The organism is Castellaniella caeni NBRC 101664 (assembly GCF_001592225.1).
GTDB classification, from domain to species: domain Bacteria; phylum Pseudomonadota; class Gammaproteobacteria; order Burkholderiales; family Burkholderiaceae_B; genus Castellaniella; species Castellaniella caeni.
Map to the genome: position 1 here is coordinate 1 of NZ_BCWN01000024.1, position 55,561 is coordinate 55,561.

Sequence of the window (55,561 nt, forward strand, 5' to 3'; positions counted from 1 at the left end):
CGGCACGCCGGTGCAGCGCAGAAGCCAACAGCCCAGCTGCTTAGAAACCGGCCGCTCAGCAACCCGGCAACCCGGCAACCCGGCAACCCAGCAACCCGGCAAGCATGCTACAAGCAGCGACTAAAATACCCTCCACCTTTCACCCCCCCTGGCGCCACGCCCCAATGTCCGACAACATCATCAACCAAGACCTGGACCTCTCCGACTTCGATTACCACCTGCCGCCCGAACTCATCGCCCAGCACCCCGCCGAGCGGCGCGACGCCAGCCGCCTGCTGCATCTGGATGCCACCGGCGGCTTGCACGACCGGCAGTTCACCGACCTGCCCGGCCTGCTGCGCCGAGGCGACCTGCTCGTCTTCAACAACACCCGCGTCATCAAGGCCCGCCTGCGCGGCCACAAAGCCAGCGGCGGCCAGGTGGAAGTACTCGTCGAGCGCATCACCGCAGCACAAAAAGCTCTGGCCCACGTGCGCGCCAGCAAATCGCCCAAGCCGGGCACCCGACTGCTGCTGGCCGACGGCGCCCTCGAAGTCGAAGTGCGCGGGCGCGAAGGTGAACTCTTCGAGATCGAATTCCCTGAGCCCGTGCTGGATGTGCTCGAGCGCCACGGCAGCGTGCCACTGCCGCCTTACATCACGCACGCCGCGGACAACGACGACGAATCGCGCTACCAGACCGTGTACGCCGAAACCCCGGGTGCCGTGGCCGCGCCCACCGCCGGCCTGCACTTCGACCAGGCCATGCTCGAACGCCTGAAAGCGCAGGGCATCGACCAGGCCTTCGTCACCCTGCACGTGGGCGCAGGCACCTTCCAGCCCGTGCGCGTGGAACACATCCGCGACCACCACATGCACGCCGAGCGCTACGTCGTGCCCGCCGAAACACTGCACAAGATTCACGACACCCGGGCCCGCGGCGGGCGCGTGGTCGCCGTGGGCACCACCAGCGTGCGCTCGCTCGAAGCGGCGGCACACGAAGGCGACGGCGTGCACACCACCGAAGGCGACACCCGCATCTTCATCACGCCTGGCTACCACTTCGTCCATGTGGATGCGCTCATCACCAATTTTCACCTGCCGCAATCCACCCTGCTCATGCTGGTGTCGGCGCTGGCCGGCATGGAGCCCATCCGCCGCGCCTATGCGCACGCCGTACAATCGCGCTACCGTTTCTTCAGCTATGGCGACGCCATGTTCATCGAGGCCGCCCAGACCCCATGACCGGATTGCAATTCGAACTGCTGCACACCGACGGCGCCGCCCGGCGCGGTCGCATCACCCTGAACCACGGGGTCGTGCAGACCCCCATCTTCATGCCCGTGGGCACCTACGGCAGCGTCAAGGCCATGCTGCCGCACGAGCTCGAAGACATTGGCGCGCAAATTGTGCTGGGCAACACCTTCCACCTGTGGCTGCGCCCCGGCACCGAGGTGCTCGACAAGCACGGCGGCCTGCACGGCTTCATGCAATGGAAGCGCCCGATCCTCACCGATTCGGGCGGCTTCCAGGTGTTCAGCCTGGACGGCATGCGCAAAATCACCGAAGAAGGCGTGCGCTTTGCCTCGCCCATCGACGGCTCGCGGCAGTTTCTCTCGCCCGAAGAATCCATGCGCATCCAGCGCAGCCTGAACTCCGACATCGTCATGGTGCTGGACGAGTGCACGCCCTACAAGATCGGCGAGCGCCCGGCCACGCATGAAGAAGCCGCCGCCTCGATGCGCATGTCGCTGCGCTGGGCGCGGCGCTCGCGCCAGGCGTTTCACGAACTGCAAAACCCCAACGCCCTGTTCGGCATCATCCAGGGCGGCATGTACGAAGACCTGCGCGACGAATCGCTCGCGGGCCTCACCGACATCGGCTTCGAGGGCTATGCCATTGGCGGGCTGTCGGTGGGCGAACCCAAGGAAGACATGCTGCGCGTGCTGGCGCACGTGACACCGCGCATGCCCACCCACGCCCCACGCTATCTGATGGGCGTGGGCACCCCCGAAGACCTGGTCGAGGGCGTGCGCCAGGGGGTGGACATGTTCGACTGCGTGATGCCCACGCGCAACGCCCGCAACGGCTGGCTCTTCACGCGCTACGGCGACGTCAAGATTCGCAATGCGCGCTACCGCGACGACACGCGCCCGCTGGACGATGGTTGCCACTGCCACACTTGCCAGCACTTCTCGCGCGCCTATCTGCACCACCTGCAGCGCGTGGGGGAAATTACCGGCGCGCGACTGAACACGCTGCACAACCTGCACTTCTACCTGAATCTGATGGCGGACATGCGCGCCGCCATCGAACAGAACCGCTTCGAGGCCTGGCGCGAGGCCTTTCTGCAAGACCGGGCGCGGGGCATCGAATAGGCCAACCTGCCCGACAGCCAAAAGCCGCCGGGACGTCCGTCAACGCACGCGACTGCCCACGGATACAGCGACAAGCTACAATCAAGAGTTAATCTGATTTATCCCATCCCGTCCTTTAACCCCACACCGAATTTTCCAGGAGCCTTCATGTCTGTCGTTGACACCCTGACCCTGATCCCGGCCCAGGCCGCCGCGGGCGAACCCAATGCGCTGATGAGCATGCTGCCCATCATCCTGATGTTCGTCATCCTGTACTTCCTGATGATCCGCCCGCAAATGAAGCGCCAGAAAGATCACAAGAAGATGGTGCAGGCCCTGGCCAAGGGCGACGAGGTGATCCTCTCGGGCGGCATGCTGGGCAAGATCAGCAAGGTCAGCGACAGCTACCTCACCCTCGAAATCGCCCAGGCCGGAGACAAGGCGGTCGAGGCCATCGTGCAGCGCAGCGCCGTCACGGCCGTCCTGCCCAAGGGCACGATCAAGTCGCTCTGATCCGCCCAATCCGGCGCCGCCCCTCGTGCGGCGCCCGGTCTTTTCAGCCCTCCCCTGTCGATCGACCATGAACCGCTACCCACTCTGGAAGTACCTCATCGTACTGGCCGCCCTCATCATCGGCGTGCTCTATACGTTGCCCAACCTGTATGGTGAATCCCCCGCCGTCCAGATTGCGGGCGCCAAGACATCGGTCAAGATCGATCAGGAAACGCTCGCGCGCGCCGACCAGATTCTCAGCCAGGATCACATCACGCCAACCGCCAGCTCCTTCGAGATGAACGGCCCGGTGGGCACGGTGCGCCTGCGCTTCGACTCCACCGACACACAGCTCAAGGCCAAGGACACGCTCGAAAAGGCGCTGAACACCGACCCCAAAAACCCGGATTACACGGTGGCCCTGAACCTGATGTCGGCCTCGCCCAACTGGCTGACCGCCCTGGGCGCCCACCCCATGTACCTGGGCCTCGACCTGCGCGGCGGGGTGCACTTCCTGCTGCAGGTCGATCTGCAGGGCGCGCTCAGCAGCCGCTACGACTCGATGGCGGGCGAAGCGCGCAGCACCTTGCGCGACAACAAGCTCAAGTTTGAAGACGTCGAACGCAACCAGCTCTCGGTGCGCGCCACCTTCGCCACGCAAGACGAACGCGACGCCGCCGCCGACGCGCTGCGCCGCGCCATGCCCGAAATGGTCTTCAGCAACGGCCAGTCGGGCACCACCTGGCTGCTGGACGGCAAGCTCAGCCCCACCGCCATCACTCAGGTGCAGGACAACGCCCTGAAACAAAACATCCAGACGCTGCACAACCGCATCAACGAACTGGGCGTGGCTGAACCGGTCATCCAGCAGCAGGGCGGCGACCGCATCGTGGTGCAGTTGCCGGGCGTGCAAGACGTTGCCAAGGCCAAAGAAATCCTCGGCCGCACGGCCACGCTCGAAATCCACATGGTGGACGACTCGCCGGCGGCCACGGCCGCCCTGCAGTCGGGCCGCGTGCCCTTCGGCCTGGTGAAATACACCGACCGCGACGGCCGCCCGCTGCTGCTGCGCCGCCAGGTCATCCTCACGGGTGAAAACCTGCAAGACGCCCAGCCAGGCCGCGACCAGCAGACCCAGCAGCCCACGGTCAACCTCACGCTCGATTCCAAGGGCGCGCGCATCTTCCGCGACGTCACGCGCGACAACATCGGCAAGCGCATGGCCATCGTGCTGTTTGAAAACGGCAAGGGCGAGGTCGTCACAGCCCCCGTCATCCGCTCGGAAATCCCTGGCGGGCAAGTGCAGATCTCCGGCAGCATGTCGGCCCAAGAAGCTGCCGACGTCGCCCTGCTGCTGCGCGCCGGCGCCCTGGCCGCCCCGATGCACATCATCGAAGAGCGCACCATCGGCCCGAGCCTGGGTGCCGCCAACATCAAGCAGGGCTTTGATTCCACGCTGTACGGCTTCACGGCAATCGCCATCTTCATCATCGTCTACTACCACCTGTTCGGCCTGTTCTCCACGCTGGGGCTGAGCTTCAACGTGCTGCTGTTGCTGGCCGTGCTCTCGATGCTGCAGGCCACGCTCACGCTGCCCGGCATCGCCGCCGTGGCGCTCACGCTGGGGATGGCCATCGACGCCAACGTGCTCATCAACGAACGCATCCGCGAAGAACTGCGATTAGGTTTGCCGCCGCAGCAGGCCATTCACCTGGGCTTCGACCGCGCCTGGGCAACCATTTTCGACTCCAACCTCACCAGCCTCATCGTGGGGATCGCCCTGCTCACCTTCGGCACGGGCCCGGTGCGCGGCTTCGCGGTGGTGCACTGCATCGGCATCCTCACCTCGATGTTCTCGTCGGTGGTGGGCGTGCGCGCCCTGGCCAACCTGTACTACGGCCGCAAGCGCAAGCTCAAGACGGTGTCGATCGGGCACGTCTGGAAACCCAATCAGGATTAACCAGGACTCATCATGGAATTTTTCCGTATCCACCGCACCATTCCGTTCATGCGGCATGCGCTGCTCCTGAACATCATCAGCCTGATCACGTTCCTCGCCGCCGTCTTTTTCATCGCCACCCGGGGCTTTCACCTGTCGATCGAATTCACCGGCGGCACGGTGATGGAGGTGCACTACGCCCAGACGGCGCCGGTCACGGACATCCGCACGGCCATCGACGCGCTGGGCTACAAAGACTTCCAGGTGCAGAACTTCGGCACCTCGCAAGACGTGATGATCCGCCTGCCGGTGCGCACCGACCAGGACACCAGCGCGCAAAGCCGCAGCGTGCTCTCGGCCCTGCAGGCGCAGCACGCCGACGTGCAGCTGCGTCGGGTCGAGTTCGTCGGCCCGCAGGTGGGGCAAGAGCTGCTGCATAACGGCCTCATGGCGCTGCTCTTCGTGGTCGTGGGCATCATGGTGTACCTGGCCATCCGCTTCGAATGGAAGCTGGCGGCCTCGTGCGCCATCGCCAACCTGCACGACGTGGTGATCATCCTGGGCTTTTTCGCCTTCTTCCAGTGGGAATTCTCACTCTCGGTGCTGGCCGGGGTGCTGGCCGTGCTGGGCTACTCGGTGAACGAATCCGTGGTGGTGATGGACCGTATCCGCGAAAATTTCCGCAAGCAGCGCAAGGCCTCGGTGCGCGAGATCATCAACGCATCGATCACGCAGAACATTTCCCGTACCGTCATCACCCACGGCTCCACACAGATGATGGTGCTGTCGATGTTCTTCTTCGGCGGCCCCACCCTGCACAACTTCTCGCTGGCCCTGACCATCGGCATCTGGTTCGGCATCTACTCCTCCGTGTTCGTGGCCGCCGCCCTGGCCATGTGGATGGGCATCAAGCGCGAAGACCTGCTGGTCAAGCACGTCAAAAAAGAAGGCGCCGACGTGGAATTGGGATAAAACAGGACACAAAAGAGCCCCTGCGGGCTCTTTTGTGCCTGTTTTATCCGAGCGGCCTACAGGCCGCGAGGTGGGGAAAAGCATCTCAAGCCAAGAAAACCCTCACACAAGAAAAGCCCCTGCGGGCTCTTTTGTGCCTGTTTTATCTGAGCGGCCCGCAGGCCGCGAGGTGGGGAAAGGCGCCGCAGCCCAGGACAGCCCTCGGCCTCCCCATTGACATCTCGCAGTGCAACGCATTTAATAACTATTAATACCCCCCTCAAAGAAAACCTGCCATGCCCACCAGCGTCGCACTCAGCCCCTACTTCGAAAATTTCGTTCGCCAGCAGGTCGAGTCAGGCCGCTTCAACAACGTCAGCGAAGTCGTCCGTGCGGGCCTGCGCCTCCTGGAAATCCAAGAGGCACAGCACGCCGCGCTACGCGAAGCAATCGCGCAGGGCATCGCCAGTGGGCCTGGCATTTCTGCCGATGATGTCTTCCAGCAGCTAGAAGCAAAATACCAACTCATGACTGCCCAAAAAGACACCTCATGCGCCTGGAATTCTCTCCACGAGCCATCCTCGACCTAGAAACCATCGGCGACTACATCGCTCAGGACAGCCCACCACAATCGGTTCGGTTCATCGCGCAACTGCGCGGCCAGTGCCAAAAGATCGTCGCGTCACCCAAAGGATATCGCCTGCGCCCTGAATGTGGCCCGCAGGTTCGCTCCTGCGCGCACGGACACTACGTCATCTACTTCACGATAGAGGCGAAAACCGTGCGCATCGTGCGCATACTGCACGGTGCCATGGATGCAGGCAGCCGGTTCGGAGATACAAAACCGCAGCCGAGCGGCGATATCCAGTAAAATGGTCAATTCTCCATTTTTTGCCGCCCCCGGGATATAAACCCGCCCCGGCGCTTTGCCATGCAAGAAAACTCTGTGCGCCGCCCTGGCGTCATCCCCGCCTCCCGCGAATCCGCCGAGCACCTGAAAGACCAGGCCTGGCGCCAGGCGCAGGACGAGACCCTGGCCGATCTGCTCAAGCCCATGCAGCCGGGCGAACACAAAAAGCTCTATATCCGCACCTTCGGCTGCCAGATGAACGAGTACGACTCTGAAAAGATGGTCGATATCCTGCGCGCGACCAAAGGGGTCGAGCTCACCGACACGCCCGACGACGCTGACATCATCCTGTTCAACACCTGTTCGGTGCGCGAAAAAGCACAGGAAAAGGTGTTCTCCGACCTGGGTCGCGTGCAGCACCTGAAGCAGGCCAAGCCCGATCTGGTCATCGGCGTGGGCGGCTGTGTCGCCAGCCAGGAAGGCGAAGCCATCGTACGCCGTGCCCCGTACGTGGACGTGGTCTTCGGCCCGCAGACCCTGCACCGCCTGCCCGAACTCATCGACCGGCGCCGCGCCACGGGCCGTTCGCAGGTGGACATCTCCTTTCCGCTCATCGAGAAATTCGACGCTCTGCCCCCGGCCCGCGTCGAAGGCCCGACCGCCTTCGTCTCCATCATGGAAGGCTGCAGCAAATATTGCAGCTTCTGCGTCGTGCCCTACACGCGCGGCGCCGAAGTCTCCCGGCCCTTTGATGACGTGCTCACCGAAATCGCCGACCTCGCCGACCAGGGCGTGCGCGAAGTCACGCTGCTGGGGCAGAACGTCAACGCCTACCGTGGCCCCACGGGCGAATCCGGCGAAATCGCCGACTTCGCCATGCTGCTCGACTACGTACACGACATCCCCGGCATCGAGCGCATCCGCTACACCACCTCGCATCCCAAAGAGATGACGGCGCGCCTCATCGAGGCCCATGGGCGCCTGCCCAAGCTGGTGCCCTTCCTGCACCTGCCCGTGCAGGCGGGCAGCGACCGCATCCTGGCCGCCATGAAGCGCGGCTACACCGCGCTGGAATACAAGTCCATCATCCGCCGCCTGAAGGCCGCGCGCCCCGACATCACCCTGTCGTCCGACTTCATCATCGGCTTTCCGGGTGAAACCGAAGAAGACTTCCAGAAAACCATGGATCTCGTCCGCTTCGTGGGCTTTGACCAATCCTTCTCCTTCGTCTATTCCAAGCGCCCTGGCACCCCGGCGGCCGACCTGGACGACCCCACGCCGCACGCAGAAAAGCTCGACCGCCTGCACCGCCTGCAGACGCTCATCAACGAGCAGGCCGCCGCCTACAGCCAGGCCATGGTGGGCAGCGTCCAGCGCCTGCTGGTCGAAGGCCCATCCAAGCGCGACCCCGCCGACATGAAGGGACGCACCGAAAACAACCGCATCGTCAACTTCGCCGGTCAGCCGCGGCTCATCGGCCAGATGGTGGACGTGCGCATCACCGAAGCCATGGCCAACACCCTGCGCGGCGAAATCGTCACACGCGTCACCGACCGGGTCGGCGCATGAGCACGACACGCTCCACCACTGCCGGCAAACGTCCCCATACCCTGCAACTGGTCGGCGGCAACCAGCAGCTGGCCAATCTGTGCGGACCGCTGGACGAAAACCTGCGCCAGATCGCCCAGGCCTTCGACGTCACCATCAGCCGCCGGGGCAACCGCTTCAGCTGCCGCGGCGAACGCGCCCCCGAGGCCGCCCAGGCCCTGCGCTGGTTCCACGAACGCAGCGCCCACGCGCCCCTGTCGCTCGACGCCCTGCAGCTGGGCCTGGTCGAACTGAGCAACCGCGGCACGGCGGCGCCCGCCCAACAGGCGCCGCACCACGCCCTGCCCGACCTGCCCCCGGTGGACGAAGACGGCATCGTGCTGCGCACGCGCAAGTCCGATCTGCGGCCCCGCACACCGCACCAGCGCGAATACCTCAGCGCCATCCTCAAGCACGACGTCACTTTCGGTGTCGGGCCCGCGGGCACCGGCAAGACCTGGCTCGCCGTGGCCTGCGCCATCGACGCGCTGGAGCGCGAATCCGTCTCGCGCCTGGTGCTCACCCGTCCGGCGGTCGAGGCGGGCGAGCGCCTGGGTTTTCTGCCCGGCGACCTGGTGCAAAAGGTAGACCCCTACCTGCGCCCGCTCTACGACGCCCTCTACGACCTGCTGGGCTTCGAAAAGACCCAGCGCCTGTTCGACAAGCAGACCATCGAGATCGCGCCGCTGGCCTACATGCGCGGGCGCACGCTCAACCACGCCTTCATCATCCTCGACGAAGCGCAAAACACCACGCCCGAGCAGATGAAGATGTTTCTCACCCGCATCGGCTTTGGCAGCAAGGCGGTCATCAACGGCGACCCCTCGCAGGTCGATCTGCCCAAGGGGCACCAAAGCGGCCTGCTGCACGCGCTGGACGTGCTCGACGGAGTGGTCGGCATCGCCCAGACACGCTTTACCAGCCGCGACGTGGTGCGCCACCCGCTGGTCGGGCGCATCGTCGATGCCTACGAACAGGCAGGCGACCATGTATCCTGATTTCTCACTCAGCATCCAGTACGCCGTCGCCGCCCCGCAGCTGCCGCGCTGGCGCCTGCGCCGCTGGGTGGGACGCGCGCTCGAACAGGCCCTGGCGGCCCCCGACCCGCGTGCCGGTCAGCCGGTGGCGCTCACCCTGCGCATCGTCGATGCCGACGAAGGCCGCAGCCTGAACGCCGCCTGGCGGCAGAAAGACTACGCCACCAACGTCCTCACCTTCGAGTACGGAGCCGACCCCTCGGGCCTCATCAGCGGCGACCTCGTGCTCTGCCTGCCGGTACTCGAACGCGAGGCGGCCGAGCAAGGCAAGCCACTGCTGCACCACGCTGCCCACCTGGTCACGCACGGCGTGCTGCACGCGCTGGGCTACGACCACATCGAAATCGACGAAGCTGAACGCATGGAGACCCTGGAAACCGCCATCCTCGCGGCGCAGGGCATCCCCGACCCCTACCGGGCCGAGGGCGCCGCCTAAGCGCGCCGTTTTATCGGTTATGCTACAGAATCCCTCACTCGTCCTTCGGACAATGCCAGACCCTCACTCTTCCGACTCAGAACCCCGACCTGCTCAGGCGGCGTCCAGCTCTTTCTTCTCCCGCATCAAGTCCCTGCTGCGGCCCGCCGCCCCCACAGACCGCGAAGGCATCCGTGCCGTGCTCGAAGCCGCCCACGATCATTCCGTGCTCGACGGCGAATCGTATGCCATGATTTCCGGAGCCCTCGAAGTGGCCGACAAGACCGTGGCCGACATCATGGTCTCGCGCTCGCGCATGGATCTTCTCGACATCGCGCAGCCGCTCACCGAACTCATGCCCATCATCACCGAAACCGGACACTCCCGGTTTCCGGTCTACGAGGGCGACCGCGACAACATCATCGGCGTGCTGCTGGCCAAAGACCTGCTGCTCACCCTCTCCGACCACGCGCTGGACATCCGCGCGCTGCTGCGTCCCCCGGTGTTCATCCCCGAATCCAAGCGCCTGAACGAACTGCTGCACGAGTTTCGTGTCAGCCGCAACCACCTGGCGGTGGTCATCGACGAGCACGGCGGCATCTGCGGCCTGGTCACCATGGAAGACGTGCTCGAACAGATCGTCGGCGACATCGAAGACGAATTCGACGACGAAGACGAAAAAACCATCTTCCGCACTGGCGACAACAGCTGGCGCGCCATGGGCACCACCGAGATCGACGACTTCAACGAAGCCTTCCAGGTGCAGCTGCCCGACGAAGACTACGACACCCTCAACGGCTGGCTGGCCGCCGAACTGGGCCACATCCCGCGGCGCGGCGAACGCTTCGAAAGCCAGGGTCTGGCCTTCACCGTGGTGGGCGCCGACGGCAAGCGCGCACGCTGGCTGCACGTGCAGCGGCTCGCCGCCATACCATCCACCACCGAACAGCACGGATGACCCGCCCCTCGCCCACCTGGCTCTGGGTGCTCGTCGCCGGCGCCATCGAGGCCCTGTGCTTTGCGCCGGGCCCCCTGCCCGCCTGGGTGCTGCCCTTTGCCCAGATCGGCGCGCTGTCCGTGCTGGCCGCCTCGACCTGGCGCGCCACGGGGCCGCGCCAGGCGGCATTCTACGGCTGGCTGTTCGGCCTGGCCCAGTTCACCGTCGGCGTGTACTGGCTCACCATCAGCATGCACGAATTCGGCGGGCTCTCTTTGTGGCTGGCCAGCGCCGCTTTGCTGCTCTTTGCCGCCTGCATGGCACTGTACGGCGCGGCGGCCTGCGCGCTCAGCGCCTGGCTGAGCGCCGCCCACAAGAACCCGGAACAGCGCGCCGCGCGCCAAGTGCTCAACGCCGTCACCTGGGCCAGCGCCTGGACGCTGTTCGAGTGGCTGCGCGGCACCCTGTTCACCGGCTTCACCTGGCTGAACATCGGCTACGCGCACGCGGAAGGCATGTTCGCCGCCTGGGCCCCCGTCGTGGGCGTCTACGGCCTGGCCTGGCTGGCCGCCTTCGCGGCGGCCACGATCGGCCTCATGGCCCGGGCCAAAGACACTCCCTACGACCGCAGCGCGGCCGCCGGCATCGCCCTGACGCTGCTGGCGGGCCTGGCCGGCATCGCCGCCACCCACCTGTCCTGGTCGCAACCCGACGGCACTCCACTGCTGGTTCGCCTGGTACAGCCCGCCACGCCGCAGGCCGAAAAATTCGATCCCGCACGCTTCCTGCAGGCACAGGAACACGCTCGCCGCCTGGCCGGGCTGGCCGCCAAGAGTCCCGCAGACCAGCCCAGCCTGGTCATCCTGCCCGAAACCGTGGTGCCCATCTTCCAGGACGAAATCCCCGCGCCGGTCTGGCAGCCCTGGCTGGATCTCGCCCAGCGGATGAACGCCGCCATCGTCCTGGGACTGCCCCTGCACACCCAGCGCGATGGCGGCAACCAGTACACCAACAGCGCCACCGTCCTCTATCCCGGCGATACCCGCCCTCCCCTGGTGCCCGAGCGCTGGCACTACGACAAGCACCATCTGGTGCCATTCGGCGAATTCATCCCGCCGGGCTTTCGCTGGTTCGTGCACGCCCTGCAAATCCCCCTGGGGGACTTCAACCGCGGCGCGCTGCGCCAGGCCCCCTTGTCGCTGGACGGGCAGGCCCTGGCCATCGACATCTGCTATGAAGACACGTTCGGCGAGGCAATCGCCGCCTCGGTGGCGCCGGACGCCTCGGGCGCGCCGGGGGCCAGCATCCTTGTCAACCTGAGCAATCTGGCCTGGTTCGGCAATACCTGGGCTTTGCGCCAGCACTTGTGGATGGCCCGCATGCGCGCGCTGGAAACCGCCCGGCCCATGCTGCGCGCCACCAATACGGGCACGACCGCCGCCATCGCCCCCGACGGCGCGGTGCTCGGCGCGCTCGACCCGGCCATCCCCGGCGTGCTGGACGTCGAGGTACAGGGCATGACCGGCCTGAGCCCCTATGTGCGCTGGGGCAATCTGCCGGTGCTGGTCTGGAGCGTGCTGGGGCTGCTGCTGGCTGCGCGCCGCCGTCGCCCCGCAGGCCCCGACTGAAACCCAGACCGAAGCCCGGATTCAAACCCCGACCGGAACCCTGACTGACGCCCGGTGCGCAGCCGGGCGGCCTGTCCGCTCAGCCTCCGGAGCACATCACAGGCGCGGCCCCGCCGGGTCTTGCAAACGCTGCTCGAACTGTTGCTGGTCGAGCGGCTCGCCCAGCCAGTAGCCCTGCCCCGCGTCGCAGCCCATTGCGCGCAGCAGCTCGTACTGCGCCTGGCTGGTGATGCCCTCGGCCACGACGCGCATGCCCAGGCGGTGCACCAGCCCCACGATGGCTTCGCATACCAGTCGGGCCTGTTCGCTGGTGAGCACTTCTTCGGTGATGCTGCGCTCGAGCTTGAGCGTCTCGAACAGCAGGTGGCGGGTGGCCAGCAAGGCGGGCATTCCCACCGAGGCCGCCCCCACACTGAAGCGCATGCCCAGCTCGTGCAGTTGCTGCAGGCGCTCGCGCACCATGGGGCTGAGGCTGACCAGCAGCTGCTCGTTGAATTCGAGCGACAGACTGTCGGCCGGCAGGTTGAGCACTTCCAGCTGCCCCAGTACCGTCTCCAGGCCGGATTGCGCCAGGCCAAACTGCCCCGGCGAGACGTTGACGGTGAGACGCAGGCCGGGAGCCAGCGCCTGGCGCCAGTGCGCCAACTGCAAGATGGCCTCGTGGAACACCCAGTCGCCCAGGGGCCGGATCAGCTGCCGCTCTTCGGCAAACGGGATGAAGTCCATCGGTGCGATCACCCCGTAGTCGGGGTGCCGCCAGCGCAGCAGCACTTCGGCCTTGATGATCTTCTTGCTGCTGAAATCGTAGATGGGCTGGTACAGCAGAAAAAACTGCCCCGCTTCCAGCGCCTGGGGCAGGCTCACCAGCAGATCGTGCTGCATGTCCGAGCGCTCGCGGATCGACTCGTCGAAATAGCGGTAGCCATCCCGGCCCGCGGCCTTGGCCTCGTACATGGCCATGTCTACGTGGCGCATCAGGGTCTCGGCGGAATCGGCGTCTTCCGGATAGCGGGCCACCCCGAGGCTGGCGGACACTTTGATGAGATTGCCCGCCAGCTGGTAGGGCTCGGTGATGCCGTCGAGAATGCGCTGGCACAGGGCATCGAGCGCCGCGCGCGTGGCGCCCCCCATGATGAGGATGACGAATTCGTCCCCGCCCAGGCGCGCCACAAAGTGCACGGACGGATCGGTGCAGTGCTGCAGGCGCTGGGCGACTTCGACCAGCAGCCGGTCGCCCATGGCGTGGCCCAGGGAATCGTTGACCTCTTTGAAGAGATCGAGATCGAGAAACAGCAGAGCCAGCGAACGCTGGCGCTGGTTGGCCTCTTCGACGGCGTTTTTCAGGCGCTCGTTGAAATACTGGCGGTTGGGCAGGTCGGTGAGCGGGTCGTGGTGGGCCTGGTTCCAGATGGCGGCCTCGACCTGCTTTTTCTGCGTGATGTCGCTGAGCATCGCCACCCGGCAATTGACAGAACCGTCGTGGTTCCAGGCGGTATCCAGCACCGCCCGCTGGGCGTAGTCTTCGCCCGACTTGCGCTGCAGCCAGTACTCGCCCTCCCAGCGCCCCTTGGTGTTGATGGCATGCCACATCTCGTCGTAGAAGTCGCGGTTGTGGCGCCCCGGCTTGAGCAACGGCAGCAGTTCGCCCACCACTTCGTCGGGCCAATAGCCCGTGACGCGCGAATACGCCGGATTGACGTCGATGATGACCCCGGTGGCGTCAGTGAGCACGATGGCTTCGCTGCTGTTTTCATAGGCAATGGCGGCCAGCTGCGCCGAGGACTCCGCCTGCTTGCTCTCGGTGATGTCCTGCACGAGGCCGATGGTGGACATCTGCTCGCCCTCGCCCACCAGTGTGATGAACACCTCGATGTCCAGCAAAGAGCCATCTTTGCGCCGCCCGCGGCGCTCGAAGCGCACCGTGCCGTCCTTGCGTTTCTGGCCCACTTTGAGGGCCTCGTCCACGAGGTAGCGCTCGCGCGGGGCGATCACCGACAGCAGGGACAAATGCCCCGTCATTTCGTCGGGCCGGTAGCCGAAGATCTCGGCCATCTTGGGGCTGACGAAGCTGAAGCGGTCGCGCGCCAGCAGGAAAATACCGACGATGGCGTTGGCCGCGAGCCCCTGGAAGATGATCTCCGAGCGTTCGAGCCCTTCGCGGTCGGAGCGCATCTGGCTCAAGAGGGTCTGCATGCGGGTCGTGCGCGCATTGAAGGCCTGGGCGATATCGTTGAGTTCGCCCACCCCGCCGCCGTCAGCCACCTGCGTCACCATGTCGCCGCGCAGCAGCTCTCTGGCGGCACGGTGCACACGCTGCAAGGGGTGCAGCACGCGATAGTGGACAAAGAGGAAAGCCCCCAACAGCAGCAGGAGGTCGGCCAGCACGATACCAAAGAGCCAGGCCATCGCCTGATCTTTGCTCTGGCGCAGCTGGGGCATCAGCGCGTTCAGGGCGGCATTGAGCGAGCCCAGCAGCGTGGCGGCGTCATCGGCGATCCATTGTCGCTGCACGGTGTGCGGCAGGTCGCGCGCGTCGGCGGGCGCCTCGTTGCGCGAATACGAGTCGAGCATGACCGCCTGCAGGCGCCCGCGCAGCACCACCCAGTCACGGTGGATCTTGGGCAGGAACTTGCGCACCTCCGGCTGGGTGATGGCCGCCAGTTCACGGTCATCGACCACGCCGCCCTGGTCGAAGGCCTGCAAAGAGCGATCCATGGCGTCGATTTCTTTACTGAGCTGGCCGGTCTGGAAGACGCCGCCATCGGACAGGCGCATGGCCCGCACGGCCAGCTGCTGGCTGGTGGTGCGCATGCCGTCGAGCAAGGAGGACTGGTCGAGCGCGGTCTCATAGCGCGCCATCAGGGAATACACCAGCACCGCGTTGCCCAGCACGAACGTGAGCATGAGCACGTAGAACACGGCAGACAGCGCGCCCAGCCGGAATCGCGGGCGGACTGCAAGGGTGGCTGCATTCGGAGAAGGTGCTTGCATGCAATCCTGATGTCAGAAGGCGGCAGGCAACGACGCGGACGACACTGCCTGCTGGCCGTCGGTCTCCTGCCATCAGGCATGTTACCGGATATGGCTACCCCGGCACACATGCAAAAACCCTATTTCATGGTGGAATATCGAGCTTTTGAGCCGTCCTCCAGCCGCACGGCTTCAGTCAGCCGACGCAAGTCCAGGATCTGGCGGATGACGTCCTGCGGGAGATCGGGCTGGGCCGAAACGACCTCGCTCAGAGTGCTTCCCGATGCCAGCGCTTCTTTTGCCAGCCGCGCCGCGCGCTCGTAACCGACGCAGGGCGTCAGCGCCGTGGCCCCGGCCATGCTGCGCTCGAGATGCCGGGCACAGTTTTGCGCATCCGCGGCGATGTCCGCCACGCACTTCACCGTCAGCGTCGTCACGGCATTGCTCAGCAATGCCATCGATTCGAGCAGGCTGAACACGATCAGCGGTTCCATGACGTTCAGCTGAAGCTGCCCGCCTTCCGCCGCCAGGGTGACCGCCATGTCGCTGCCGATGACCCGGAAAGCCACCTGATTCACGACCTCCGGCACGACAGGATTCACCTTGCCCGGCATGATCGACGAACCCGCCTGCAGGGGCGGCAGGCTGATCTCGGACAGGCCGCCCCTGGGGCCGCTCGCCAGCAGGCGCAAGTCGTTGCAAATCTTGGACAAGGTCGTGGCGATGCGCTTCAAGGTGCCGGAACACAGCACCAGCGCATCGACGTCCCACGACGCCTGCACCAAATTGTCCGCCGATACGAAAGAAATGCCAGTCGCGCGCCGAAGCTCGTCCAGGACGCTCGCCTGGTATTCCCGGCTGGCATTGATCCCGGTGCCGATCGCCGTGCCGCCGAGATTGATCCGTGCGCAGGCCGATGCCACCTCGCGCAGCGCCGTCCGGCCCTGCCGGACGGCGGCGGCAAACGCCATGAACTCCTGGCCCAGGGTCAGCGGCACCGCATCCTGCAATTGCGTGCGGCCCAGCTTCACGATCGCAGCGAACCGCTCGGCCCGCTCCTCAAAAGCATCGGCCAGCCCGGCCAGCGCCGCTTCGAGCCGCGGCAAGGTGAGCAGGATCGCCAGGCGCACCGCCGTCGGATAGACGTCGTTGGTGGACTGAGAGCAGTTCACATCGTCATTCGGATGCAGGCTGGCGTATGCCCCCCGCGCCAGGCCCATGATTTCCAGCCCACGATTCGCAATGACCTCGTTGACATTCATGTTCGTGGACGTTCCCGCGCCTCCTTGGAACATGTCGAGCGGAAACTGCGCCAAGTGCTGATCCGCCAGAATTTCCAGACAGACTTTGCCAATAACCGCCGCCTTCTCGGCACCCAGCAGCCCAACCCGCGCATTGGCGCGGGCGGCGGCCAGCTTCACGTAGGCCAGGGCATGGACGAAGGCAGGGAAGTCACCCAGGCGCGCGCCCGATATCTGGAAATTAGCCAACGCCTTACCTGTTTCCGCCCCATAGTACACACCTGCCGATACGGATGCCGCCGCATCGGGGTCGGCACCCGCATGAAACACCGCATCAAGTTCGTGCATGAGAATCCCAATAGAATTTTCGACGCCCGGGCGCACCCGCGCCACGGCTGACCGCTATCGGCCAACACGCTGTTCGGCCAACCGAACAGCACACTAGTGGTTCAGAATCTTGGAGAGGAACGATTTCGCGCGCGCGGACGTATCGCCCGAGAAAAAGGCCGCCGTGGAGGTGTCGTCAATGATCTCGCCGCTTTCCATGAAAATGACCCGATCCGAGACCCGCTTGGCGAACCCCATCTCGTGGGTGACGACCATCATGGTCATGCCCTCTTGCGCCAGTTCCGTCATCACGTCGAGCACTTCGCTGATCATCTCCGGATCCAGCGCGGACGTCGGCTCGTCGAACAGCATGACGTTGGGATCCATGCACAGCGAGCGGGCGATGGCCACGCGCTGCTTCTGCCCGCCCGAGAGTTCGGACGGATATTTGTGGGCGTGATCCGCCAGCCCCACCCGTTTCAGAAGCGCATAGCCCTTCTCTTCGGCTTCTTTCTTGCTCCGCTTGAGCACCTTGGTCTGCGCGATGGTCAGGTTGCGCAGGATGCTGAGATGGGGAAAGAGTTCAAAGTGCTGGAAGACCATGCCGACACGCGTGCGCAGCCTGGCAAGATCCGTCTTCGCGCTCAAGATCGACAGGCCTTCGATCCGGATGTCGCCCTTCTGTATGGATTCCAGCCCATTGACCGTCTTGATGAACGTCGATTTGCCCGACCCGGAAGGGCCACACACGACGACGATGTCACCCTTTTCGACCGTGGTGGAACAGTCCTTGAGCGCGTGGTAATTGCCATACCACTTGTTGATGCCACTGATCTCTATCATGATCGTCTCCATCGCCTCCTCCACTGGCCTGTCGGCCGTGGATGGCTTTTTCTTCTGTTTGGCCGCAGGGCGGCTGCCCGTCGGCCGCAGCCATCATGGGCCGCGTCACTTCTTGTCGAAATAGCCCGCCCGTATCGTCGCGCCGATCAGATTGACGATGAACCGGCCCGCCGTCACGCAGGTCAGTTGGCACGCAAGGTCTTTGCCCGGCTGGATTTCCACGATGTCCATGCCGACCACCCGCCCCTTGTTGACCAGCCCATGAATGAGCTGTCGGGCCTGCACGTAGGTCACGCCGCCCGGCGCCGGGCCAGCGACCGCCGGCATGATGCTGGGGTCGATGCCGTCGGCATCGATGCTGATGTAATAATTGCCGCCGTCCGGGATGCGATCCAGGATCGCCTTCATCCCGACCTCATGCAGTTCGTAGGCGCTGACCAGCACCGCGCCGTAGTCCCGCGCAGCGTCGTACTCTTCCTGCCGGGCGCTGCCCTGGGCCCGCAGGCCGATCTGGACGATGTCCTTGACGTGCGCCATTTCGGACGCCCGGCGAATCGGGCTGGAGAGGCCTTCCTTGACACCGTTCACATTGTCGCGCCAGTCCAGGTGCGCATCGACGTGCACGAGCGTGACCGGGGCGAACTCGTCGAACGCCCGCAGGATCGGCGTCGTAATCCCGTGGTCGCCGCCCAGCACGATGGGCAGAGCCCCGGCCTTGAGAATCCGGCGCACGGCGGCTTCCGCCTTGCGATAGTGATCACCCGGCTTGGCCAGATCGGGCAGCACGTCGCCGCAATCGACGAAGCGGATGTCGTCACGCCCCTGCAGCAGGGCCCCATCGATATCGAAGTCGTAGTGATCCGGCTCCCGCACGATCCGGTCGCTGATGTCGCGCATCGTCTGCGGGGTATGGCTCTGGTCGTTCGTGAACGATTTCGGGCTGTATGCGGCGCCGAACGGCATGCCCAGAATGGCGATGTCGGCCTTGAGGTTGTCGAGATCCTGCGCGGGCTCGGAATACAGCAGCGTCTTGTGTCCGGTGCGCGGGGGTACGGTCAGTTGTTCCATGGATGACTCCTTAAAAAGTTAAGCGCGTCTCGTTGTTCCACCACGCGGCGGTTTTTAATCGGCATTCCACTTCGCGACGCGCTGCTCGAAGTAATTTCCCGAAAAATCAAGCAAGAGGCTGCACAGCCAGTACAGCAGCGCAGCCATGCCGAACACCTCGACATAGGCGAAGGTGGTGGAGGACAAAAGGTTGGTCTGGTAGGTGAGTTCCTTGAGGGCGACGACCGACAGAATCGAGGTCTCCTTGAACATCATGATGACGAGGCTTGTGGTGGGCGGCAGCAGAAACGAGAGCAGCTGCGGGATGACGATGTGCCACTGCACGGCGATCGGTCGCATCCCCAGCGAGACGGACGCCTGCGTCTGCCCTTTCGGCACGCTGTGCAGGGCGGCCCGCATGACCTCGCAGAAATACCCGCCCGTATAGAAGGCGACCGTGATCAGCCCGACGTACAAGTCCGAGAGCACCACGCCCACCTTCGGCAGGCCGAAGTAAGACAGGTAGACGATGATGAGAAAAGGAATATTTCTGACGACTTCCACATAGCATTTTGCAAACAGCCGCAAGACGGCGTACTTGCCCTCCGCCGCGTAGGCCAGCAGGCCGCCGATCAGGATGCCGACGGGGATCCCGATGACGCTCACCAGCGCGGTGATCTTCAGACCGCTCAGGAGGATGGGCAGCGACTCACGGATGACTTCGAGATCAACGAGCATTTGGCAACACCCTCGCGATTTTCCTTTCCACGAAACGGGAGAAGGACGACGCAATGAAGAGGATCATGAAATACACGGCCGCCGCCGCGACAAACACCTGCAGCGGGAGATTGCTCTGCAGGTTGGCATCCCGCGCCAAGGCGGACAGCTCGGCCACCGAGATGATGGACAGCAGCGAAGACGCCTTCAGCAGGATCGTGAACTCGTTGGTCAGGGGCGGCAGCGAACGGTGAAAGACCTGCGGCAGCAGGATGTACAGCCAGGTCAGGTGCTGGCTCATCCCCAGGGCGCTGGCAGCGGCGCCCTGGCCGCGCGGAATCGTCGTCAGCGCGCCGCGCAGTATTTCGCTGATATAGGCGGCGGTATTGCACGCCAGCGCGAGGATGCCGGCCTCCATCGGGCTGAGCTCTATCTGCAGCACGGTCGGGATCACGTAATACGCGATCAGGAGCTGTATCAGCAGCGGCGTGCCGCGAATGACGCTCACGTAAAGCCTGGCCAGCGCCTTCAGCGGCCGGGCGCCCTTGACCCGCACGAACAGGATGACAGTCCCCAGGCACAGCCCCAGGCAGAAGGCGGCCACGCTTGCCAGAATCGTCACCCCGGAGGCGCGCAGCACCCCCGCGTAGAAGGGGTCGAGGGCCCCCTGGGCGGTCAGAAAGTCGATCATCGGGCGACTCCTTTGAAGAAGGCGCTAGGGCGCTAGAGGGCGCCAGCAGGCAGGTAATCCTTCGTCGGCAGATCCATGGTCTCGCCAAACCACTTCTCCTGCAGCTTGGCGAGCGTGCCGTCGCTGCGCATGTCATCCAGCGTCTGATTGATGAAGGCGCGAATCTCCTTGTCCTTCGGGTTGGTCACCCAGGCCAGCAGTCGGCGCTCGCCCACCTGGCCGACGACGCGGTAGGCATCGGGCTTTTGCTTCATTTCGAGCGCCAGCACGTTGGAGGGCAGCACACCCACGTCGATGGTGCCGTTGACGAGCGCCACAGAGACGTCGGGATAGGACTGGAAGAGCTTCAGGTCGGCGTAGCCCTTCTTGCCCTCTTTTTCCAGCTGCTGGCTGTACTTCTGGATTTCAGGCTGGGCGAGCGATCCCATCTGCGTGCCGACGATCTTGCCCGCGATGTCGGCTCCCGACTGGATGGCCGTGTTGCTCTTTTTCACCACCAGCATGGAACGCACCTCGCCGACGGGCTCGGTGAAGGCCACCTTCTGCGCGCGCTCTTTGGTGATGCCCACACTGGTCGCCACGAAGTCGAATTTCCTGGCGAGCACACCGGGCAAAAGCCCTTGCAGCGGCTGGTTGAGCTGATTGAGCTTGACGCCCAGCTTCGCCACCATGTGATCGAGTATGTCCTTGCCGTAGCCGACGATCTTGTCGTTCTGCACGAACTCGTATGGCTCGTAGGCCGCTTCCGTGCCGACCGTCAACTGCCCGCGGGCCTTGATGTCCGCAATGGTGCCGCCCGCCGCGGCATACGCGACGCTACAGGAAAGCGCGCTCACGGCGAGCACGAGCCGGGTCAATGCCTTTTTTCCGAAGGTGTTCATTTGTCTCATCCTTATTGTCGTAGGAAGTTCAAGTAGGCTATCGTATTTGCCATTCTCGAAAAATCGATATTTTTGAAACATGGTTACGAAAAACAAGACTTCGTGGGGCAACGGTGCCCCGCGCAGGCTCCTGACGGAACGCGACCTGAAATCACTGCGGGTATTCTGTGCCGCCGCGCAAGCCAGCGGCATCACGGCGGCCACCAGCCAGCTGCACCTCTCAAAAGCGTCGGTCAGCCGACACATCCTGGAGATCGAAGAGCGCCTCGGGGTCAAGCTGTGTGAACGCGGCCCGGGGGGGTTCAGGCTCACGAACGCCGGCACCGTCGCCCTGGAGGTAACGAGCCGGGCGCTGCGCGCCCTGGATCGCATCCAGCCCGACATCGATGCCGCCACCGGCGTGCTGACGGGGCCGCTGACCATCGGGCTGGTCGAGCACATCCTCACGGATCCCGCCTGCACCCTGCCGACCGCCCTGAACGAGCTGCGCCATCGGGCGCCGGACGTCTATCCGGAAATCGTCGTCTTGACGCACACCCAGCTCAATCGGGCGCTGCGCGAGCGTCGCGTGCAGATCGCCATACGGGGGCAATATCAGCGGGATCGCACTTTCAACTACCTGCCGCTGTTCGAAGAGCTTCACCGCTTGTACGTCGCACGCGATGTCAACGAACAGGCTGCCAGCCGACTGCAGCTGGTCTATCGACACCATCCGTTCGTGGACAAGATCATGGCAACGGGCCGCTTCCAACGCGGGCCCGACGCTGGCGGACTGGAAGCCATCGCCACTTTCATCGCCACGGGCAACTTCATCGGGATGCTGCCGGCCCACTACGCCGAGCTGATCAACGTGCGCTACCCCATCCGCCGGGTGGATGAAAGTATTGAATTTCGTAACCAGATCTGCGCCATCACCGAGGCGTCGCGACCGCTACCGGCCAGTGCAGAGCTTTTTCTGGATATCCTGCAGTCTCAGCAGCCGTCGAAGTAGTGCTGTAACGCGTCGCGTTCGCGCGTGACGGTGAGTGCCAGCATCAGCAGGATGCGCGCCTTTTGCGGATTATGTGCCCCTGCGGCAACCAGGCCGCCCGCTTCATCGAAGCGGCTGTGCGTGATGGCGCCGGTGGGCACACGGCTGCTGCGCACGCAGGCAATGCCCGCTTTCACGGCCTGGGCCAGACCAGCCTGGGCATTGGGTGAGAGGCTGCCGTTGCCGCAGGCCGCCACCACGATGCCCGCCACCTGTGCGTCGATGGATGCCCGATAGTGATGCAGTCCCGCGCTCTGGTGGTCGTAGATGATGTCCACGTCCGGCAGTCGCGCCAGCCCCGCCAGGCTGAAGGTCGGCGCGTCAGGATGCAGGCCGACGGGCACCTGGTACAAATGCACCTGGCCGTCGCGCACAGACCCCAGGCTGCCCTGGTCGGGCGCCCCAAAGGCATCGACGCGCGTGGTGTGAAACTTGCTGACGAAGCGCGCGGCAAAAAACTGGTCGTTGAGCGTGACCAGCACCCCCAGCCCGCGGGCCTTGGGGCTGGCCGCCAGCACCAGCGCGTTATACAGGTTGAGCCGCCCATCGGCGCTGATCGCCGAACTGGGGCGCATGGCCCCCACGATCACGACCGGCTTGCTCGACTGCAGCGTGAGGCTCAGGAAATAGGCGGTTTCTTCGAGGGTGTCGGTGCCATGCGTGATGACGGCGCCATCGATATCGGGGTCGGCCAGCTGCGCCTCGACCTCGGCGGCCAATGCCAGCAGCATCGAATTGGTGATCTCGCGGCTGTCCACGTTGAGCGGCTGTCGGTACTCGACCCGCATCAGGCGCTCGATGCCGCTGTCTTCACCCAGCAGCGCGCTGACACTTTGCGTGACGGCGTAGTCCGACAACGTGGTGGCGTCCGAAGCCGTGGAGGCGATGGTGCCGCCCGTGCCCAGCACGACGATGCGTGGCAAAGTTTTCATGGTGATGAATTCTCCCCGATCTGCCAGCGCCGCCTGCTGCCGTGCGACCCCTTCAACGGCACATGGCTGGTGCGAAAAAGGAAAAAGCCTGCTAATCTACTTGACTAGCAGGCTTTCAAATTGTTGGCGGAGCGGACGGGACTCGAACCCGCGACCCCCGGCGTGACAGGCCGGTATTCTAACCAACTGAACTACCGCTCCGCAGCGGTGCCAGACCAAACTGGCGTCCCCTAGGGGATTCGAACCCCTGTACTCACCGTGAAAGGGTGATGTCCTAGGCCTCTAGACGAAGGGGACTGGACATTCGTTAAAGAAGTTTTGGTGGAGGTAAGCGGGATCGAACCGCTGACCTCTTGCATGCCATGCAAGCGCTCTCCCAGCTGAGCTATACCCCCAAAACAGGGCTTCGTTAACGAAGAAACGAGATTATGCACGAGTTTTTTTGGCCGTGCAAGTCGATTGGGGATTTTTTTCTTAAAAAGTACAAAAAATTTTCAGGCCTCTCTTTCAACCCCTCTGATGGACGGGCCTGGCAGCACACGCAACACCTCATGGACCGCCTGTGTCAAAGCCGTCAGCTCATCGTGCGAAATCACAAACGAGGGGGTCAGGTAGACCACTCGCCCCAGAGGCCGCACCCAGACACCAGCGCGCACGAACGCCCGGCAGAGCGCAGCACGATCCGGCACCGCATGCAGTTCGACGGCGGCAATCGCGCCCTTGACCCGGATCTCGCGCACACTGGGCAGCGCCTGGCAGACGGCGAGCTGTTCGCGCAACGTGGCCTCGATCCGATGCACCTGCGGCAGGCGGGGTTCGGTCGCGAACAAGTCGAGCGACGCCATGGCCGCGGCACAGGCCAGAGGATTACCCATATAGGTAGGGCCATGCATCAGGGCATGCCCAGGGTCGTCCGACCAGAACGCGGCGCACACACGGGCGTTGGCCACCGTGGCGGCCAACGGCAAGGTGCCCCCCGTCAGTGCCTTGGACAGCGTCAGGATGTCTGGCTGCACGCCAGCCTGCTCAAAAGCGAACAAACTGCCCGTGCGCCCGAAGCCAGTGAAAATTTCATCGAAAATCAGCAAGACGCCATGCCTGTCGGCCAGCGCCCGCAAGCGCTGCAATACTTGCGGAGCATGCATGCGCATGCCCGCGGCCCCCTGCACCAACGGCTCGACCAGAAGGGCGGCGATATGGCCCGCTTCTTGCTGCAAGACGGCATCCAGGCAGGCTTCGCTGGCCGCGTCAACGGGCAAAGGCATGACATCCTGCGCGGGCAGCATCGAGGCAAAGGCGGCATGCATGCCGATGGCCGGATCGCACACGGCCATCGTGCCGAAGGTATCACCATGGTAGCCACCCGCAAAAGACAGGATACGCTGGCGCCGGGGCTGCCCCTGATTGAACCAATACTGGCGCGCCATCTTCATGGCCACTTCCACTGACACGGAACCGGATTCGGTCAAGAAGACGCGCTCGAAGCCAGGCCCGAGCAGCGCGCACAAGCGGCTGGCCAGCGCCAGGGCGGGTTCATGCACGAGACCGCCGAACATCACATGCGGCAGACGGTCGAGCTGCTCGTGAATCGCCTGGACGATATGGGGGTGACGATAGCCATGGCACGCCGTCCACCAGGAAGCAATGCCGTCAATGAGCACCCGGCCATCAGCGAGGTGCAGCCGACATCCCTCGGTCGCTACGACGGGCAGGGGATCGTCCGCCGTCTTCATTTGAACGTAAGGAAGCCAGATATGAGGATGCCCGGCGTTCATCCAGGCGGGAGCGGAATTCAACATAGAAAGTTACAAATCATCCAAAACACGGAATACCCAAAAAACAGGACGCATACAGGGCAGATCGACAGCGGTTGACAGCCATTGTCATCAACGCACCGCTTCTTGAAAGACACTAAATGCCGCTAAAACACTGTCATCGTCAGCCTATTTAATTATTATTGCCATTATTTCCAACGCAACAGAAAAACCTTGAGCAGATCATGAACCAGTTCGACCTGCTGTTCGACCGTCAGCTACAGGCGCTGGAACAGCAAAATTTGCGTCGTTCACTGCACATCGCGGACACCGGCCCAGCCACCCGCAATTTCTGCAGCAACGACTACCTGGGGTTGTCCAGTCACCCCGCCCTGATCGCCCGCAGCTGCCGCTATGCGCAAGACTACGGCGTGGGTGGCAAAGCATCCCGGCTGCTCAGCGGGACGCTGGCCTTGCACCAGGATATTGAATCCCGGCTGGCCCACGCCAAAGGCGCCGAGGCCTCCCTGCTCTTTGCCTCGGGCTGGCAAGCCAATGCCAGCCTGATTCCCGCGCTGATCGACGCCCTGGGCCGCGACACCCGGGTCTACGTCGACCGGCTGGTTCACGCCAGCCTGCACCAAGGGTGCCGTGCGGCAGCCGTACACCAGCACCGCTTTCGCCACAACGACCTGAACCACCTGGAAACGCTGCTGCGCGCGCACCAGGGGCAGCCTGGGCGCGCGCTGATCATCACGGAAAGCGTCTTCAGCATGGACGGCGATTGCTGTCCGGTGGAGGCGCTCACCGCGCTGGCCAGGCGCCACGCGGCCTTCGTCTACCTGGATGAAGCACACGCGACGGGCGTCCTGGGGCCTGCGGGCATGGGGCTTGGCACGCTTGCAGAAGGCGGCGCGCACCTGAGCATGGGCACCTGCAGCAAGGCCATGGGCAGCTTCGGGGCCTATGTCGCGGGTTCGCGCGCGCTCTGCGACTACCTCGTCAACCGCTGCTCGGGCTTCAGTCACACAACGGCACTGCCGCCCCCCGTACTGGGCGCCATTGAAGCCGCGCTCGAACTCATCCCCGGCATGCAGGCCGAACGCGCGCATCTGCACGCGCAAAGCGCCCGGCTGCGCCAGCGCCTGCACGCCCTGGGGCTGGATACGGGCGCATCCAGCACCCAGATCATTCCGGTGCTCATGCGGGACACGCCCAGAACCCTGGCATTGCAGCGCCATCTGCACGCGCACGGGATGCAGGTCGGCGCCATCCGCCCGCCCACCGTACCGTCCGGCACCAGCCGTTTGCGCATCACCCTGACCGCCCGCCACACGGCAGCCGACATCGATGATTTGTCGGAGCAGATTCGCGTCGGACTGGATCACCCTCACCTGCTGCCGGCCAGCGCATGAGCACGCACCACACGAACCCCACCGGGCACTCGGAGCCCGCAGGCCAGCCCTGGCAATGCTTCGACCGGGCCGCGCGGGGCTACGAGCGGCATGCCCGCGTGCAACCCGCCATTGCCCGGCATCTGGCGGCGCTGATCCGCACACACGCCTTGCCCCGGCAAGCCCGCATCCTCGAAATCGGATGCGGCACCGGCCTGCTCACACAAGCGCTGGCATCGCACTACCCCATGGCGCGCTGGCTGCTGACCGACCTGTCACCCACCATGCTGGAACAGGCCCGGCGCAAGCTGCCACCAGGCGAGCACAATCAGTGCCGGGTCATGGACGGGGAACATCCCGCATTTCCGCCCTCGCAGCCACGCTTCGACCTGATTTGCTCCAGCATGGCGTTGCAATGGTTCAGACACCCTGCCGAAGGCTTGGCGCGCCTGGCCCGATGGCTGGCGCCGGGCGGCATGCTGGCGGTGGCGGTTCCCACCATGGGCTCCCTGGCCGAATGGCGGCAGGCACACACCGCCCTGTGCCTGGCGGCGGATACCCTGGCTTTCCCTGCGGCAGAGCAGTTGCAGGCCGCGGCAGCCGGGCTGGAAGGCGCATGCTCGACCCGGTCTTACACCGACCAATACCGCAACGCCCGGGAATTCCTGCTGGGACTGAAGGGCGCCGGGGCCACCACGCCCCAGACGCACCGCCGCCCGCTGGGAGCCGGTACGCTGCGCGCCGTCTGCCGCGAATTCGACCGGCAAGGCGCCCGCTGTACATACCAGGTCACGTTCGGCTTGTGGCACCGCCCGGGCGCCCCCATGAAGCCGCAGCACCCACCATGCGCATCCCGCCTGGCTCCGACACCCGACCGACAACCATGAAGACACCACTGACACCGCAAGCACAGCGACGCCCTCTGCAAGGGGTATTCGTGACCGGCACCGACACCGATGTGGGCAAAACCACGGTTTCCGCCATCCTGTGCAAGGCCTGGGGTGCCGATTACTGGAAACCCTACCAGACCGGAACAGCCAACCAAGTCGGCGACACGGAGACGGTGGCCGCGCTGCTGGCCTCGACGGCGCACACCTTGCACCCGCCCGCCTGCACCCTGCGAGCCCCACTGGCCCCCTGGGCCGCTGCCCGCATCGAGCGGCAGGCCATGGACATGACGGCCCTGCAAACACCCACCAGCCAGGCCCCCATGGTGATTGAAGGCGCCGGTGGCCTGTACGTGCCGATCGACGAGCGCCACATGATGATCGACCTGGCGGCCTGGCTGGCGCTGCCGGTCGTGCTGGTCACCCGCAGCACACTGGGCACGATCAACCACACCCTGCTGAGCCTGCACGCGCTGTCCAGGCGCGGCATCCCGCTGCTGGGCATCGTCATGAACGGCCCGCCCTCGCCCGGCAACCGACACGCACTGCAGCATTTCGGCGGGGTCGAGGTACTGGCCGAGATCCCCGCCGTGGCGCAGCTCGACGCAGAGACAATTGCCGCACTGGCCTCCCGCATCCCGCCGCTCGACGCACTGTTGTCCCAAGCCGCGCCCCCCCATTTTGCATGACCTTTTCGTCGGACACACCATGAATACCCACATCCGTCACGAGACGCTCGACCCCGCCTGGTCGGTCGCCGCGATTCTCGACCTTTTTGCCTTGCCCCTGAACGACCTGCTGCTCAAGGCGCAGACCATCCACCGGCAGCACCACCCGGCCAACGCCGTGCAGCAGTCGCGGCTGCTGTCCATCAAGACGGGGGCCTGCCCGGAAGACTGCGCCTACTGTCCGCAGTCGTCCCGCTACCAGACCGCCGTCGAGGAGGCGCCGCTCATGCCCCTGCCCCAGGTGCTCGCGGCGGCCAAACGGGCCCAGGCGGCGGGCGCCCAGCGCTTCTGCATGGGCGCCGCCTGGCGCTCGCCCACCGAGCGCCAACTGGACGATGTGGTCGAGCACGTGAAAGCCGTCAAGGCCCTGGGGCTGGAGACCTGCGTCACCCTGGGCATGCTCAAGCCCGGCCAGGCCGAGCGCCTGAAGGCGGCGGGCCTGGACTACTACAACCACAATCTGGATACCTCGCGCGAATACTATGGCGAGATCATCCACAGCCGCACCTACGACGACCGGCTGCAGACCCTGCAGCGGGTACGCGACGCGGGCCTGAAAGTGTGCTGCGGCGGCATCGTGGGGCTGGGCGAGTCGCGCGAGATCCGCGCCGGCCTGATCGCCACCCTGGCCAGCCTCGCACCCTACCCCGAATCCGTGCCCATCAACCAGCTGGTGAAAGTGGCGGGCACGCCGCTGGCCGACGCGCCCGATCTCGATCCGATCGAATTCGTACGCACGATCGCCGTCACCCGCATCGTCATGCCGCGCACCGTCGTGCGCCTGTCCGCCGGACGCGAAACCATGCACGACAGCACCCAGGCGCTGTGCTTCATGGCGGGGGCAAACTCCATCTTCCAGGGCGAACAGCTGCTGACCACGCCCAATCCCCGGGTGGAGGCCGACGCCGCCCTCTTCGAACGCCTGGGCCTGGTGCCCATGCCGGATCAGCCACGGGCCGACGCGGCCACCGCCGCACCCGCGGCGACCTCCGGGCCAACCACATTGAAGTCTTCCACCAACGAGGAGGCCCCGGCATGCTGACCCTGATCCTGAGCGTTTCCTTCAGCGTGGCCGTCTCGGTCTTTCTCAAGCTGGCCCGGCGCTACGACATCCAGATCGCCCAGGCCATTGCCGTCAACTACCTGACCGCCTGCGGACTGTGCCTGTGGCTGCTGCGCCCGCCGCTGGCCACGCTGTTCGACCAGGCGCCAAACGCCTGGATCGTGCTGGGACTGCTGGGCGTGCTGCTACCCGCCGTGTTCCTGATCATGGCCAGCGCCGTGCGCCACGCCGGCATCGTGCGCAGCGACACCGCCCAGCGTCTTTCACTGGTGATCCCCATCCTGGCCGCTTTCCTGGTCTTTCGCGAGGCGATATCGGGCCCGAAGCTGCTGGGCATCGCCCTGGCGCTGGCAGCGCTGGTGTGCCTGCTGAAGCGCCAGACGGATGCGGCGGCCCCGACGGCTTCCGCCCCGCACGGGGCAAGCCCATCGACCTCGACCGCTTCCGCACGGCGCCAGGCAAGCGGATCGGCCGCAGGGCGGCAACCCCGCCACGCGCGCCTGGGCCTCTGGCTGCCGCTGCTGGGCGTCTGGCTGGGCTATGGGGCGATCGACATTCTCTTCAAGCAGATGGCGCGCATGGGCACCGGCTTTACCAGCGGACTGCTGCTGAGCTTCGCGCTGGCCGGCATCCTGATCACCCTCTGGCTGCTGGCACGGCGCACCGCCTGGCACGGGGTGAGCCTGGCCTCGGGCGTGCTGCTGGGGGCGCTGAACTTCAGCAACATCTACTTTTACATCCGCGCGCACCAGCACTATCCCGACAACCCCACCCTGGTGTTCGCCGCCATGAACATCGGCGTGATCTCGATCGGTACGCTGGTGGGCGCGGGCTTATTTCGCGAGCGCCTGAGCCCCGTCAACCTGCTGGGCATCGCCCTGGCCATCGGCGCCGTCGTCCTGCTGTTTCCGCGTTGAGGGGGATTCGGCTTCGGGCGGCCCGCCGCCCTCAGCCGGGGGGTCGCCGATGACGGGGTCATGCGAGATATCCCGCTCGATATCGACCCGGGGATCGAGCACGGCCATCACGTGGGCGTTTTGCAAGGTGTCGGCCATGGGCACGAACTGCGTGGGGGCGTCCGGGCTGAGGTGGGCCCCCGTGACCCGCTGCTCGCGTACGAAGAGAACCAGCACCGCCGCGCAGGCCGAGACAAAGACAAAATAAATGTCGCCCCCCCAGCCGCGCATGAGAAAGCCGGCCAGCAGCGGCCCGATACAGGCGCCCACGCCGTACACCATATATAGCAGGGCGCTCAGGCCCACGCGCCGCTCGGGCTCGACGTTGTCGTTGGCAAACGAGGTTCCCATGGGGTAGAGGGTGAACTGGGTGATGCCCAGCAGTGCCGAAAAAGCCACCAGCGCCCAGTAGGGAAACCGATACCAGCCCCACAGCGGCACGCCCAGGCACAGCAGCAACAACGCGCCGATGCGGATCAAGCGCACCCGGCTGGAACGATCGGCCAGCCAGCCCAGCGGCCACTGCGACACCAGGCCAGCCGCCAGGGACACCGCCAGGAACACCCCGACCTGGTGGGTGTCCATGCCATGCTGCAGGCCGTACACGGGCGCCAGGCCATAGAAAGCGCCGTTGAGCATGCCGGCGATGAACAGCACCATGAGCGACATCGGCACGCGGCTGACGTAGTAGCGCCAGGCCAGCGGCGCGGGCACCTGCAGCGCCGGGTGGCTGCGCCGCGTGAGCGTGATGGGCATGAGGCTGAGCACGCTGCAAATGGCCACGAACACCAGCGGCTGGTAATCCAGCTTGGGAAACTCGCCCAGCACCAGCTGCCCGAGCACCGTGCCCGAGCCCGTGGCAACCATATAGAAGGCAAAGACCGTGCCGCGCGAGCCGTTTTCGGTTTGCTCGTTGAGCCAGCTTTCGATGGCGATGAACAGGCTGACCATGGCCACCCCCGCCACGAAGCGCACGGCCAGCCAGAACCAGAGGTTGTCGACGAGCACCATCACCAGCACCGTGACCGTGGTGAGTGCGGCACAGGCGGCGTACGTGCGGATGTGCCCCACCTGGATGATGAGCCGGTGGCCAAAGCGCGCGCCCAGCACCAGGCCGAAGTAATAGGCGGCGATCATTGCCCCCACCCAGATTTCGGAGACCGACTGCGCCGTGAGCCGCAAGCTGAGATAGGTGTTGAACAAACCCGAGCTGAGCAGCAGAATCAGGGTTGCCAGGTACAGGGAAAAAAAGGCACCAAGGGTCTTGGCCATGGAAACGTCCGGTCAGGGCGGCACCCTTGTGGCGGCAGCAGCCCGAATCAAATATTCGATATGATAGAACGATGAACGACACCACGGTTTCCGCCACACTCACGCACGTCGATGAACACGGCCAGGTTCGCATGGTCGATGTCGGCGCCAAGGCCGCCACGGCGCGCAGCGCCATCGCCCAGGGGCGCGTGCGCCTGAGCCCGCACGCCTGGCGCCTGCTCTCGGCGCAAGAAAACGCCAAGGGCGAAGTGCTCAACACGGCTCGCATCGCCGGCATCCTGGCCGCCAAGCGCTGCGCCGAACTCATCCCCCTGTGCCACAGCCTGCCGCTCAGCTTTGTGGGGGTCGATTTCAGCGCCGACGACGCCAGCCACACGCTCACGATCCGCAGCACCTGCCGCACCAGCCACCAGACCGGCGTCGAAATGGAAGCCATGACCGCCTGCACGGTGGCCGCGCTTACGGTCTACGATATGTGCAAGGCCGCCGACAAGGGCATCGTCCTCGAAGAGGTGCGGCTCATCTACAAATCCGGAGGCAAAAGTGGCGAATGGCGCAACGATTGACGTCTTGTACTTCGCCCAGGTGGCCGAACACCTGGGCGTGCGGCAAGAAACCCAGCCCCTGGCCGAACCCGTCGCGGCCAGCGCCTGGCTCGACGCACTGGTGCGCCGCTGCCCGGCCCTGGGCCCGGCCAGTCGGCTGAAGCTGGCGATCAACCAGGAACACGCCAGCCACCACGACACGATCCGCCCGGGCGACGAGGTCGCGGTATTCGAGCCGGTCACCGGAGGCTGAACCACCATGGTACGCATCCAGACCGAACCCTTCGACACGGCGGCCCTCATCGCCCAGCTGCAGGCGCGCAGCGCCGGGCGGGCCGGGGCCTACGTGCATTTCCTGGGCATGGTGCGCGACTACAGCCCGCAAAGCAGCTCGCACAGCCTGTTTCTCGAACACTACCCCGGCATGTGCGAGCGCGAAATCGAAGCCCTGTGCGCGCGGGCGCGCGAACGCTTCGGCGTGCTCGACACCCTGGTGGTGCACCGTGTGGGCGAGCTGCCCCTGGGCGACCCCATCGTCTTCGTGGGGGTGGCCAGCGCCCACCGGGGCGATGCCTTTCGCGCCTGCGAATACATCATCGACACCTTGAAAACCACGGCCCCCTTCTGGAAGCGCGAGACGCTGGCCAGCGGGCAGGCCTTCTGGGTGCAGCAGCACGCATCCGACGCCGACAAAACCGCTCAATGGGACACCCGCCATGAAAGCTGATCCAAACCAGCCGCCCGTCAGCCTGCGCTGCGCCATTCTCACCATCGCCAACCGCCCGCGCGAAGACACCAGCGGCAACTACCTCAGCCAGGCCGTGCAGGCGGCGGGGCACCAGCTGCACGCGCGCGAGCGCTGCGCGGGCGACCGCTACCAGATTCGCAAGACACTCAGCGACTGGATCGCCGACCCCGCCGTGCAGGTCGTCCTGTGCGCCGGCGGCACGGGCTTCTCGCACGACAAGGCCACCATTCCGGCCATCACGCCGCTGCTGGATCAGACCATCCCGGGCTTTGGCGAACTCTTTCGCCACCTGTCCTGGCTGGACATCGGCGCCTCGTCGCTGCAATCCGACGCCCTGTGCGGCACGGCCAACGGCACGCTGATCTTCTGCCTGCCGGGCTCCACCGGGGCCTGCCAGCTGGCCTGGGAGAAAATCCTGTTGCCCCAGCTCGACAGCCGCCAGCAGCCCTGCAACTTCGCCAGCGCCTACCGCACCCACCCGGAACCCGCCACCCATGCTTGATTTCGATGTTGCCCAGGCCCGGCTGGCCGCGCGGGCGCGCATGCCCGCCAGCCAGTCGGACGTCTCCCTGCACGAACTGCCAGGGCGCGTCCTGGCCCAAGACTTGGTCGCCCAGCTCGACCTGCCCCCCGCCGACAACAGCGCCATGGACGGCTACGCCCTGCGCGCAGCCGATGCCGCCACAGCCCACGGCACCCTGCCCATCCAGCAACGCTGCTTTGCCGGGCAGGCGCCCGACCCCCTGCAGGCCGGACACGCCACTCGCCTGTTCACGGGCAGCCTCATCCCCGCCGGGGCGGACACCGTCGTCATGCAGGAAGACTGCCACGAGACCGACGACCACGTGACGTTCGAGCAGGTCGTCCAGGCGGGCCGCCACATCCGCCGCCGCGGCGAAGACATGCGGCGCGGCCACGTCATCCTGCGACGCGGCACCCGCCTGCGGGCTGGCCACATCGCCGTGCTGGCGGCGCAGGGCTACGCCCAGGCGCCGGTCTTCACGCCCCTCAAGATCGGCATCCTCACCACCGGCGACGAACTCATCACGCCCGGCCAGCCCCTGCCCCCAGCGGCCATCTACAACTCCAACGGCCCCATGCTGGCCAGCCTGTGTCGCGAACTCGGGGTGGCCGACACCCTGTTGCGCCACGCCCGGGACACTCCCCAGGAAACCGAGACCGCGCTGGCGGAACTCGTCGAACGCTGCGACCTGGTGCTCAGCGTCGGGGGCGCCTCGGTGGGCGAGAAAGACCTGGTCAAGCCCGCCATCGAGGCGCTAGGCGGTACGCTCGACCTCTGGCGCGTGCGCATGAAACCCGGCAAGCCGGTGGCGCTGGCCGAACTCAAGGGCCGCCCGGTCGTCTGCCTGCCTGGCAACCCGGTCTCGGCATTCGTGGTCTTCAGCCTGCTGGTCAGCCCGCTGATCCGCGGCCTGCAAGGCTGCCGCCAGGTGCTGCCGCCCACCCGCCGGGGCATCCTGCAGACCGAACACCCGCTGGGCAGCGAGCGAGAAGAATTCATCCGCATTCAGGCCCAGACGGCGGGCAGCGGCCTGCCTGCGCTCGTCCCGCACCAGCAGCAAAGCTCGGGGGCGCTCAGCAGCCTGAGCTGGTCGCACGGCCTGGCGCGCATCCCGGCAGGCAGCCGGGTCGAGGCGGGCGCGGAGGTCACCTGGTACGCCTTCGCCGACTGGCTGCAATGAACCCGCACAGGCCAAACCACACCCCACGATAGAAAATCAAGAAGCTCGAGCGCGATTCGCCGAGGTAGCGACGGCATCAGTGGCAGAAACCAGATGCTGAAGCTTGCCTTGAACAAGCTGCCATGCCGCCGACATCCGTGGTTTCAGCCTGGCTGCCAGCGCTGCCAGTCTTCGGGTGTGTTCAGGTTGACCAGGCAGTCGGCTTCGTCGAAATACACCGCCTGGGCCTCGCAGGATCGCAGCCACCCCTGCACGCGGCGTTCACCTGCCCGCACCCAGGCCTGCAGGCCCGCCGCGCAGTCGCGGTGCACCAGCAGGCACAAGGGATGCGGCCCGTCGGGCGTGCGCGCGTACGCCGGCTGCCGGGCCGTGGCCTGGGCCGCCAGGCGAGCCAGCAGGTTGGCAGGCCAGCGCACGACATCCACCGGCAGCACGAACAACCAGGGCGCGCGGGCCTGCTGCAAGCCCGCCAGCAGGCCCGCCAGCGGGCCGCTGCCCTGCAGTTCGGCAGCATCGGGCACCACCTGACCATACTGGGCGTACAGGTCGACGTGCCGGTTGGCGCTGATGAGAAAGCGGGCAACCCCCTGGGCGCGCATGTACTGCTGCACCTGGGCCACCAGCGGCTGCCCCTGCCAGACCCGCAGGCCCTTGTCGGCCTGGGGCGACTGCGGCGTGCGCATGCGCTGCGACTGCCCCCCCGCGAGGATGAGGCCATCGAGATCCGCAGGGATGACCAAGACCTAGCCGCCGATGTAGCTCATCTCGATCTTGTGATCGCGATGCGCCTGGCCGCGGAGTTCGGAGTAGCGGTCGCCGCGCGCCAGCCAGACACCGGCCAGGCGGTCTTTGAGCGCCTGGGCGCCGACGCCCGAGCGCAACAGCGCCCGCAGGTCGTAGCCCTGCTCGGCAAACAGACAGGTGAACAGCCGCCCTTCGGGCGACAGGCGCAGCCGCGTACAGGAGCCGCAGAAGGGTTGCGACACGCTGGTGATGAGGCCGATCTCGCCGCCGCCATCGGCATAGGCCCAGCGGCGTGCGACCTCGCCGTGGTAGTGGGCCTGAATCGGCTGCAGGGGAAATTCAGCCCCGATGAGGCGCACGATCTCGGCGCCGGTGACGACTTCGTCCATGCGCCAGCCGTTGGAATTGCCGACGTCCATGTATTCGATGAAGCGCAGCACGTGCCCCGTGCCGCGGAAGTGGCGCGCCATGGGCAGAATTTGCGCGTCGTTCATGCCGCGGCGCACCACCATGTTGACCTTGACCGGCGCCAGGCCTGCCCGCGCCGCCGCTTCGATGCCGGCCAGGATGGTGGCCACCGGCACCCCGCTGTCGCTCATGCGCTCGAACAGGGTATCGTCGAGCGCATCGAGGCTGACGGTGACCCGCGACAAGCCCGCGTCGGCCAACGCCTGCGCCTTGCGCGCCAGCAAGGTGCCGTTGGTGGTGAGGGTGAGTTCGGGTGCCTGGCCGTCGGGCGTGCGCAGCTGGGCCAGCATGGCCACCAGCGTCTCGATCTGCTTGCGCAGCAGGGGCTCGCCCCCGGTGAGGCGGATTTTGCGCACCCCTTGCGACAGGGCGGCTTCGGCCACCCGCGTGATTTCCTCGAAGGAAAGGAGAGCACTGTGCGGCAAGAAGGCGTGATCGGCCCCAAAGACCTCGCGCGGCATGCAATAGGTACAGCGGAAATTGCAGCGGTCAGTGACGGAGATGCGCAGGTCGCGCAAGGGGCGCCCCCGCGTGTCGTGCACCGCCTGCCCCGGCGCCAGGACAGGCGCGGCGACAGGCTGGTCTTCGGGATGGAGATAGATGACGCGGCTCATACACTACCGTGAGGAGATTGATCGCCTCGTCCAGCGGCGACGGGAGGGTGCTAGTCGTTTTCCTTGACACGATATACCAGGGTGGCCACCTTTGCCAGCCCGAGTACCTTGACCGTGACGCTGCCCAGCAGCAGGCGCGACAAGCCGCTGCGCCCGTGGCTGCCGATGAAGATGAGGTCGCAGTTTTCTTCTTTGGCGGCATGCACGATGCCATCGGCAACATTGAAGTTGGACACGGCCTTGGCGGTGGCCTTGACCCCCGCCGTGGCAGCGCGGTCGAGCACGGCCTGGAGATATTTCTGGGCCTGTTCGGCAGCCGTGCGGTCGTAGTCTTCGTCGGTGATGGCATAGGCGGCCGCCATGCCGTCGAAGCCGACCGTGGCGGCAAACGGCTGGGTGACGTGCAGCGCGACGATTTCGGCGCCGATGGAGCGGGCAAACGTGACCCCCTTGTTGGCGGCCTGGGCCGAGAGCTTGGAACCGTCGGTGGGAATGAGGATTTTCTTGAACATGCTGAGATCATCCAAAAGGCTGAACAGGAGACTTCAGCATACCTGCTGAAGGGCCGGAATGACAGTCGGGATCAGCCCTGAGCTTGATTTCGCTCAGCTTCTTGTGCCAGCTGGAAGAGCTGCGTGCAGCGCCCGCCCGAGCGGCAAAACGCCAGCACCGGCCCAGGCAGTTCGTGCAGCAGGCGGCCAAATTCGGCCACGTCGGCAGCCGTGATGGCGCCGCTGACCACGGGCTGGTAGCGCGCCTGCAGCCCCGCGGCCCGGGCGGCCTCGAGCACGTCGGCGGACAGCGGCTGCTCGGCCCCGCCCTCGCCATCGGGGCGGTTGATGATGAGCGATTTGAATCCGGCATCCGCCACGGCCCGCATGTCGGCGGGCTGCAACTGGGGCGATACCGACAGGTCGGCGGTGAGAGCACGGTAGGGCGAGTTCATGTCAGTTCCTTGGAGGGGGGCGGCCCCCTCGATCGTCAAGTGGTATTCGGCCAGCCAGTCGGCCATCCGCGCGCTGGCCAGCACGGCGTATTCGGCCTGGCGCTGCGCGGACAGCGCATCGGCGGCATCCGGCCCCAGGGCGGGATGGCACATCAGCTCGTCGCCATCCTGGCACTGGGCCAGCCAGAGCGACATCCAGGCCTGATAAGCCTGCGCGCCGCCTTTGAAATCATACACGCCCAGAAAGCCCGGATTCTGGCGCAGACCGGCCGCCCGCGCGCGGCGGCGCAGGCCGCCCGCCCCCAGCCCGGCGATGACCCGGGCCTTGAGCCGCAAGGCCCAGGGCAGGCCCGCCGTGCGCGGACGGCCGGTATCGCGCAGCCAGGGCCGCGGGCCCGGCAAGGCGGCGAGCGCTTCAAGCAGGGCATCGCGCACGAGCGGCAGCTGGTGCACGTGTTGGTGCCCATCGACGTAATCCGGCAGCCGCCCCGTCAGGGCCTGGAACCGCCGCAGCTGGCGGTCGACGGCGTCGCGCACGGCCTGCGGCGGCAGGCGCCGCAGATAGGCCGCCTGGATGAGCGCGCGCAAGGGCAGGCACAGGCCCGGCTGGCCGAAGGATTCGGTGAGGTTCAGGTGCAAGCCGACCTGCGCCCCGGTGCCCAGCAAGGCAGGCAGGTTGCGCGCGGCGCTGGGCCCATCGACCAGCAGGCTGGTGGCCGAGAGCCGCCCCAGCCGCAGCAGGCCGAGGACGCCGGCGTCCACCGCCGGGTTCATCCCGAAATCGTCGGCGCACACTACAATGCGGCGGTATTTGCGATCGATCATGCTGAAGAAACTCATCACCCAGATAGGCTGGTTCGTCATTGTAGGCTGCGCGGCGGCGGCCACCCACTGGGCCGTGGCCGTGGCCTGCGTGGCGCTGGCCGGGCTGGCCCCGCTGCTGGCCAACCTCGTGGGCTGGCTGGTGGCGTTCGGGGTTTCGTTCACCGGCCACTACCGGCTGACGTTCCGCCACCAGCACGCGCCCCTGCTGCGCTCGGCGCTGCGCTTCTTCGCCGTGTCGGCCCTGGGCTTCGTCGTCAACGAGGCCGCCTACGCCACGCTGCTGCGCCTGACGACCATCCGTTACGACCTTTTGCTGGCGCTGGTGCTGATCGGCATCGCCGGGATGACCTTCATTCTGGGGCGCTACTGGGCGTTTCGCCACAGCCACTAGGCAGATCACCTGCGGGCAGTTTCCACAGCCCCATCTTGCGCGCCTGGGCCACGGGCGCTTGCCCGGCCAGCACCGGCAGGCGATCCGCTTCGTCCAGCCAGGCCATGAGCCAGACCGTGGGATGCGCAGGCTCGCACACAAAGGCCTGCAAGCGCTGGGGCAACCACAGCACGTCGGCGCCCTTGTCGGCGGTGAACAGCGCGGCATCGGCCAGCTCGCGGCGCCAGTCGTCACCGTGCATGAGCCTCGGGTCGTCCCAGTTGGTGACGACGATGACGGGCTTGCGCCAATTGGCGTACAAGGGCACGTCGTAGGCGTACTGGTTGAACATCACCAGCTGATCGCCCGGCTGGGCCGACTGGACGAGCACCTGCGCCAGGGGCCGGGAGCTGCGCTGAGGAAACACCAGCAGGGCCGCGACCGCCGCCAGGCAGATGAGCGCGGCCCCGAGCGCGTGGCGCACCAGGCTGCGGGTGACCCCGGGCGCGGTTTCTTCTTCGCGCTGCTCGAAGGTTTCCTGGATGAACCAGGCCAGCGGCGGCAGTACCGCGATGACGTAGCCCACCAGCTTGGAAGCAGGAATGGAAAAGAACACCAGCACCACGGCCAGCCACGCGAGCATGAGGCCACGCAGCACACCGCGATCGACTTGCCTGGGGTTTTGCGTCGGCGGCACGAACACGGGCAGCAAGGGGCCGTGCGGATAGAACCAGCGCCACAGCTGGACGGACCAGGGCAGCGTCAGGCCCAGCACGACCGGGACGTAGAACCAGAAGGGATGCGGATTGTTGAAACCCGTTTCGAGAAAGCGCTGGAAGTGCTGGTAGACGATGTAGTAGTCGAAAAAGCCGGGAAAGCGCAGCTGCATGACCACCATCCAGGGCGTGATCAGCAGCAGGAACAAGAGGATGCCGGGCCACCACAAGAGCCGCCCCATGGCGCGATACTGGCGCCGCCCCAGCAGCCAGAAGAACAGCACGCCGCCCGGCAGCACCACGCCGATCAGCCCCTTGGCGAGAAAGCCGGCGGCGGCCAGCACGTACATGAGCAGCAGGGCCAGCCGGTCGGGGCGCGCCTGCTCGTGGCGGAAGACGGCATCCGCGCCCGCCAGGACGGTGAGGCTGATGAGGGCGGCCACCAGCATGTCAAGGTTGGCGTAGTGGGCGGCGCCGAACAGAAACGGCTGCACCGCCAGGATGAGCGCCGTGCGGCGTGCGGCGCCCAGTGGGGCATAGCGCCGCAGAAAAACGTAGAAGGCCGTCACCATGGCCGTGGCCGACAGCACCGACACGAGCCGACCCGCCCAGGCGTTGTCGCCGAACACGGCCAGCGAGCCCGCGGTCAGCCAGTAGAACAGCGGCGGCTTGTGAAAAAACGGCATGCCGTCCAGGCGCGGCGTGAGGAAATCGCCCGACACCAGCATGTGCCAGGCCACGCCCACGTAGCGCCCTTCGTCGGGCAGCAGCAGCGGATACATCCAGGTGGTGGCCGCCAGCCATACGAAGGCGCACAGGGCCACCCACCCCCAGGCCGAGCGCCGCTGCAGGCACTGCCAGGCACACACGGCCTGATCCACGATGCGGTGCGCGGCCCCGGGCCAGCGGCGGGCGTTCATGATGTGCTGCCCTGCGAAGCGGGAGCCTGCGCGGGCGACGCGGGGTTGGCGGATCGCGGCGCGGCGGGCGGACGCGGCGGACGGCCCGGCGCGGCATCCCCCGCGGTGCCAGGCGCGCGCCCCTGCACGCGCTCGCGCAGCAGATACACGGGGCGCCCCTTGACCTCGGTGAAGATGCGCGCGATGTATTCGCCGACGATGCCCAGGGACATCAGATTGACCCCGGAGAAGAACAGGATGACGATGATGAGCGTGGCCCAGCCACGCACCGCGTCGCCAAACAGCAGGTGGGTGACGATGATGAACAGGCCATAGACGAAGGCCACCAGCGACAGGCAGGCCCCCAGCAGGCTGAGCAGACGCAGGGGCCAGGTGGTGAAGGCGGTGAGCCCGTCAATGGCAAAGCGCAGCAGTTTCAGGGGGCGAAAGCGGCTGACCCCATGCAGGCGTTGCGGCGGCGTGTAGGGCATGGCCTCGGCATCGAAGCCCACCCAGGCGAACAGGCCTTTCATGAAGCGGTCGCGCTCGGGCAGGCGCAGCAGGGCATCGACGACCGCGCGATCCATCAGGCGGAAGTCGCCCGCGTTGGGCGGCACGCCGCGGCCATCCGAGGTGCGCATCAGCAAGTAGAACAGCCGCGAGCCCGCCCGTTTGAACCAGCTTTCATCCTCGCGCGTGGCGCGCACGGCGTAGACCATCTGCATCCCTTCGCGCCAACGTTGCAGCATGGCGACAACCAGCTCGGGCGGATGCTGCATGTCGGCATCCAGGCAGACCACGACGTCTCCGGTGGCGGCCTCGAGCCCGGCGGTGAGCGCCGCTTCTTTGCCGAAGTTGCGCGACAGGCGCAGGTAGACCATCTCGGGATGCAGGCCGCACCAGTGGCGCATGAGTTCGGGCGTGCCGTCGGTGCTGCCGTCATCGACCACGATGACTTCGAGCCGCCCGGTTTCCGGCCCCAGCGTGGCCAGCAGCTGGGGCAGCAGAATGCCCAGATTGGCCTGCTCGTTCAGGCAGGGGATGACGCAGGACAGGGACGCGGGTTGAGGCATGGGATCTCGGGGTGGTGAAAACGGGCGAGCAGTATGATTTCCGACAAGTTGATGATGATAACTGAAGGACGCCGCGCGCTTCGCTTTACCTGGCCCGATGAAGATTCCTATAATATGAACCTTTAACAGTCAACCACGCCCGAGCCTGCATGGACGATACCCCGGTCTGTACCGAGGACGAGATCACGACACTCGTCCACCATTTTTACCGCCGCGTGCGCCAGGATGACGTCCTGGGGCCCATTTTCGATGCGCACATCGACGACTGGGACGAGCACCTCGAGCGCATGGTGCGCTTCTGGTCGTCGCTGCTGCGCCGCGCGGGCACCTATAGCGGCACGCCCATGCCCAAGCACGTGGCCCTGCCCGGCATCGAAGGCCCCATGTTCTCACGCTGGCTCGAACTCTTCGGCACCACGCTGGCCGAATTCGACAATCCGCCCTTCGTCGCCCAGGCCAGCGATTTCGCCCGCCGCATCGCCCGCAGCCTGTGGTACGGCTACCAGATCACCCACACACCCGATCAACCCGTGACGGAGTTCGACGCCCATGTCCCATCTGCTGAACATTGAAGAAAAGCCTGCCACGCCGACGCCCGCCGGGCCTTCCATGGCGGCCTTTCTCGCCCTGGGATTCCGGCCGCTGTACATCGCCGGCGCCAGCTGGGCCGTGATTTCCATCGCCCTGTGGATTTTCGCGCCGCAGCTGCTGGGCCAGCCCTTGTCCCTGGTGGCCTGGCACGCGCACGAAATGCTGTGGGGCTTCATCATCACGATCGCCATAGGCTTTCTGCTGACCGCCAGCGCCACCTGGACAGGGTTCAACCCCCTGCAGGGGCGCCCGTTGGCAGTCTTGTGCATTCTATGGTGCATCGCGCGCCTGGGCTTCCTGTTTGGCGGCCTCACCGGCTTCTGGATCGCCACGGCGGCCGAGCTGCTGTTCTTCCTGGGCGCCGCAACCGCACTGGCACGCGTCATGATCAAAGGCCGCAGCCGCCGCAACTACGGCCTGCCGGCCCTCATCCTGGCGTTGGGCATCGCCGACTGCCTGTTTCTCATGGCGGCCCTGGACGGCAACTACGTCTTGCTGATGGAACGCTTCGACCTCGGTCTGATCGGCATGGCGGTCGTCGCGCTGCTCATTGCCCGCCGCGTCATCCCCTTCTTCGCCATGCGCATGGTGCAAGGCCTGAAAATCCCCATGCTCACGCGCTCGGGCCACGTACAGATGGCCTTCAGCGTACTGGCGCTGCTGGCGGGCGTCCTGGTGCAGGTCACCGGCACGCCCATGACGCCGGGCAGCGGCCCGCACCTGCTGCCGCTCGTCATGGCGGGCAGCCTGTTCGTCACCGGGCTCATCAGCCTGGGGCAGCTGCTGTACTGGAAACCGCAGGCGGTGCTGCACAAGCCCATGCTGTGGATTCTGTACCTGGGCTACGCCTTCATCGGCATCGGCCTGCTGTTCGCCGCCTGGCAGTTCAGCAATCTGTTCAATCCGGCCCTGCTCAACGGCGTGCTGGTGCGCAGCGCCACCCACGTGCACCTGATCGGCCTGGCGGGTTTCTGCATCCTCATCATCGGCATGCTCACACGCACGGCGCTGGGGCACCTGGGACGTCCGCTGGCACTCGACCGCAGCATGCTGGCCGGCCACTGGCTGATGGTGGCCGCCGCCGTGCTGCGGCTGGCCGCCCTGTGGCCCTCGGCGGCCAGCATCCACCTGCTGCACTTGGCAGCGACCGCCTGGATCCTGTCGCTCGGGCTGTACCTGTGGCGCTTCGTGCCCATGCTGATCCGCCCGCGTCCCGACAAACCGGCGCCTGTCAGCATGCCGAAAAAGGCGGCAACCGTACAGCCCGCCCAGGCGCGCTAGGCCAGGCCCCCGCATGCGTCTGACCAACATGAGCGACTACGCGGTGCGGCTGCTGATGTATCTCAGCAGCCACCGCGACCGTCTGTGCACCATTGCCGAAATCGCACAGTTCTACCGCATTTCCGAACCGCACCTGATGAAGATCACGCACCGCCTGGCCCAGCACGGCTGGATCCACACGGTGCGCGGCAAGAACGGCGGCATGCGCCTGGCCCACGAGCCCGCCGACATCCCGCTGGGCGCGTTGATCCGCGATATGGAAAACGACCTGGCGCTGGTCGAGTGCATGGGCGGCGAAAACCACTGCATCCTCTCGGGCCACTGCGGCCTGAAACCCGTCATCGCCGGGGCCTTGCAGGCCTTCATGGACTACCTCGACGCGCGCTCGCTGGCCGACATCCTGCCGCCCGGCGGGATCGCGACAGACCGGCGCCAAGAGCGCGCGACGGACACCGGGACGGGCATCGCATCGGCAACGAGTGTCGCCAAGGCCCCGGCACGGCCCCGGGTTCGCCGGAACCAGCCCGCGCCAGTGTCGCGCATCTGAAGCTCAAACGGGCCGACTGCCCGCCCGACCTATGAGCGCGATGCTTTGGTATCAGCCGGAACAGGCGCCGCTTTGGCACCCACCGCAGCGGGTGTCGTCTGGGCCACGAGATGGCCGATGACGTTGACGGGCTGCGACTCGACAGAAGCGGAATCAGCGGCGGATACGGGCGCCGACGCGGCCACTGGCGCCGGTGCAGGCGCCTGGACAGCCAACGTGGATGCCCGGGTGGCAGCTGACGGAACCGACGCACGCACCGGCGGGGTTGCTTGGGCCGACACGGGCGCCTGCGCAACCGGCTTGCCCACTGCGGGGACAGGCGCCGACGGCGCGGCGGCAAGCACCCCCGCAGCGGAGCCAGACGCCTTGGCGGCGGGGCTGATGGCCTTGGCGGGCGACTTGCCCGGTGCCGTCTTGGCCGCCGTCCGGCGCGATACGGCCGAGGCTGCCTTGGCGGAAGTTGGTTTCGACTTCGACGCGACCGGCGTGGCCTTGGCGGATGGCTTGCCTGAAGCTGTCGGAGCCGCTTTGGCGGAGGCCTTGGTCGGCACAGCAGGCACCTTGGTCGGCGTGACCGACACCTTGACCGGCGCCTTGACCGATGCAGCGGGCGTACCGACGGCCGGGTGCTGGAAGCGCTCGAGTTCGCTCAGGCTCAGCTCGCGCAAGCCCGATTGCACGCCTTCGATGATTTCGCCCAGCTGATGGCCATACGCCAGGGTGCGATCCAGCTGGTGCTGCCAGCGGTGCGTGAGCCGGGCCAGGGGGTTGGCCTCGTTTTCCGCGGCACCGGCCTGGCCGGAGGCATCGTCGAGGCGGCTGCGCACCGCCTGGAGGTTGAGGCTGACCCATTTTTCAAAGCCGTCCAGAAACAGGAACTGGACTTGATGCACATGCGCCAGCAAGGCCTTCTGGCCGTCGCGCACCTGTTGATGCAGATCTTCCATGCGTGGTTCTCCGTTGCGAGGCCCGGCTGGCGATGACAGCATGCGACCGCCTCTTGCGAGACCTTCATTTGTTGCGTTGCAGCAAATCATATACTACAGGAAAATCAGCACATTAGCGCAAAAATTACCGCTGCCTGCAAAGTCTTGTCATTGCGTCACAGTCTGGTACAGGATGCGTGCCCGAGCCCGGCCAGGCGGTGGCCGACAGCGGCCACACGCCTGCCTTGCGCGACGGCTTCAGACGCGGTCGCAGCGGATGGTGATGGGATGGCGGCGCAGCCCCTCGACCACCTGATCGGTGACCTCGCCGTCCACGTCGGTGACGGCATAGCCGATCTTGCCACGGGTCTGCAGCTGCTGGCTGACGATGTTCAGGCCAAACTCGCCCATGAGGTTGCTCAGCGCCCCCATGGCCCCCGGCACGTTCTGGTGGATGTGGATGATGCGCGCCGTGCCGGCCTGCTCGTGGTAGGAGATCTCGGGGAAGTTGACCGCCCCCTTGGTCGTCCCGCTGCTGATGAAGCGCTTGAGCTTCTCGGCCACTTCACGCCCGATGTTTTCTTGCGATTCTTGCGTGCTGCCGCCGATGTGGGGCGTGAGCAGGACGTTCTGCATGCCGCGCAAGGGGCTGTCCAGGCCTTCGTCGCGGCTCTTGGGTTCGGTGGGGAAGACGTCGATGGCCGCCCCCGAGAGATGGCCGGACTTGAGGGCGCGCTGCAGGGCCGGGATGTCGACCACGGTGCCGCGCGAGGCGTTGATGAGGATGCTGCCCGGCTTCATGGCGGCGATGGCGTCGGCGTCCATGAGGTTGCTGGTATCTTTGCCGCCAGGCACGTGCAGGGTGATGACGTCGGCCTGGCCCAGGAATTTCTTCAGCGAGCTGGTGGCGTGGGCGTTGCCCAGCGGCAGTTTGGCCTCGATGTCGTGATAGAGCACGCGCATGCCCAGCGCTTCGGCCAGGATGCCCACCTGCGAGCCGATGTTGCCGTAGCCCACGATGCCCAGGGTCTTGCCGCGCGCCTCGAAGGCGCCATCGGCGGTCTTGTCCCAGAAGCCCTCGTGCACCCGGGCGTTCTTTTCGGGAATGCGGCGCAGCAGCAAGATGGCTTCGCCCAGCACCAGTTCGGCCACCGAGCGCGTATTCGAGAAAGGCGCATTGAAGACCGGGATACCGCGCAGCGCCGCGGTTTCGAGATCGACCTGGTTAGTACCGATGCAAAAACAGCCGATGGCACGCAGTTCGGGCAGCCCGGCCAGCACGTTCTGATCGAGATGGGTACGCGAGCGGATGCCCACCACGTGCGCGCCCTGCAACGCCTCATGCAAGGCATCGCCCGTCAAGGCGCCCGCATGCGTGATGACTTCGTCGAAGCCGGCCGCCGTGAAGACTTCCTTGGCGCTGGCGTGGATGTTTTCAAACAGAACGATGCGTGCCATCTTGATCCTTCTCAAGCAAGTAAAAGGGTTCATTGTGCGTTATTTACACAATGCCATCAGGGCTACCCCTGATGCGAACAGGGTTATCCCTAATTACTTTTAACCATGAAGCGTCCGGTCAGGCGGCCACGAGGCGGTCGCGCCCCGCATCCTTGGCCCGGTACAGGCACTCGTCCGCCCGCTTGAAGAGCGTCTGGGCGGTATCCCCCACCGCCCACGCGGCCAGCCCCGCGCTGAGCGTGATCGACAGCTGACGCCCATCGGGCAGCACGACCGGGCTGTGGCGCGCATGGGCCAGTACCCGCTGGATGAGCGCCACCGCGTCGGCCTGCGCGGTAGCGGGCAGCAGCACCACGAACTCTTCGCCGCCAAACCGCGCCAGCACGTCGGACTTGCGGCGCACCAGATTGCCCAGCACCTCGGCCACCCATTTGAGCACCACGTCGCCCATATCGTGGCCGAACTGGTCGTTGACGTGCTTGAAGTGATCGATGTCGAACACCACCAGCACCAGCGCATGGTGCGCGCGCCCCAGCTGACGCAGCAGCTGTTCGAGCGACTCGTCCAACCCCCGGCGGTTGAGCAGGCCGGTGAGCGGATCGTGCAGCGTGAGCACGCGCAGCTGCTGGTTGGCCTGCTCGAGCGCCTGCATGGTGGCGCGCAGGTCTTCGGTACGCCGCTGCACCTCGTGCTGCAGGGAGCTGCGCGCCGTGGACTCGATCCGCAAGGCCTTGTCGAGCAGGTCGCGCAGCTGCATGACCTCGGCGTAGGTGAGGAGGAAAATCTGGCTGCCCAGGGCGATCTGCATCCAGCGTTCCTGCGCCATGAAACCGGGAATGTAGCCGAAAGCCGCCAGCCCATAGAACAGATAACCGGCGTAGAACACCAGCCACGACACCACGTACCAGCGGGCGGCCCGCTCGCCCTGGCGCAGGCGCGCCACCCCCACGCAAAACATGAAGAGCATGCTGAGCATGGCATACACCGTATCCACCTTGATCATGAGCGCATACGGCAGCCAGAGGCTGGCCAGCAACAGCACGACCCCCAGACCGAACAACAGCCGGATGAGTGCGATCTGGCGCGGCCACTGCTGCGGCACGATGTCCAGGAAATGGCGCGTGAACAGCAGCAGACTGAGAATGGCCAGTACTTCGGTCAGCGGCACGGACACGTTGGCCAGCCAGGGCGACCACGGCCACAAGTATTGATAGCTGAGGCCGGACATGGACGTGAGAAACAGGCCCACGCAGACGATGTAGGCCGCGTTGAAGAACGGCTGGGGCAGGCGCAGGCGCAGAAACAGGGTGATGTTGAACAGCGCCAGCAGCAGCATGGCGCCCATGAACATACCCTGAGCCAGACTATGGTCTTGCGTGCCCTCGATGGCCGACTCGGCGGTGTGCAGCGAGAGCGGGATGTTGATGGCGCCGCTGCTGTGCACGCGCAGCACCACCCCCAGCGTCTGGTACGGGGCGAAGTGCAGCGGCAGCAGAAACAGGCGGTGGCGCACGGGCCGCGCCAGAAAAGGCCGTTGATCGCCCATGCGCTGTACGTCCAGCAGCACTGGCCGGGGCCGCGGCTGCGTGGGGCGCCCCAGGTCGTAGACCCAGAAGTCCACCTCGTCCAGCAGGGGATAGTCGAGCTGCAGATACCAGCTGCGCTGCACGGCTTCGGTGTTGCGCAGCGGCACGTAGACCCAGTAGGCCGCCCGGGTGTGCGTGAACACCAGCTGGTCGGCATCCCGGCGCTCGCGCGCCTGGCGGCCTTCGAGCAGATCGGCCGGGCCCAGCGCGCGCGCATCGTCCTGCACGAAGCACAGGCCGGGCAAAGAGGCGATGTCGGGCTGCTCGCCCGACAGCGGGATGGACGGGCAATCGGCGCCCGGCGCACCCGCCGCCAACGGGTCGACGTCCGACACCGCCACGGCGGCGCGGGCCAGCCCGGCCACCAGCAGCAGACAGGCGAACAGCAGCACCAGGGCCGCACGAGCCTCGTGCAGGCCGTGCGCCACGCCGCCCACGGGCCCTGGCCCGGGACATCGCCCGGCAAACGGGAACAGCCATGCACAAACCAGCGACCTCATTTCTCTTGATGGCTCCTGTGGGACGTATCCGGGTATCCGGGCAATGAAACGTATCCGGGCGATGCAGCATCCAAAGCAACGAGGGGCTGGGCGCCCTTGCGACCGCCAGCCCCGCTTTATTTCGTACAAGATATTACGAAACGTCAATTCATGAATTATGCATGGGAAAGGCCATCTGCGCGAGCAATGGACTGCCGTGGTAGCCTAAAGCGTTCGCCCCGTTCTTCCCCCTGCCGCCCCGTCCGGATACCGATCATGTCATCTACCGCCACTTCACGATCACTTGCCGCACAACCGTCCGAACGGTTCATGCGCACGCCCAACCTGGCCGAGCCCGACACCCAGCGCCTGCGCGCCACGCTGCGGCAGTATTTTCTCGAAACCTTCGACCGCTACGAATCGCTCTTCCAGTGTCTGGCCAGCGACGAGGCGTACTACGTCAAGCCCATCGCGCTGCGCCATCCGCTCATCTTCTATTTCGGCCACACGGCCACGTTCTTCGTCAACAAGCTGCTGCTCACCCGGCTCATCGACCAGCGCCTCGACCAGCACCTCGAATCGGTGTTCGCCGTGGGGGTGGACGAAATGAGCTGGGACGACCTGGACGACGCGCACTACGAATGGCCCTCGGTGGCCGAAGTGCAGGCCTACCGCGACCGCGTGCGCGCCCTGGTCTGCGACCTCATCGACCACGCGCCACTCACCTCGCCCATCGACTGGCAGAACCCCTGGTGGGCCATCATCATGGGCGTCGAGCACGAACGCATCCACATCGAGACCTCGTCGGTGCTCATCCGCCAGCACGCCCTGAAATACGTGCGTCCCGCCGCTGGCTGGGAACCGCGCGGCGACACGCAAGCGGCCGCCCCCGACAACGCGCTCGTGCGCGTGCCCGCGGGCGCCGTCCAGGTGGGCAAGGCCTACAACGACCCGCAGTACGGCTGGGACAACGAATACGGCAGCCATACGGCGCAGGTCGAATCCTTCCAGGCCAGCCGCTATCTCGTCAGCAACCAGGAATTCCTCGCCTTCGTCGAGGCGGGCGGCTACCGCAACCACCGCGACTGGACAGAAGAAGGCCAGCAGTGGCTCGCCTACAGTCACGCCGAACACCCCACGTTCTGGATCAAAAAGACGCAGGGCTGGTATCTGCGCCTGATGACCGGTGAAATCCCCATGCCCTGGGCCTGGCCGGTCGAGGTCAACTACCTCGAAGCCAAGGCCTTCTGCAACTGGAAGGCCGCCGAAACCGGCCAGCCGGTGCGCCTGCCGACCGAAGACGAGTGGTATCGGCTGTACGACACCGCGGGCCTCAAAGACCCTGGCGACGAGCCATGCAACGCCAACCTGCACCTCGACCACGGCGCCTCGTCCTGCCCGGTCAATCTGTACCAGCAAGGCGACTGCTTCGACGTCGTGGGCAATGTGTGGCAATGGACGGAAACCCCCACCTACCCCTTCAACGGCTTCGACGTCCACCCCATCTACGACGATTTCACCACGCCCACCTTCGATGGTCGCCACAACCTCATGAAAGGCGGCTCGTGGATTTCCTGCGGCAACGAGGCCGTGCGCGCCTCGCGCTATGCCTTCCGGCGCCACTTCTTCCAGCACGCGGGCCTGCGCTACGTCGTATCGCATGCGCCCGCCGAAGCCCCCGCCGCCTACTACGAAACCGACAAGCTCATGTCCGAGTACGCTGAGTTCCACTACGGCGACACCTACTTTGGCGTGGACAACTTCTCGCAGGCCCTGGCGCGGCACGCCCTGGCCGCCTTGGGCGACCGGCCAAGGCGCCGCGCGCTTGACCTGGGCTGCGCCTCGGGGCGCGCCACCTTCGAGCTGGCCAAGGCCTTCGAGCACGTCACGGGCGTCGATTTTTCGGCCCGCTTCATCAACCAGGGCGTGCAGCTCATCCAGACCGGGCAGCTGCGCTACACGCTCACCGACGAAGGCGACCTCGTTTCGTACAAGGCGCGCAGCCTGCGCGACCTGGGCCTGGAAGACACCATTGCGCGCGTCGAGTTCTACCAGGGCGATGCCTGCAACCTGAAGCCGCAGTTCACCGGCTACGACCTGGTGCTGGCGGCCAACCTCATCGACCGCCTGTACGACCCGGCGCGCTTTCTCGACGACATCCACACGCGCGTCGTCCAGGGCGGGCTGCTCATCATCGCCTCGCCCTACACCTGGCTCGAAGAACACACACCGCGCCAGGCCTGGGTGGGCGGCTTCAAGAAAGACGCCGAAAACTACACCACGCTGGACGGCCTCAAAGACCACCTCAGCCCGCACTTCCGGCTGCTCTCGGGGCCCACCGACGTGCCCTTCGTCATCCGCGAGACGCGGCGCAAATTCCAGCACACGCTCTCCGAGATGACCATCTGGGAACGCCTCTGATCCGCATCCGGCGGCGCCGGGCCCGAGCGTGGCCCCTTCCACAAGGGGCCACGCGCCGCCGCTGCGCCGCCCGGGCCGGGCACGTCCGCAAGGAACAGCCGCAAGCAGCAACGGCCAGGCACGACGCATGGCGCGGGTCAAATAGCCAGACGCCATATGCTTAAAGAGTGAAAACCTTTGCGAGTGGCCGCGCCACTGGATAGAATCAAACGCTATAAAACGTGACGTTGATATAACGTCATCACCTGAAAGCCGCACGCACGGTTCCAGGCCCAGCCGCCTGGCCGCGCCCGCCGCTTTCTTTTTCGACTTGACGATCGAGGCCTATTCATGAAGAAATTTTCAGCCCTGCTGTTTGCTGCCCTGCTTCCCTTGGCATCGATGGCACCCGCCGCCCACGCGGCCACCGACGACCTCGCCGCCATCCAGAAGGCGGGCGTGCTGCGCATCGGCACCGAGGGCACCTACGCGCCCTTCTCGTTTCACGAACAGAAAGACAACAAGCTGGTGGGCTTCGACGTGGACATCGGGCGCGCCATCGCCAAGCAGCTGGGCGTCAAGGCCAAATTCGTGGAAGGCAAGTGGGACGGCCTGATCGCCGGGCTCAACGTCAATCGCTACGACGTGGTTCTCAACCAGGTGGGCATCACCCCCGAGCGCGAAGCTAAGTACGATTTCTCCAAACCCTACATTTCCTCCGAAGCCGCCCTCATCGTGCGCGACAACAACACGGACATCCACTCGTTCGCCGACCTGAAAGGCAAGCGCTCGGCCAACACCATCACCAGCAACTTCGGCAAGCTGGCGCAGCAGCACGGCGCCGAGGTGGTGCCCGTGCAGGGCTTCAACGACGCCATTGCGCTGCTCACCTCGGGCCGGGTGGACGCCACCGTCAACGACGAACTGTCGTTTCTCGACTTCAAGAAGCAGCAGCCCAAGGCCAAGGTGCGGGTCGTGGCAACCGACGCCAGCGCCGAATTCAGCCGCTCGGGCGTGCTGATGCGCAAGGATCAGCCGGCCCTCAAGGCGGCCATCGACAAGGCCATCGATGCCATCCGCGCCGACGGCACGTACAAGACGATCTCCGAGCGCTACTTCGGCGAAGACCTGTCCTCCAAGGTGCAATGAGCCCCAGGCATGCGCCGCGCTGTGGCCTATACTGCCGCACGATCTAAAAGGAGTCCCTGACCGTGCCGGATTGGCTGCACCTCATGTCGGAATCCCTCTGGCCGCTGCTGGTCGGGGGGATCCAGTTCACCGTTCCCCTGGCCATCCTGTCCTTCGCGGCGGGGCTGGCCCTGGCTTTCCTGGCCGCCATCATCCGCCTGTTCGGCCCCACGCCGCTGGTGCTGCTGGTGCGCTTTTACATCTGGCTGATCCGCGGCACGCCGCTGCTGGTGCAGCTGTTCGTCATCTTCTACGGCCTGCCCAGCATCGGCTTCGTGCTCGATCCGCTGCCCGCCGCGCTCATCGGCTTCTCGCTCAACGTGGGCGCCTACAACGCCGAGGTCATTCGCGGGGCCATCGAGGCGATCCCCAAAGGCCAGTGGGACGCCGCCTATTCACTCAGCATGACGCGCGCCCAGGCGCTGCGGCGCACCATCTTGCCGCAGGCGGCCCGCGTGGCCGTGCCGCCACTGGCCAATTCGTTCATCGCCCTGGTGAAAGACACCTCGCTGGCGGCCGTCATCACGGTGCCCGAAATCTTCCAGGCCGCACAACGCATCGCCTCGGTCACCTACGAACCGCTGGTGCTCTATACCGAGGCCGCCCTCATCTACCTGGTGCTGTGCTCGTTCCTGTCAGCCGCGCAAACCCGCCTCGAACGCTATTTCAGCCAGCACGCGGTTTTTTCCGAGGGCCAGCGATGATCCACCTGCACGACATCCGCAAGCACTTCGGCACGCACGAGGTGCTGAAAAGCGTCAGCGTCACCATCCCCGAGGGGCAGGTCACGGCACTCATCGGGCCTTCGGGCAGCGGCAAAAGCACGCTGCTGCGCTGCGTCAACCTGCTCGAGACGCCCGACTCGGGCGAGCTCACCATCGGCGCCGAGACCCTGCGCTTCACGCCGGGGCGGCACCCCGAGCGCCACGCCGTGCAGCGCATCCGCCAGCAGACCGGCATGGTGTTCCAGAATTTCCAGCTGTTTCCGCACCTGACCGCCATCCAGAACGTGATGGAAGGGCTCGTCACGGTCAAGCGCTGGCCGCGCGAACGCGCCCGGGCGCGCGCCCGCGAGCTGCTCGACAAAGTGGGCTTGCGCGACAAGGCCGACGCCTGGCCCGCCAGCCTGTCGGGCGGCCAGCAACAGCGCGTGGCCATCGCCCGCGCCCTGGCGCCCGAGCCACAGGTGCTGTTGTGCGACGAACCCACCTCGGCGCTCGACCCCGGCCTGGCCGCCGAAGTGGTGGCCGTGCTCAGCGATCTGGCCAGCGAAGGCATGACCATGCTGATGGCCACGCACGACCTGCGCCTGGCCTCGCAGGTGGCGCGCCAGACGGTGTTTCTGGAAGATGGCGCCATCGTCGAAGCGGGCCCCTCGCAGGCGCTGTTCACGCAGCCGCGGGACGCCCGCACGCGGCGCTTCGTCACTACCCTGACCGGCTGAACCCGATACGATGTCAGACTCACCCGCGCAAAACGCCTTCCAGGGCTCGCTCCAGACCCAGATCGACACGCTGCCCGACGCCTGGCGCGACGCCTTGCAAGCCCCGCACCTGCAGGGCATCTTGCGCAAGCTGGACGCCATGCTGGCGCAGCGGCTGGCCGCGGGCGCCGAAATCTACCCGCTGCGCCCCTTCCGGGCGCTGCTGGAAACACCCCCCGAGTCGGTACAGGTGGTGATCGTGGGCCAAGACCCCTACCACGGCCCCAACCAGGCGCAGGGCCTGGCGTTTTCAGTGCCCAGCTTCTGCCCCACGCCGCCCAGCCTGCGCAACATGTTCAAAGAACTGGCGCTCGAATACGGCGAGCCCGCCGCACCGCCGCGCAACAGCCTGGTGCGCTGGGCGCGCCAGGGGGTGCTGCTGCTGAACACCTCGCTCACCGTCGAGGCGCACCAGCCCGCCTCGCACGCCAAGCAGGGCTGGGAGCACGTCACCGACGCCCTCATCATGCGCGTCTTGCGCGAAGCCCGGCCCAAGGTGCTGCTGCTCTGGGGCAGCCACGCGCAGGCGCGCCGCCAGCTGCTGCAGCTGCAGCCCCCGGCGGGCCCGGTCGAAGTATTGATGGCCAACCACCCCTCGCCGCTCTCGGCGCTGCGTCCGCCACGGCCCTTCATCGGCTGCGGCCATTTCCGTCAGGCCAACGACTGGCTGCAAGCCCACGGCGAATCAGGCATCGACTGGATGCTCGGGAAAACGCCCCAGGCGGCTGCGGGATACGGGGGTTGAGGACGGGTCGGGCTCGGGGCCGCCCTGCGACCAGATCCTGACGCAATCGCGCCCGGCGGTCTTGGCGGCGTACAAGGCCTGATCGGCCCGCGCCAGCAGGCGGTCGAGATCGTAGCCTACGTCGCGCGAGCAGGACACGCCGACGCTCACCGTCAGCGGGCACGGAAAACGCGCGGCCTGCCCGGCCAGGCGATAACGGATGCGTGCGGCAAGATCTTGTGCCCCCAGGGGGCCCAGATTGGCGGTGACGACCACGAACTCTTCGCCCCCCAGGCGCGCGCAGAGATCACCTTCGCGGGCGGTCTGCAGCAGCACCTGGGCAAAGCGGACGAGCACCCGGTCGCCCGCTTCGTGGCCGTGCCGGTCGTTGACCTGCTTGAACCAGTCGAGATCGCACATGAGCAGGGACACCTCGCCGCCTTCCTGGTGCGTCTGTTCGAGCAGCGCCGCGCCCTGCTCGAACAGGGCACGCCGGTTGGGCAGGCTGGTCAGCGTATCGTGCAAGGCCGCATGACGGTATTTTTGCTCGGCCCGCGCACGCACCAGCATCAGGATGCCGAACGCCAGGCAGATCGAAAAAAACAGCCCTTCGACCATGACCAGGGAAAAATCAGGCCAGCTCTGCCACAGCGCCCCTTTCAGGGGTATGGGCAACGCCCGCCAGAAGTAGAACACGGCGTGTTCGCCCAGGAACACCAGCACCGGCGTGACAGTGACGGGATCGCGGCGCCATTCGGGCCAGATGGCCAGCAGTCCCGCCACGAGATACCCCAGGGAGAGCGCGGAATACGCGACCACCCGCCACTGGGGCTCGGCCAGAAAAAAGGGCCACTGGCACAGTGCCAGCCAGACCAGGCCCCCCAGCCCCAGCCAGCGCCAGGGCGCGGGACGCCCACGAAACACCCGCAAGCTGACCCACAGACAAGCATGGCTGGTGATGAGAAGGAAGTTGGCAAGAACGATCGAGAAGGCGAACAGCCCGGGGCGCGTGCGCACCACCCCCAGCAAAAAGCCCAGGCAGGCCATCCACATGCCCGCAGCCGTCCAGAGCAAGGGGCGGTCGCGTTGTCCCTGGAAGGCCGCCAGACAGGTGAGGCAGCCCAGCATGAACAGTACGAAGGCTTCTACCACCAGGAGCGTGCCAGGGTCGAGATTCAACAAAACAGCCATGTGCGGACCATCAGCAAGCCAGATCAGACAAATGACATAGTATTGCAGAGTTGAAACACTTCGTACTAGCTGTTTGACGACGTGAACGCGGCGCCACGCGACCATGGCCCGGCAGCCGGTGGTGCGGGCACTTACAATACGCTCGTCATGCCCTCATCCGCAGACCGCCCCCACCGGATTTCCCGCCCGCACCATGCCTCGATCCAGCCCCGCCACGTTTTCGATTCCCAGCCTGACCGCGCCGGTCGCCATGGGCTACATCCCCCTGGGCGCCGTGTTCGGTTTTCTCTTCGTACAGGCGGGCGGCGCCGCCTGGCTGGCCATTGCCGCCAGCCTGCTCGTCTATGCCGGGGCGGCGCAATTCATGATGGTGCCCATGCTGGCCGCGGGGCTGCCCGTGAGCGCCATCGTCCTGGCCACGGTCGTTCTCAACCTGCGCCACGTTTTCTATGGCCTGTCGCTGCTCAACCACATGCCCGCCTCCCGCTGGCGGCGCTGGTACAGCATCTTCGCACTGACCGACGAAACCTATTCCGTGCTGACCGCGCTGCCCGTGCAGCAGCGCACGCGGCACATGGCCCTGGTCTGCGCCCTGAACCAGGGCTGGTGGGTGCTGGGCACCCTGCTCGGGGCGGCGCTCGGCGCGCGCGTACAGATCAGTTTCGCCGGGCTCGACTTCGTCCTGGCGGCGCTCTTTGCTGTGCTCACCATCGAACAATGGCGCGCGCGCCGCGACCTGCTGCCCGTCTGGGTGGCGCTGGGCGCCTACGCCCTGGCCCTGCTGGTGTTCCCCCGGCAAGCCCTGGCCCTGGCCATCGGCCTGAGCGTGCTGGCGGCGGCCCTGCGGCCCGCGCCAGCCCAGCCCGCCACCACGTCCCACGCGCCGACGCGCACAGGCAAGCCCCATGACTGACACCGATTACGTCCTCATCACGATCCTGCTCATGGGCGCCGTCACGCTGGGCCTGCGCGCCCTACCCTTCATCGCGGGTCACTGGCTGCGGCGCCACGCGCTGGTGCAAAAGCTGGGCGACACGCTGCCCCTGTCGATCATGGTGCTGTTGCTGGTCGATACGCTGGCGGGCCAGGCGCGCCAGCACGCCTTCGGCCCCTGGCCAGAGCTGCTGGCGGTCGCCGTCGTGATGCTGCTGC

Annotated in this window: 54 protein-coding genes, 3 tRNA genes and 1 pseudogene (1 of these 58 cut by a window edge); 34 read left to right on the forward strand and 24 right to left on the reverse strand. The window is 65.9% G+C overall.

All coding sequences use genetic code 11. The annotated features are described in order from the left end of the window. The first annotated feature begins 164 nt into the window (after positions 1-164). From queA to lnt, 12 genes are all read left to right on the forward strand, one after another. The gene (queA, locus tag CCA01S_RS13015) at positions 165-1,223 is read left to right on the forward strand and encodes a tRNA preQ1(34) S-adenosylmethionine ribosyltransferase-isomerase QueA (protein ID WP_066459216.1); all 1,059 of its coding nucleotides are present in this window, start codon (positions 165-167) and stop codon (positions 1,221-1,223) included. Next, the gene (gene tgt / locus CCA01S_RS13020) at positions 1,220-2,356 is read left to right on the forward strand and encodes a tRNA guanosine(34) transglycosylase Tgt (RefSeq protein ID WP_066459217.1); all 1,137 of its coding nucleotides are present in this window, start codon (positions 1,220-1,222) and stop codon (positions 2,354-2,356) included. The genes queA and tgt overlap by 4 nt, the downstream gene beginning before the upstream one ends. 147 nt (positions 2,357-2,503) lie before the next feature. Continuing rightward, a complete protein-coding gene (yajC, locus tag CCA01S_RS13025; protein WP_066459218.1) occupies positions 2,504-2,848 on the forward strand; it encodes a preprotein translocase subunit YajC in 345 nt (114 codons plus the stop codon). 67 nt (positions 2,849-2,915) lie between these two features. Further along, positions 2,916-4,787, forward strand: a complete 1,872-nt coding sequence (secD, locus tag CCA01S_RS13030; RefSeq protein ID WP_066459219.1) for a protein translocase subunit SecD — start codon at positions 2,916-2,918, stop codon at positions 4,785-4,787. A gap of 12 nt (positions 4,788-4,799) precedes the next feature. Beyond that, the gene (gene secF, locus CCA01S_RS13035) at positions 4,800-5,738 is read left to right on the forward strand and encodes a protein translocase subunit SecF (RefSeq protein WP_066459223.1); all 939 of its coding nucleotides are present in this window, start codon (positions 4,800-4,802) and stop codon (positions 5,736-5,738) included. A gap of 275 nt (positions 5,739-6,013) precedes the next feature. Next, entirely contained in the window at positions 6,014-6,307 is a 294-nt protein-coding gene (locus tag CCA01S_RS13040) for a type II toxin-antitoxin system ParD family antitoxin (RefSeq protein ID WP_066459224.1), read from the forward strand. Continuing rightward, positions 6,268-6,588, forward strand: a complete 321-nt coding sequence (locus CCA01S_RS15370) for a type II toxin-antitoxin system RelE/ParE family toxin (protein ID WP_084386754.1) — start codon at positions 6,268-6,270, stop codon at positions 6,586-6,588. The genes CCA01S_RS13040 and CCA01S_RS15370 overlap by 40 nt, the downstream gene beginning before the upstream one ends. 183 nt (positions 6,589-6,771) lie before the next feature. Beyond that, a complete protein-coding gene (gene miaB, locus CCA01S_RS13045) occupies positions 6,772-8,136 on the forward strand; it encodes a tRNA (N6-isopentenyl adenosine(37)-C2)-methylthiotransferase MiaB (RefSeq protein ID WP_066459315.1) in 1,365 nt (454 codons plus the stop codon). Further along, a complete protein-coding gene (locus tag CCA01S_RS13050) occupies positions 8,133-9,152 on the forward strand; it encodes a PhoH family protein (protein ID WP_066459225.1) in 1,020 nt (339 codons plus the stop codon). The genes miaB and CCA01S_RS13050 overlap by 4 nt, the downstream gene beginning before the upstream one ends. Continuing rightward, positions 9,142-9,627 (forward strand): rRNA maturation RNase YbeY, encoded by a 486-nt coding sequence (gene ybeY, locus CCA01S_RS13055; protein WP_066459227.1) that lies wholly within the window; start codon positions 9,142-9,144, stop codon positions 9,625-9,627. The genes CCA01S_RS13050 and ybeY overlap by 11 nt, the downstream gene beginning before the upstream one ends. Positions 9,628-9,679: 52 nt before the next feature. Next, positions 9,680-10,564, forward strand: coding sequence for a CorC family transporter (locus tag CCA01S_RS13060; RefSeq protein ID WP_066459229.1), 885 nt, complete (start codon positions 9,680-9,682; stop codon positions 10,562-10,564). Further along, complete coding sequence (gene lnt / locus CCA01S_RS13065; RefSeq protein ID WP_066459231.1) at positions 10,561-12,171, forward strand: apolipoprotein N-acyltransferase; 1,611 nt, start codon at positions 10,561-10,563, stop codon at positions 12,169-12,171. Before CCA01S_RS13060 ends, lnt begins: the two co-directional genes overlap by 4 nt. Positions 12,172-12,267: 96 nt before the next feature. Here lnt and CCA01S_RS13070 read toward each other — a convergent pair whose 3' ends face one another. From CCA01S_RS13070 to CCA01S_RS13100, 7 genes are all read right to left on the reverse strand, one after another. Next, positions 12,268-15,162 (reverse strand): bifunctional diguanylate cyclase/phosphodiesterase, encoded by a 2,895-nt coding sequence (locus CCA01S_RS13070; RefSeq protein ID WP_084386756.1) that lies wholly within the window; start codon positions 15,160-15,162, stop codon positions 12,268-12,270. Positions 15,163-15,281: 119 nt separating this feature from the next. Next, the gene (locus tag CCA01S_RS13075; RefSeq protein WP_084386757.1) at positions 15,282-16,730 is read right to left on the reverse strand and encodes an aspartate ammonia-lyase; all 1,449 of its coding nucleotides are present in this window, start codon (positions 16,728-16,730) and stop codon (positions 15,282-15,284) included. 93 nt (positions 16,731-16,823) lie between these two features. After that, positions 16,824-17,552 carry an amino acid ABC transporter ATP-binding protein gene (locus CCA01S_RS13080; protein ID WP_066459235.1) on the reverse strand — a complete coding sequence of 243 codons (729 nt, stop codon included), beginning with the start codon at positions 17,550-17,552 and terminating at the stop codon, positions 16,824-16,826. 105 nt (positions 17,553-17,657) lie between these two features. Beyond that, complete coding sequence (locus CCA01S_RS13085) at positions 17,658-18,620, reverse strand: agmatinase (protein ID WP_066459237.1); 963 nt, start codon at positions 18,618-18,620, stop codon at positions 17,658-17,660. Between the two features lie 54 nt (positions 18,621-18,674). Then, positions 18,675-19,337: an amino acid ABC transporter permease gene (locus CCA01S_RS13090; RefSeq protein ID WP_066459239.1), complete on the reverse strand. Its 663-nt coding sequence runs from the start codon at positions 19,335-19,337 to the stop codon at positions 18,675-18,677. Beyond that, positions 19,327-20,007: an amino acid ABC transporter permease gene (locus tag CCA01S_RS13095; protein ID WP_066459241.1), complete on the reverse strand. Its 681-nt coding sequence runs from the start codon at positions 20,005-20,007 to the stop codon at positions 19,327-19,329. The genes CCA01S_RS13090 and CCA01S_RS13095 overlap by 11 nt, the downstream gene beginning before the upstream one ends. A gap of 32 nt (positions 20,008-20,039) precedes the next feature. Then, complete coding sequence (locus CCA01S_RS13100; RefSeq protein WP_232305126.1) at positions 20,040-20,888, reverse strand: transporter substrate-binding domain-containing protein; 849 nt, start codon at positions 20,886-20,888, stop codon at positions 20,040-20,042. Positions 20,889-20,967: 79 nt separating this feature from the next. Between CCA01S_RS13100 and CCA01S_RS13105 the strand changes: the two genes are divergently transcribed. Then, the gene (locus CCA01S_RS13105; protein WP_066459245.1) at positions 20,968-21,879 is read left to right on the forward strand and encodes a LysR family transcriptional regulator; all 912 of its coding nucleotides are present in this window, start codon (positions 20,968-20,970) and stop codon (positions 21,877-21,879) included. Here the strand turns inward: CCA01S_RS13105 and CCA01S_RS13110 are convergent. From CCA01S_RS13110 to CCA01S_RS13130, 5 genes are all read right to left on the reverse strand, one after another. Then, positions 21,861-22,850 (reverse strand): asparaginase, encoded by a 990-nt coding sequence (locus CCA01S_RS13110; RefSeq protein WP_066459248.1) that lies wholly within the window; start codon positions 22,848-22,850, stop codon positions 21,861-21,863. The genes CCA01S_RS13105 and CCA01S_RS13110 overlap by 19 nt on opposite strands. A gap of 124 nt (positions 22,851-22,974) precedes the next feature. Beyond that, positions 22,975-23,051 (reverse strand) — tRNA-Asp (locus CCA01S_RS13115). A 20-nt stretch (positions 23,052-23,071) separates the two neighbouring features. Then, a tRNA-Glu gene (locus CCA01S_RS13120) sits at positions 23,072-23,147 on the reverse strand. 22 nt (positions 23,148-23,169) lie between these two features. After that, positions 23,170-23,245: transfer RNA gene (locus tag CCA01S_RS13125), tRNA-Ala, on the reverse strand. 99 nt (positions 23,246-23,344) lie between these two features. Then, positions 23,345-24,649, reverse strand: coding sequence for an adenosylmethionine--8-amino-7-oxononanoate transaminase (locus tag CCA01S_RS13130; protein ID WP_066459251.1), 1,305 nt, complete (start codon positions 24,647-24,649; stop codon positions 23,345-23,347). 200 nt (positions 24,650-24,849) lie between these two features. Here CCA01S_RS13130 and CCA01S_RS13135 point away from each other — a divergent pair, with 200 nt between their 5' ends. The 5 genes from CCA01S_RS13135 to CCA01S_RS13155 are packed head-to-tail and all read left to right on the forward strand — an operon-like array spanning position 24,850 to position 29,593. Beyond that, on the forward strand, positions 24,850-26,019 hold the full coding sequence (locus CCA01S_RS13135) for an aminotransferase class I/II-fold pyridoxal phosphate-dependent enzyme (protein ID WP_066459253.1): 1,170 nt from the start codon (positions 24,850-24,852) through the stop codon (positions 26,017-26,019). Further along, entirely contained in the window at positions 26,016-26,885 is an 870-nt protein-coding gene (locus CCA01S_RS16125; protein WP_066459254.1) for a methyltransferase, read from the forward strand. The genes CCA01S_RS13135 and CCA01S_RS16125 overlap by 4 nt, the downstream gene beginning before the upstream one ends. Then, positions 26,882-27,574: a dethiobiotin synthase gene (gene bioD / locus CCA01S_RS16130; RefSeq protein ID WP_066459256.1), complete on the forward strand. Its 693-nt coding sequence runs from the start codon at positions 26,882-26,884 to the stop codon at positions 27,572-27,574. The genes CCA01S_RS16125 and bioD overlap by 4 nt, the downstream gene beginning before the upstream one ends. Positions 27,575-27,593: 19 nt before the next feature. Next, positions 27,594-28,655 carry a biotin synthase BioB gene (gene bioB, locus CCA01S_RS13150; protein ID WP_084386758.1) on the forward strand — a complete coding sequence of 354 codons (1,062 nt, stop codon included), beginning with the start codon at positions 27,594-27,596 and terminating at the stop codon, positions 28,653-28,655. Then, positions 28,649-29,593 carry a hypothetical protein gene (locus CCA01S_RS13155; protein WP_066459258.1) on the forward strand — a complete coding sequence of 315 codons (945 nt, stop codon included), beginning with the start codon at positions 28,649-28,651 and terminating at the stop codon, positions 29,591-29,593. Before bioB ends, CCA01S_RS13155 begins: the two co-directional genes overlap by 7 nt. Here the strand turns inward: CCA01S_RS13155 and CCA01S_RS13160 are convergent. Next, positions 29,510-30,904, reverse strand: coding sequence for an MFS transporter (locus CCA01S_RS13160; RefSeq protein ID WP_066459260.1), 1,395 nt, complete (start codon positions 30,902-30,904; stop codon positions 29,510-29,512). The two genes, CCA01S_RS13155 and CCA01S_RS13160, sit on opposite strands and share 84 nt — an antisense overlap. Before the next feature lie 71 nt (positions 30,905-30,975). On the opposite strand from CCA01S_RS13160, the gene moaC reads away from it, so the two are divergent. From moaC to CCA01S_RS13185, 5 genes are read left to right on the forward strand one after another with little or no spacing between them, the layout of a single operon-like run. Beyond that, entirely contained in the window at positions 30,976-31,470 is a 495-nt protein-coding gene (gene moaC / locus CCA01S_RS13165) for a cyclic pyranopterin monophosphate synthase MoaC (protein WP_066459264.1), read from the forward strand. Continuing rightward, positions 31,448-31,702, forward strand: a complete 255-nt coding sequence (locus CCA01S_RS13170) for a MoaD/ThiS family protein (protein ID WP_066459266.1) — start codon at positions 31,448-31,450, stop codon at positions 31,700-31,702. The genes moaC and CCA01S_RS13170 overlap by 23 nt, the downstream gene beginning before the upstream one ends. Positions 31,703-31,708: 6 nt before the next feature. Further along, entirely contained in the window at positions 31,709-32,176 is a 468-nt protein-coding gene (locus CCA01S_RS13175; protein ID WP_066459268.1) for a molybdenum cofactor biosynthesis protein MoaE, read from the forward strand. After that, a complete protein-coding gene (locus tag CCA01S_RS13180) occupies positions 32,166-32,699 on the forward strand; it encodes a molybdenum cofactor synthesis domain-containing protein (RefSeq protein ID WP_066459270.1) in 534 nt (177 codons plus the stop codon). The genes CCA01S_RS13175 and CCA01S_RS13180 overlap by 11 nt, the downstream gene beginning before the upstream one ends. Next, complete coding sequence (locus CCA01S_RS13185) at positions 32,692-33,900, forward strand: molybdopterin molybdotransferase MoeA (RefSeq protein ID WP_066459272.1); 1,209 nt, start codon at positions 32,692-32,694, stop codon at positions 33,898-33,900. The genes CCA01S_RS13180 and CCA01S_RS13185 overlap by 8 nt, the downstream gene beginning before the upstream one ends. 143 nt (positions 33,901-34,043) lie before the next feature. Here the strand turns inward: CCA01S_RS13185 and mobA are convergent, their stop codons facing one another. The 5 genes and pseudogenes from mobA to CCA01S_RS16140 form a co-directional block, all read right to left on the reverse strand. Continuing rightward, positions 34,044-34,640 (reverse strand): molybdenum cofactor guanylyltransferase MobA, encoded by a 597-nt coding sequence (gene mobA, locus CCA01S_RS13190; protein WP_066459274.1) that lies wholly within the window; start codon positions 34,638-34,640, stop codon positions 34,044-34,046. Between the two features lie 3 nt (positions 34,641-34,643). Beyond that, complete coding sequence (moaA, locus tag CCA01S_RS13195; RefSeq protein WP_066459276.1) at positions 34,644-35,726, reverse strand: GTP 3',8-cyclase MoaA; 1,083 nt, start codon at positions 35,724-35,726, stop codon at positions 34,644-34,646. Positions 35,727-35,776: 50 nt separating this feature from the next. Further along, the gene (locus CCA01S_RS13200) at positions 35,777-36,238 is read right to left on the reverse strand and encodes a universal stress protein (RefSeq protein WP_066459319.1); all 462 of its coding nucleotides are present in this window, start codon (positions 36,236-36,238) and stop codon (positions 35,777-35,779) included. Positions 36,239-36,309: 71 nt separating this feature from the next. Beyond that, the gene (locus CCA01S_RS16135; protein ID WP_232305127.1) at positions 36,310-36,672 is read right to left on the reverse strand and encodes a protein tyrosine phosphatase family protein; all 363 of its coding nucleotides are present in this window, start codon (positions 36,670-36,672) and stop codon (positions 36,310-36,312) included. A gap of 57 nt (positions 36,673-36,729) precedes the next feature. Continuing rightward, positions 36,730-37,536: pseudogene (locus tag CCA01S_RS16140) on the reverse strand (ChbG/HpnK family deacetylase); the annotation flags it as partial. Between CCA01S_RS16140 and CCA01S_RS13210 the strand changes: the two are divergent. After that, the gene (locus CCA01S_RS13210; protein ID WP_373278656.1) at positions 37,496-37,888 is read left to right on the forward strand and encodes a GtrA family protein; all 393 of its coding nucleotides are present in this window, start codon (positions 37,496-37,498) and stop codon (positions 37,886-37,888) included. The pseudogene CCA01S_RS16140 and the gene CCA01S_RS13210 overlap by 41 nt on opposite strands. On the opposite strand, the gene CCA01S_RS13215 is transcribed toward CCA01S_RS13210, so the two are convergent. Both CCA01S_RS13215 and CCA01S_RS13220 read right to left on the reverse strand, forming a co-directional pair. Continuing rightward, positions 37,848-39,503, reverse strand: coding sequence for an ArnT family glycosyltransferase (locus CCA01S_RS13215; RefSeq protein ID WP_066459283.1), 1,656 nt, complete (start codon positions 39,501-39,503; stop codon positions 37,848-37,850). The two genes, CCA01S_RS13210 and CCA01S_RS13215, sit on opposite strands and share 41 nt — an antisense overlap. Beyond that, positions 39,500-40,555 carry a glycosyltransferase family 2 protein gene (locus CCA01S_RS13220; protein ID WP_066459285.1) on the reverse strand — a complete coding sequence of 352 codons (1,056 nt, stop codon included), beginning with the start codon at positions 40,553-40,555 and terminating at the stop codon, positions 39,500-39,502. Before CCA01S_RS13220 ends, CCA01S_RS13215 begins: the two co-directional genes overlap by 4 nt. 149 nt (positions 40,556-40,704) lie before the next feature. Here CCA01S_RS13220 and CCA01S_RS13225 point away from each other — a divergent pair, with 149 nt between their 5' ends. Genes CCA01S_RS13225 through CCA01S_RS13235 form a run of 3 tightly spaced genes read left to right on the forward strand, consistent with a single transcriptional unit; the run spans position 40,705 to position 42,974 of the window. Further along, the gene (locus CCA01S_RS13225) at positions 40,705-41,127 is read left to right on the forward strand and encodes a group III truncated hemoglobin (protein ID WP_066459287.1); all 423 of its coding nucleotides are present in this window, start codon (positions 40,705-40,707) and stop codon (positions 41,125-41,127) included. After that, positions 41,105-42,427 (forward strand): NnrS family protein, encoded by a 1,323-nt coding sequence (locus CCA01S_RS13230; protein WP_066459289.1) that lies wholly within the window; start codon positions 41,105-41,107, stop codon positions 42,425-42,427. Before CCA01S_RS13225 ends, CCA01S_RS13230 begins: the two co-directional genes overlap by 23 nt. Before the next feature lie 13 nt (positions 42,428-42,440). After that, complete coding sequence (locus CCA01S_RS13235; protein WP_084386760.1) at positions 42,441-42,974, forward strand: RrF2 family transcriptional regulator; 534 nt, start codon at positions 42,441-42,443, stop codon at positions 42,972-42,974. Between the two features lie 29 nt (positions 42,975-43,003). Here CCA01S_RS13235 and CCA01S_RS13240 read toward each other — a convergent pair whose 3' ends face one another. The 3 genes from CCA01S_RS13240 to CCA01S_RS13250 all read right to left on the reverse strand — a co-directional run bounded on the left by CCA01S_RS13240 (position 43,004) and on the right by CCA01S_RS13250 (position 47,444). Continuing rightward, the gene (locus CCA01S_RS13240; protein WP_066459290.1) at positions 43,004-43,921 is read right to left on the reverse strand and encodes a phasin family protein; all 918 of its coding nucleotides are present in this window, start codon (positions 43,919-43,921) and stop codon (positions 43,004-43,006) included. A 237-nt stretch (positions 43,922-44,158) separates the two neighbouring features. After that, on the reverse strand, positions 44,159-45,358 hold the full coding sequence (gene serA / locus CCA01S_RS13245; RefSeq protein WP_066459291.1) for a phosphoglycerate dehydrogenase: 1,200 nt from the start codon (positions 45,356-45,358) through the stop codon (positions 44,159-44,161). A gap of 118 nt (positions 45,359-45,476) precedes the next feature. After that, positions 45,477-47,444 (reverse strand): sensor domain-containing diguanylate cyclase, encoded by a 1,968-nt coding sequence (locus CCA01S_RS13250; protein WP_146030626.1) that lies wholly within the window; start codon positions 47,442-47,444, stop codon positions 45,477-45,479. Between the two features lie 255 nt (positions 47,445-47,699). Between CCA01S_RS13250 and ovoA the strand changes: the two genes are divergently transcribed. The 5 genes from ovoA (at position 47,700) to CCA01S_RS13275 (ending at position 53,239) form a co-directional block, all read left to right on the forward strand. Continuing rightward, positions 47,700-49,844 carry a 5-histidylcysteine sulfoxide synthase gene (ovoA, locus tag CCA01S_RS13255; protein ID WP_103035653.1) on the forward strand — a complete coding sequence of 715 codons (2,145 nt, stop codon included), beginning with the start codon at positions 47,700-47,702 and terminating at the stop codon, positions 49,842-49,844. Between the two features lie 330 nt (positions 49,845-50,174). Then, a complete protein-coding gene (locus CCA01S_RS13260) occupies positions 50,175-50,972 on the forward strand; it encodes an amino acid ABC transporter substrate-binding protein (RefSeq protein WP_066459297.1) in 798 nt (265 codons plus the stop codon). A 62-nt stretch (positions 50,973-51,034) separates the two neighbouring features. Continuing rightward, complete coding sequence (locus CCA01S_RS13265) at positions 51,035-51,715, forward strand: amino acid ABC transporter permease (RefSeq protein ID WP_066459299.1); 681 nt, start codon at positions 51,035-51,037, stop codon at positions 51,713-51,715. Then, positions 51,712-52,455 (forward strand): amino acid ABC transporter ATP-binding protein, encoded by a 744-nt coding sequence (locus CCA01S_RS13270; RefSeq protein WP_066459301.1) that lies wholly within the window; start codon positions 51,712-51,714, stop codon positions 52,453-52,455. Before CCA01S_RS13265 ends, CCA01S_RS13270 begins: the two co-directional genes overlap by 4 nt. 10 nt (positions 52,456-52,465) lie before the next feature. Beyond that, positions 52,466-53,239, forward strand: a complete 774-nt coding sequence (locus CCA01S_RS13275; protein ID WP_066459303.1) for a uracil-DNA glycosylase — start codon at positions 52,466-52,468, stop codon at positions 53,237-53,239. Here CCA01S_RS13275 and CCA01S_RS13280 read toward each other — a convergent pair. After that, positions 53,180-54,409 carry a GGDEF domain-containing protein gene (locus CCA01S_RS13280; protein ID WP_146030627.1) on the reverse strand — a complete coding sequence of 410 codons (1,230 nt, stop codon included), beginning with the start codon at positions 54,407-54,409 and terminating at the stop codon, positions 53,180-53,182. The two genes, CCA01S_RS13275 and CCA01S_RS13280, sit on opposite strands and share 60 nt — an antisense overlap. 193 nt (positions 54,410-54,602) lie before the next feature. Here CCA01S_RS13280 and CCA01S_RS13285 point away from each other — a divergent pair, with 193 nt between their 5' ends. Both CCA01S_RS13285 and CCA01S_RS13290 read left to right on the forward strand, forming a co-directional pair. Beyond that, positions 54,603-55,322 carry an AzlC family ABC transporter permease gene (locus CCA01S_RS13285; RefSeq protein WP_084386764.1) on the forward strand — a complete coding sequence of 240 codons (720 nt, stop codon included), beginning with the start codon at positions 54,603-54,605 and terminating at the stop codon, positions 55,320-55,322. Further along, a protein-coding gene (locus CCA01S_RS13290) for a branched-chain amino acid transporter permease (RefSeq protein ID WP_066459307.1) crosses the window boundary here: on the forward strand, positions 55,315-55,561 show its 5' portion. 74 nt of this gene lie beyond the right edge of the window; the window shows 247 of its 321 coding nt (coding positions 1-247); it begins with the start codon at positions 55,315-55,317; the stop codon falls past the right edge of the window. The genes CCA01S_RS13285 and CCA01S_RS13290 overlap by 8 nt, the downstream gene beginning before the upstream one ends.

Bases quoted from the DNA above. Each gene is read 5' to 3' on its own strand.
- queA (WP_066459216.1), top strand. From the start codon at position 165: ATGTCCGACAACATCATCAACCAAGACCTGGACCTCTCCGACTTCGAT.
- tgt (WP_066459217.1), top strand. From the start codon at position 1,220: ATGACCGGATTGCAATTCGAACTGCTGCACACCGACGGCGCCGCCCGG.
- yajC (WP_066459218.1), top strand. From the start codon at position 2,504: ATGTCTGTCGTTGACACCCTGACCCTGATCCCGGCCCAGGCCGCCGCG.
- secD (WP_066459219.1), top strand. From the start codon at position 2,916: ATGAACCGCTACCCACTCTGGAAGTACCTCATCGTACTGGCCGCCCTC.
- secF (WP_066459223.1), top strand. From the start codon at position 4,800: ATGGAATTTTTCCGTATCCACCGCACCATTCCGTTCATGCGGCATGCG.
- CCA01S_RS13040 (WP_066459224.1), top strand. From the start codon at position 6,014: ATGCCCACCAGCGTCGCACTCAGCCCCTACTTCGAAAATTTCGTTCGC.
- CCA01S_RS15370 (WP_084386754.1), top strand. From the start codon at position 6,268: ATGCGCCTGGAATTCTCTCCACGAGCCATCCTCGACCTAGAAACCATC.
- miaB (WP_066459315.1), top strand. From the start codon at position 6,772: ATGCAGCCGGGCGAACACAAAAAGCTCTATATCCGCACCTTCGGCTGC.
- CCA01S_RS13050 (WP_066459225.1), top strand. From the start codon at position 8,133: ATGAGCACGACACGCTCCACCACTGCCGGCAAACGTCCCCATACCCTG.
- ybeY (WP_066459227.1), top strand. From the start codon at position 9,142: ATGTATCCTGATTTCTCACTCAGCATCCAGTACGCCGTCGCCGCCCCG.
- CCA01S_RS13060 (WP_066459229.1), top strand. From the start codon at position 9,680: ATGCCAGACCCTCACTCTTCCGACTCAGAACCCCGACCTGCTCAGGCG.
- lnt (WP_066459231.1), top strand. From the start codon at position 10,561: ATGACCCGCCCCTCGCCCACCTGGCTCTGGGTGCTCGTCGCCGGCGCC.
- CCA01S_RS13070 (WP_084386756.1), bottom strand. From the start codon at position 15,162: ATGCAAGCACCTTCTCCGAATGCAGCCACCCTTGCAGTCCGCCCGCGA.
- CCA01S_RS13075 (WP_084386757.1), bottom strand. From the start codon at position 16,730: ATGCACGAACTTGATGCGGTGTTTCATGCGGGTGCCGACCCCGATGCG.
- CCA01S_RS13080 (WP_066459235.1), bottom strand. From the start codon at position 17,552: ATGATAGAGATCAGTGGCATCAACAAGTGGTATGGCAATTACCACGCG.
- CCA01S_RS13085 (WP_066459237.1), bottom strand. From the start codon at position 18,620: ATGGAACAACTGACCGTACCCCCGCGCACCGGACACAAGACGCTGCTG.
- CCA01S_RS13090 (WP_066459239.1), bottom strand. From the start codon at position 19,337: ATGCTCGTTGATCTCGAAGTCATCCGTGAGTCGCTGCCCATCCTCCTG.
- CCA01S_RS13095 (WP_066459241.1), bottom strand. From the start codon at position 20,007: ATGATCGACTTTCTGACCGCCCAGGGGGCCCTCGACCCCTTCTACGCG.
- CCA01S_RS13100 (WP_232305126.1), bottom strand. From the start codon at position 20,888: ATGAACACCTTCGGAAAAAAGGCATTGACCCGGCTCGTGCTCGCCGTG.
- CCA01S_RS13105 (WP_066459245.1), top strand. From the start codon at position 20,968: ATGGTTACGAAAAACAAGACTTCGTGGGGCAACGGTGCCCCGCGCAGG.
- CCA01S_RS13110 (WP_066459248.1), bottom strand. From the start codon at position 22,850: ATGAAAACTTTGCCACGCATCGTCGTGCTGGGCACGGGCGGCACCATC.
- CCA01S_RS13130 (WP_066459251.1), bottom strand. From the start codon at position 24,649: ATGTTGAATTCCGCTCCCGCCTGGATGAACGCCGGGCATCCTCATATC.
- CCA01S_RS13135 (WP_066459253.1), top strand. From the start codon at position 24,850: ATGAACCAGTTCGACCTGCTGTTCGACCGTCAGCTACAGGCGCTGGAA.
- CCA01S_RS16125 (WP_066459254.1), top strand. From the start codon at position 26,016: ATGAGCACGCACCACACGAACCCCACCGGGCACTCGGAGCCCGCAGGC.
- bioD (WP_066459256.1), top strand. From the start codon at position 26,882: ATGAAGACACCACTGACACCGCAAGCACAGCGACGCCCTCTGCAAGGG.
- bioB (WP_084386758.1), top strand. From the start codon at position 27,594: ATGAATACCCACATCCGTCACGAGACGCTCGACCCCGCCTGGTCGGTC.
- CCA01S_RS13155 (WP_066459258.1), top strand. From the start codon at position 28,649: ATGCTGACCCTGATCCTGAGCGTTTCCTTCAGCGTGGCCGTCTCGGTC.
- CCA01S_RS13160 (WP_066459260.1), bottom strand. From the start codon at position 30,904: ATGGCCAAGACCCTTGGTGCCTTTTTTTCCCTGTACCTGGCAACCCTG.
- moaC (WP_066459264.1), top strand. From the start codon at position 30,976: ATGAACGACACCACGGTTTCCGCCACACTCACGCACGTCGATGAACAC.
- CCA01S_RS13175 (WP_066459268.1), top strand. From the start codon at position 31,709: ATGGTACGCATCCAGACCGAACCCTTCGACACGGCGGCCCTCATCGCC.
- CCA01S_RS13180 (WP_066459270.1), top strand. From the start codon at position 32,166: ATGAAAGCTGATCCAAACCAGCCGCCCGTCAGCCTGCGCTGCGCCATT.
- CCA01S_RS13185 (WP_066459272.1), top strand. From the start codon at position 32,692: ATGCTTGATTTCGATGTTGCCCAGGCCCGGCTGGCCGCGCGGGCGCGC.
- moaA (WP_066459276.1), bottom strand. From the start codon at position 35,726: ATGAGCCGCGTCATCTATCTCCATCCCGAAGACCAGCCTGTCGCCGCG.
- CCA01S_RS13200 (WP_066459319.1), bottom strand. From the start codon at position 36,238: ATGTTCAAGAAAATCCTCATTCCCACCGACGGTTCCAAGCTCTCGGCC.
- CCA01S_RS16135 (WP_232305127.1), bottom strand. From the start codon at position 36,672: ATGAACTCGCCCTACCGTGCTCTCACCGCCGACCTGTCGGTATCGCCC.
- CCA01S_RS13210 (WP_373278656.1), top strand. From the start codon at position 37,496: ATGCTGAAGAAACTCATCACCCAGATAGGCTGGTTCGTCATTGTAGGC.
- CCA01S_RS13215 (WP_066459283.1), bottom strand. From the start codon at position 39,503: ATGAACGCCCGCCGCTGGCCCGGGGCCGCGCACCGCATCGTGGATCAG.
- CCA01S_RS13220 (WP_066459285.1), bottom strand. From the start codon at position 40,555: ATGCCTCAACCCGCGTCCCTGTCCTGCGTCATCCCCTGCCTGAACGAG.
- CCA01S_RS13225 (WP_066459287.1), top strand. From the start codon at position 40,705: ATGGACGATACCCCGGTCTGTACCGAGGACGAGATCACGACACTCGTC.
- CCA01S_RS13230 (WP_066459289.1), top strand. From the start codon at position 41,105: ATGTCCCATCTGCTGAACATTGAAGAAAAGCCTGCCACGCCGACGCCC.
- CCA01S_RS13235 (WP_084386760.1), top strand. From the start codon at position 42,441: ATGCGTCTGACCAACATGAGCGACTACGCGGTGCGGCTGCTGATGTAT.
- CCA01S_RS13240 (WP_066459290.1), bottom strand. From the start codon at position 43,921: ATGGAAGATCTGCATCAACAGGTGCGCGACGGCCAGAAGGCCTTGCTG.
- serA (WP_066459291.1), bottom strand. From the start codon at position 45,358: ATGGCACGCATCGTTCTGTTTGAAAACATCCACGCCAGCGCCAAGGAA.
- CCA01S_RS13250 (WP_146030626.1), bottom strand. From the start codon at position 47,444: ATGAGGTCGCTGGTTTGTGCATGGCTGTTCCCGTTTGCCGGGCGATGT.
- ovoA (WP_103035653.1), top strand. From the start codon at position 47,700: ATGTCATCTACCGCCACTTCACGATCACTTGCCGCACAACCGTCCGAA.
- CCA01S_RS13260 (WP_066459297.1), top strand. From the start codon at position 50,175: ATGAAGAAATTTTCAGCCCTGCTGTTTGCTGCCCTGCTTCCCTTGGCA.
- CCA01S_RS13270 (WP_066459301.1), top strand. From the start codon at position 51,712: ATGATCCACCTGCACGACATCCGCAAGCACTTCGGCACGCACGAGGTG.
- CCA01S_RS13275 (WP_066459303.1), top strand. From the start codon at position 52,466: ATGTCAGACTCACCCGCGCAAAACGCCTTCCAGGGCTCGCTCCAGACC.
- CCA01S_RS13280 (WP_146030627.1), bottom strand. From the start codon at position 54,409: ATGGCTGTTTTGTTGAATCTCGACCCTGGCACGCTCCTGGTGGTAGAA.
- CCA01S_RS13285 (WP_084386764.1), top strand. From the start codon at position 54,603: ATGCCTCGATCCAGCCCCGCCACGTTTTCGATTCCCAGCCTGACCGCG.